At 64.3% G+C, this 57,671-nt stretch carries 45 protein-coding genes and 1 pseudogene (2 of these 46 only partly in view); 31 read left to right on the forward strand and 15 right to left on the reverse strand.

Features of this window, described 5'->3' with window-relative positions; genetic code table 11:
- The 13 genes from murG to nrdR form a co-directional block, all read left to right on the forward strand.
- Window positions 1-1,006, forward strand: the 3' portion of a protein-coding gene (murG, locus tag IEY43_RS00775) for an undecaprenyldiphospho-muramoylpentapeptide beta-N-acetylglucosaminyltransferase (RefSeq protein ID WP_188946675.1). The gene continues 116 nt to the left of window position 1, outside the view; 1,006 of the gene's 1,122 nt are visible here — the last part of the coding sequence; its start codon lies off the left edge, out of view; its stop codon occupies window positions 1,004-1,006.
- Between the two features lie 4 nt (window positions 1,007-1,010).
- A complete protein-coding gene (murC, locus tag IEY43_RS00780; RefSeq protein ID WP_188946676.1) occupies window positions 1,011-2,408 on the forward strand; it encodes a UDP-N-acetylmuramate--L-alanine ligase in 1,398 nt (465 codons plus the stop codon).
- Between the two features lie 32 nt (window positions 2,409-2,440).
- Entirely contained in the window at window positions 2,441-3,175 is a 735-nt protein-coding gene (locus tag IEY43_RS00785; protein WP_188946677.1) for a cell division protein FtsQ/DivIB, read from the forward strand.
- Window positions 3,176-3,392: 217 nt separating this feature from the next.
- Window positions 3,393-4,574, forward strand: coding sequence for a cell division protein FtsZ (gene ftsZ, locus IEY43_RS00790; protein ID WP_188946678.1), 1,182 nt, complete (start codon window positions 3,393-3,395; stop codon window positions 4,572-4,574).
- Window positions 4,575-4,594: 20 nt separating this feature from the next.
- Window positions 4,595-5,314: a purine nucleoside phosphorylase YfiH/LACC1 family protein gene (locus IEY43_RS00795; RefSeq protein ID WP_188946679.1), complete on the forward strand. Its 720-nt coding sequence runs from the start codon at window positions 4,595-4,597 to the stop codon at window positions 5,312-5,314.
- Between the two features lie 126 nt (window positions 5,315-5,440).
- Window positions 5,441-5,992: a cell division protein SepF gene (locus IEY43_RS00800; protein WP_188946680.1), complete on the forward strand. Its 552-nt coding sequence runs from the start codon at window positions 5,441-5,443 to the stop codon at window positions 5,990-5,992.
- Window positions 5,993-6,016: 24 nt separating this feature from the next.
- The gene (locus tag IEY43_RS00805) at window positions 6,017-6,313 is read left to right on the forward strand and encodes a YggT family protein (protein ID WP_188946681.1); all 297 of its coding nucleotides are present in this window, start codon (window positions 6,017-6,019) and stop codon (window positions 6,311-6,313) included.
- A gap of 228 nt (window positions 6,314-6,541) precedes the next feature.
- The gene (locus IEY43_RS00810) at window positions 6,542-7,267 is read left to right on the forward strand and encodes a DivIVA domain-containing protein (protein WP_188946682.1); all 726 of its coding nucleotides are present in this window, start codon (window positions 6,542-6,544) and stop codon (window positions 7,265-7,267) included.
- Between the two features lie 108 nt (window positions 7,268-7,375).
- Complete coding sequence (lspA, locus tag IEY43_RS00815) at window positions 7,376-7,954, forward strand: signal peptidase II (RefSeq protein WP_229777211.1); 579 nt, start codon at window positions 7,376-7,378, stop codon at window positions 7,952-7,954.
- Window positions 7,951-8,898, forward strand: a complete 948-nt coding sequence (locus IEY43_RS00820) for an RluA family pseudouridine synthase (protein WP_188946684.1) — start codon at window positions 7,951-7,953, stop codon at window positions 8,896-8,898. The genes lspA and IEY43_RS00820 overlap by 4 nt, the downstream gene beginning before the upstream one ends.
- A 127-nt stretch (window positions 8,899-9,025) precedes the next feature.
- Window positions 9,026-12,589, forward strand: a complete 3,564-nt coding sequence (gene dnaE / locus IEY43_RS00825; protein ID WP_188946685.1) for a DNA polymerase III subunit alpha — start codon at window positions 9,026-9,028, stop codon at window positions 12,587-12,589.
- A gap of 88 nt (window positions 12,590-12,677) precedes the next feature.
- Window positions 12,678-14,042: a histidinol dehydrogenase gene (gene hisD / locus IEY43_RS00830; protein ID WP_188946686.1), complete on the forward strand. Its 1,365-nt coding sequence runs from the start codon at window positions 12,678-12,680 to the stop codon at window positions 14,040-14,042.
- Window positions 14,043-14,112: 70 nt separating this feature from the next.
- Window positions 14,113-14,601 carry a transcriptional regulator NrdR gene (nrdR, locus tag IEY43_RS00835; protein ID WP_047119477.1) on the forward strand — a complete coding sequence of 163 codons (489 nt, stop codon included), beginning with the start codon at window positions 14,113-14,115 and terminating at the stop codon, window positions 14,599-14,601.
- Between the two features lie 90 nt (window positions 14,602-14,691).
- Here the strand turns inward: nrdR and map are convergent, their stop codons facing one another.
- On the reverse strand, window positions 14,692-15,567 hold the full coding sequence (map, locus tag IEY43_RS00840) for a type I methionyl aminopeptidase (protein WP_188946687.1): 876 nt from the start codon (window positions 15,565-15,567) through the stop codon (window positions 14,692-14,694).
- A 132-nt stretch (window positions 15,568-15,699) separates the two neighbouring features.
- Here map and IEY43_RS00845 point away from each other — a divergent pair, with 132 nt between their 5' ends.
- Window positions 15,700-15,894: an SPOR domain-containing protein gene (locus IEY43_RS00845; RefSeq protein WP_188946688.1), complete on the forward strand. Its 195-nt coding sequence runs from the start codon at window positions 15,700-15,702 to the stop codon at window positions 15,892-15,894.
- A gap of 96 nt (window positions 15,895-15,990) precedes the next feature.
- On the opposite strand, the gene panB is transcribed toward IEY43_RS00845, so the two are convergent.
- Window positions 15,991-16,827, reverse strand: coding sequence for a 3-methyl-2-oxobutanoate hydroxymethyltransferase (gene panB / locus IEY43_RS00850; protein ID WP_188946689.1), 837 nt, complete (start codon window positions 16,825-16,827; stop codon window positions 15,991-15,993).
- A 135-nt stretch (window positions 16,828-16,962) separates the two neighbouring features.
- On the opposite strand from panB, the gene glnA (IEY43_RS00855) reads away from it, so the two are divergent.
- The 4 genes from glnA (IEY43_RS00855) to IEY43_RS00870 all read left to right on the forward strand — a co-directional run bounded on the left by glnA (IEY43_RS00855) (window position 16,963) and on the right by IEY43_RS00870 (window position 22,509).
- Entirely contained in the window at window positions 16,963-18,303 is a 1,341-nt protein-coding gene (gene glnA, locus IEY43_RS00855) for a type I glutamate--ammonia ligase (RefSeq protein WP_188946690.1), read from the forward strand.
- A 54-nt stretch (window positions 18,304-18,357) separates the two neighbouring features.
- Window positions 18,358-21,384, forward strand: a complete 3,027-nt coding sequence (locus tag IEY43_RS00860; RefSeq protein ID WP_188946691.1) for a bifunctional [glutamine synthetase] adenylyltransferase/[glutamine synthetase]-adenylyl-L-tyrosine phosphorylase — start codon at window positions 18,358-18,360, stop codon at window positions 21,382-21,384.
- Between the two features lie 2 nt (window positions 21,385-21,386).
- Window positions 21,387-21,881: a DUF1990 family protein gene (locus IEY43_RS00865; protein ID WP_188946692.1), complete on the forward strand. Its 495-nt coding sequence runs from the start codon at window positions 21,387-21,389 to the stop codon at window positions 21,879-21,881.
- 160 nt (window positions 21,882-22,041) lie between these two features.
- On the forward strand, window positions 22,042-22,509 hold the full coding sequence (locus tag IEY43_RS00870) for a nucleoside deaminase (RefSeq protein ID WP_188946693.1): 468 nt from the start codon (window positions 22,042-22,044) through the stop codon (window positions 22,507-22,509).
- An 11-nt stretch (window positions 22,510-22,520) separates the two neighbouring features.
- Here IEY43_RS00870 and IEY43_RS00875 read toward each other — a convergent pair whose 3' ends face one another.
- A complete protein-coding gene (locus IEY43_RS00875; RefSeq protein WP_188946694.1) occupies window positions 22,521-22,886 on the reverse strand; it encodes a hypothetical protein in 366 nt (121 codons plus the stop codon).
- Between the two features lie 87 nt (window positions 22,887-22,973).
- Entirely contained in the window at window positions 22,974-24,398 is a 1,425-nt protein-coding gene (glnA, locus tag IEY43_RS00880) for a type I glutamate--ammonia ligase (RefSeq protein ID WP_188946695.1), read from the reverse strand.
- Between the two features lie 338 nt (window positions 24,399-24,736).
- Here glnA (IEY43_RS00880) and IEY43_RS00885 point away from each other — a divergent pair, with 338 nt between their 5' ends.
- Window positions 24,737-25,099, forward strand: coding sequence for an RDD family protein (locus tag IEY43_RS00885; RefSeq protein ID WP_188946696.1), 363 nt, complete (start codon window positions 24,737-24,739; stop codon window positions 25,097-25,099).
- Window positions 25,100-25,202: 103 nt separating this feature from the next.
- Here IEY43_RS00885 and IEY43_RS00890 read toward each other — a convergent pair whose 3' ends face one another.
- The 3 genes and pseudogenes from IEY43_RS00890 to lipB all read right to left on the reverse strand — a co-directional run.
- Entirely contained in the window at window positions 25,203-25,952 is a 750-nt protein-coding gene (locus IEY43_RS00890; protein ID WP_053798380.1) for a DUF4191 domain-containing protein, read from the reverse strand.
- Window positions 25,953-26,108: 156 nt separating this feature from the next.
- Window positions 26,109-27,110, reverse strand: a complete 1,002-nt coding sequence (gene lipA, locus IEY43_RS00895) for a lipoyl synthase (RefSeq protein ID WP_188946697.1) — start codon at window positions 27,108-27,110, stop codon at window positions 26,109-26,111.
- A gap of 33 nt (window positions 27,111-27,143) precedes the next feature.
- A pseudogene (gene lipB, locus IEY43_RS00900) lies at window positions 27,144-27,803 on the reverse strand (lipoyl(octanoyl) transferase LipB); the annotation flags it as partial.
- Between the two features lie 240 nt (window positions 27,804-28,043).
- Between lipB and IEY43_RS00905 the strand changes: the two are divergent.
- Window positions 28,044-29,417: a serine/threonine-protein kinase gene (locus IEY43_RS00905; protein ID WP_188946699.1), complete on the forward strand. Its 1,374-nt coding sequence runs from the start codon at window positions 28,044-28,046 to the stop codon at window positions 29,415-29,417.
- An 87-nt stretch (window positions 29,418-29,504) separates the two neighbouring features.
- Here the strand turns inward: IEY43_RS00905 and IEY43_RS00910 are convergent, their stop codons facing one another.
- The 4 genes from IEY43_RS00910 to IEY43_RS00925 all read right to left on the reverse strand — a co-directional run bounded on the left by IEY43_RS00910 (window position 29,505) and on the right by IEY43_RS00925 (window position 34,959).
- The gene (locus IEY43_RS00910; protein WP_188946700.1) at window positions 29,505-29,855 is read right to left on the reverse strand and encodes a hypothetical protein; all 351 of its coding nucleotides are present in this window, start codon (window positions 29,853-29,855) and stop codon (window positions 29,505-29,507) included.
- Between the two features lie 114 nt (window positions 29,856-29,969).
- On the reverse strand, window positions 29,970-31,706 hold the full coding sequence (gene sucB / locus IEY43_RS00915) for a 2-oxoglutarate dehydrogenase, E2 component, dihydrolipoamide succinyltransferase (RefSeq protein ID WP_188946701.1): 1,737 nt from the start codon (window positions 31,704-31,706) through the stop codon (window positions 29,970-29,972).
- Between the two features lie 116 nt (window positions 31,707-31,822).
- Entirely contained in the window at window positions 31,823-33,202 is a 1,380-nt protein-coding gene (gene lpdA, locus IEY43_RS00920; protein ID WP_188946702.1) for a dihydrolipoyl dehydrogenase, read from the reverse strand.
- A 242-nt stretch (window positions 33,203-33,444) separates the two neighbouring features.
- Complete coding sequence (locus IEY43_RS00925; RefSeq protein ID WP_188946703.1) at window positions 33,445-34,959, reverse strand: leucyl aminopeptidase; 1,515 nt, start codon at window positions 34,957-34,959, stop codon at window positions 33,445-33,447.
- A 277-nt stretch (window positions 34,960-35,236) separates the two neighbouring features.
- Between IEY43_RS00925 and IEY43_RS00930 the strand changes: the two genes are divergently transcribed.
- The 4 genes from IEY43_RS00930 (at window position 35,237) to IEY43_RS00945 (ending at window position 40,092) form a co-directional block, all read left to right on the forward strand.
- Complete coding sequence (locus IEY43_RS00930; protein WP_229777212.1) at window positions 35,237-36,181, forward strand: proteasome assembly chaperone family protein; 945 nt, start codon at window positions 35,237-35,239, stop codon at window positions 36,179-36,181.
- Window positions 36,178-37,446, forward strand: coding sequence for an MFS transporter (locus IEY43_RS00935; protein WP_188946704.1), 1,269 nt, complete (start codon window positions 36,178-36,180; stop codon window positions 37,444-37,446). Before IEY43_RS00930 ends, IEY43_RS00935 begins: the two co-directional genes overlap by 4 nt.
- A gap of 91 nt (window positions 37,447-37,537) precedes the next feature.
- Entirely contained in the window at window positions 37,538-38,641 is a 1,104-nt protein-coding gene (locus IEY43_RS00940) for a DUF4192 domain-containing protein (RefSeq protein WP_188946705.1), read from the forward strand.
- A 254-nt stretch (window positions 38,642-38,895) separates the two neighbouring features.
- The gene (locus tag IEY43_RS00945) at window positions 38,896-40,092 is read left to right on the forward strand and encodes an RNA polymerase sigma factor (protein ID WP_188946706.1); all 1,197 of its coding nucleotides are present in this window, start codon (window positions 38,896-38,898) and stop codon (window positions 40,090-40,092) included.
- Window positions 40,093-40,269: 177 nt separating this feature from the next.
- Here IEY43_RS00945 and IEY43_RS00950 read toward each other — a convergent pair whose 3' ends face one another.
- Window positions 40,270-40,494: a DUF7455 domain-containing protein gene (locus IEY43_RS00950; protein ID WP_188946707.1), complete on the reverse strand. Its 225-nt coding sequence runs from the start codon at window positions 40,492-40,494 to the stop codon at window positions 40,270-40,272.
- A gap of 223 nt (window positions 40,495-40,717) precedes the next feature.
- On the opposite strand from IEY43_RS00950, the gene IEY43_RS00955 reads away from it, so the two are divergent.
- Window positions 40,718-42,826 carry a DNA gyrase/topoisomerase IV subunit B gene (locus IEY43_RS00955; RefSeq protein WP_188946708.1) on the forward strand — a complete coding sequence of 703 codons (2,109 nt, stop codon included), beginning with the start codon at window positions 40,718-40,720 and terminating at the stop codon, window positions 42,824-42,826.
- Window positions 42,827-42,911: 85 nt separating this feature from the next.
- On the opposite strand, the gene IEY43_RS00960 is transcribed toward IEY43_RS00955, so the two are convergent.
- Both IEY43_RS00960 and IEY43_RS00965 read right to left on the reverse strand, forming a co-directional pair.
- Complete coding sequence (locus IEY43_RS00960; RefSeq protein ID WP_188946709.1) at window positions 42,912-43,877, reverse strand: M56 family metallopeptidase; 966 nt, start codon at window positions 43,875-43,877, stop codon at window positions 42,912-42,914.
- Window positions 43,878-43,900: 23 nt separating this feature from the next.
- A complete protein-coding gene (locus tag IEY43_RS00965; protein WP_188946710.1) occupies window positions 43,901-44,272 on the reverse strand; it encodes a BlaI/MecI/CopY family transcriptional regulator in 372 nt (123 codons plus the stop codon).
- A 420-nt stretch (window positions 44,273-44,692) separates the two neighbouring features.
- Between IEY43_RS00965 and IEY43_RS00970 the strand changes: the two genes are divergently transcribed.
- From IEY43_RS00970 to cydC, 3 genes are read left to right on the forward strand one after another with little or no spacing between them, the layout of a single operon-like run.
- Entirely contained in the window at window positions 44,693-46,294 is a 1,602-nt protein-coding gene (locus IEY43_RS00970; protein ID WP_188946711.1) for a cytochrome ubiquinol oxidase subunit I, read from the forward strand.
- A 26-nt stretch (window positions 46,295-46,320) separates the two neighbouring features.
- Window positions 46,321-47,346 carry a cytochrome d ubiquinol oxidase subunit II gene (gene cydB, locus IEY43_RS00975; RefSeq protein WP_188946712.1) on the forward strand — a complete coding sequence of 342 codons (1,026 nt, stop codon included), beginning with the start codon at window positions 46,321-46,323 and terminating at the stop codon, window positions 47,344-47,346.
- A gap of 36 nt (window positions 47,347-47,382) precedes the next feature.
- Window positions 47,383-50,721: a thiol reductant ABC exporter subunit CydC gene (gene cydC, locus IEY43_RS00980; protein ID WP_188946713.1), complete on the forward strand. Its 3,339-nt coding sequence runs from the start codon at window positions 47,383-47,385 to the stop codon at window positions 50,719-50,721.
- Between the two features lie 109 nt (window positions 50,722-50,830).
- On the opposite strand, the gene IEY43_RS00985 is transcribed toward cydC, so the two are convergent.
- Window positions 50,831-53,425, reverse strand: coding sequence for a DNA gyrase/topoisomerase IV subunit A (locus tag IEY43_RS00985; protein ID WP_188946714.1), 2,595 nt, complete (start codon window positions 53,423-53,425; stop codon window positions 50,831-50,833).
- A 99-nt stretch (window positions 53,426-53,524) separates the two neighbouring features.
- Here IEY43_RS00985 and IEY43_RS00990 point away from each other — a divergent pair, with 99 nt between their 5' ends.
- The 3 genes in view from IEY43_RS00990 to IEY43_RS01000 are tightly spaced (at most 52 nt apart) and all read left to right on the forward strand, a layout consistent with a single transcriptional unit that may run on beyond the window.
- Window positions 53,525-56,185, forward strand: a complete 2,661-nt coding sequence (locus IEY43_RS00990) for a bifunctional acetate--CoA ligase family protein/GNAT family N-acetyltransferase (protein WP_188946715.1) — start codon at window positions 53,525-53,527, stop codon at window positions 56,183-56,185.
- A gap of 52 nt (window positions 56,186-56,237) precedes the next feature.
- The gene (locus IEY43_RS00995) at window positions 56,238-56,825 is read left to right on the forward strand and encodes a DUF5998 family protein (RefSeq protein ID WP_188946716.1); all 588 of its coding nucleotides are present in this window, start codon (window positions 56,238-56,240) and stop codon (window positions 56,823-56,825) included.
- Window positions 56,826-56,840: 15 nt separating this feature from the next.
- A protein-coding gene (locus IEY43_RS01000; RefSeq protein WP_188946717.1) for an alkaline phosphatase family protein crosses the window boundary here: on the forward strand, window positions 56,841-57,671 show its 5' portion. The gene runs 342 nt beyond the window's last position; the window shows 831 of its 1,173 coding nt (coding positions 1-831); its start codon is at window positions 56,841-56,843; its stop codon lies beyond the right edge, outside the window.

A 57,671-nucleotide genomic window follows, 5' to 3' on the forward strand; every position in this document is an offset into this window, starting at 1 on the left:
GCTGGGTTCGCCCGGGGGACTGGAAACCCGACTGGTGCCGGAAGCCGGCTACCCGCTGGAACTGATCCCCAAGGCGCCGATGCCGCGCAGCATCAACCTGGATCTGCTGAAGTTCCCCTTCCGTTTCGCCAAGGCCGTGAACCAGGCCAAGGCGGTGCTGCGCCAAAGCAACGCGCAGGCGCTGCTGGGGGTGGGCGGCTACGTCTGCACCCCGGCCTACCTGGCCGCCAAGAAGCTGGGCGTCCCGATCTTCGTGCACGAAGCGAACTCGAAGGCCGGCATGGCCAACAAGCTCGGCGCCAAGCACGCCGCCGCCGTGGGCACCACCTTCGCCGGCACCGGGCTGCCCGGCGAGGAACAGGTCGGCATGCCGATGCGCTCCAACGTGGCCACCATGGACCGAGCCGCCCTGCGCGAGGAGGCCCGGGCCCACTTCGGGCTGACCGACGACCGCCCGGTGCTGCTGGTCACCGGCGGCTCCTCGGGCGCGCTGAGCCTGAACAATGCCGTCGCCCAGAGCCTCCAGCAGCTGAACGCCGCCGGCATCCGCACCGTGCACATCACCGGGCGCGGCAAGCAGCTCACCGACGCCACCGGAGCGTTGCTGGCCCACGAGGGCTACACGCAGGTCGAATACGTGGACCGCATGGACTACGCCTACGCCGCGGCGGATCTGATGGTCTGCCGCTCGGGCGCCGGAACCGTCTGCGAACTCGAAGTGGCCGGCACCCCCTCGGTGCTGGTCCCGCTGCCCATCGGCAACGGCGAGCAGAAGCTCAACGCCCGCGAACTCGTCCAGGCCGGCGGCGCGCTGCTGGTCGACGACAAGGACTTCTCCGCCGGCTATATCGCCGAGCAGGTCATCCCCTTGCTGGGCGATCAGCATAAACTGGAGCAGATGTCGCAGGCCGCCTCCTCACTGGGACGGCGCGACGCCGCGCAGATCATGGCACGGAAGATCATCACCGAAGTTTCATCCCGGGTCCACTCGGGACAGGAAGGCTAGAAACATGTCGAAGCGAGCCGACGAACTCAAGGCCGAATTGGGCAAGGTACACCTCATGGGCGTCGGCGGTGTCGGCGTCTCCGCCGTAGCCAGGCTCATGCTGGACTACGGGCTGACCGTTTCGGGATCCGACGCCAAGGACCTGCCGGTCATGGACGGGCTGCGCGAACGCGGGGCGCGCATCCATGTCGGCTACGCGCCGGAGCACCTCGGCGACGCTGACACTGTGGTGATCTCCTCGATCATCAAGCCGGGCAACCCCGAATACGACGAGGCTGTGCGCCGCGGACTGCGCATCCTGCACCGTTCCGAGGGGCTGGAAGCAACCATGCGCGGGCATGACCGCGTCGTGGCCATTGCCGGAACGCACGGCAAGACCACCACCACCTCGCTGACCGCCCACATGCTCAAGACCGTCGGCGCCGCGCCGAGCTTCGCGGTGGGCGCCAACATCCCGAGCCTGGGCACCAACGCGGAACTGGGCAACGGCGGCTACTTCGTGGCCGAGGCCGACGAATCCGATGCGTCGTTCCTGAACTACCGCCCGGACGTCATTATCGTGACCAACGTCGAGGCCGACCATCTGGACCACTACGGCACCGCCGAGGCGGTGCACCAGGCCTTCGTCGATTTCGCCCAGCTGCTGCCGGAAGACGGGCTGCTGATCTGCTGCGCCGACGACCCCGGAGCCAATGAGCTTGCGCACAAGATGCGCCAGAGCCGCGGCGACCTGCGCGTGCAGACCTACGGCTTCTCCGACCACGCGGACCGCCGTCTGGGCGATGCGCGCGCCCTGGACAACGGCCGGTTCGCCGCCACCATCGAATGGGGCAGCGGCCAGGAGCACATCCTGGATCTCGCGGTGCCGGGCCAGCACAACCTGCTCAACGCCGCCGCCGCGCTCTCGGTGGGCATCGACGCCGGGGTGGACGTGGACGACGCGCTGGAAGCCCTGGCCGGCTTCAGCGGTGCTGCCCGCCGCTTCGAATTCAAGGGCGAAGCCGACGGCGTACGGGTGTACGACGACTACGCGCACCACCCCACCGAGGTCACCGCCGCGCTGAAGGCCGGCCGCGTAATGGCAGGGGAGGGCAAGCTGCACGTGCTCTTCCAGCCGCACCTGTTCTCCCGCACCAAGGAGTTCTACCGCCAGTTCGCCAGCGCGCTCTCGCTCGCTGACACCGTAACCCTGCTGGAGATCTACCCGGCGCGCGAGGAGCCCATTGAGGGCGTGAACAGCGAGCTGATCGCCGAACGCGTCGAAGTGCCTGCCCACGTGTTCACGCCGGAGGCGGCCGTGGCCCATGTGGTGGAAAACGCCGAGCCCGGCGATGTGATCATGACCGTGGGAGCCGGCGACGTCACCTATCTCGGCGGCCAGCTGCTCGACGCGCTGTCCTGAGAACCGCTCGACGAACGCAATCCGAGGAATCCATGGACGAAAAAGCCAAGGTCGTTGAACTTCCGCCCAGTCCGGAGAAGAGACGGCGCAAGATCATGCTCATCGGCGGCGCCGCCATCGTGGTGCTCAGCCTGGTCGTGGTCTTGGTGCTGAGTTTCTCCCCGGTGCTGGCCGCCAAGAAGATCGAGGTGACCGGGACCAAGCTGTTGAGTGAAAAGCAGCTGCTGGAGTCGTTGGCTCCCCTGGAAGGCACTCCGCTGCCGCGGATCTCCGAGGCCAAGGTCGAAGAGTTGCTCGGCGAGCAGCCGGCGATCGACAGCATCGTGGTTCGGGCCCAGATGCCGGACACCCTGGTGGTTGAAATCCATGAGGAAGTGCCCGTGGCGATCCTGGTGGACGGCAAAACCAACTATCTGGTTTCCGACACCGGAGGCAAGCTGAAGAAGCTCGGCGCCAAGGACAAGACCAAGCTGCCGAAGATCAAGGCCTCGGACGCGACCAAGGATCCCGAGCAGTTCAAGCTGCTGACCTCGATTCTCAGCGGTGTGGATGCCAAGGTGCTGGAACAGGTTTCCACCGCCTCGTTGACCGAAGCGGGATTCATGGAGCTTGCCCTGCCGCAGAAGCGTACACTGATTTGGGGCAACGGGGACAAGGCCGCGTTGAAAAATCAAGTCACACAGATTTTCCTGAATAACTCCAAGGACAGCGCGGAGGCGAAGAAGACCATCGACGTCTCCAACCCGGAAAATCCGGTGACCTATTAAGTACGTCAGGCTTGGGCGCGGGATGAACATTCTCAGCCGAAATTCTGGAAAGATAGTTTTGAAGTAGCGACACGCCTCGGCGGTCGTTGCACAAAGACCATACGACTCATAGCGTTCTTAATAACGATCGCTTGACAGAAACCTAACCTTCAGGCTAAGGGTGAAGGTTTCGGTTTGGGTCGGATTCATGTAGCACATCTAACAAGGGAAGCGGGACGTGGCAGCTCCACAGAACTACCTCGCGGTCATTAAAGTCGTCGGAATCGGCGGTGGCGGTGTAAACGCAGTCAATCGTATGATCGAAGTCGGTTTGAAGGGCGTTGAATTCATCGCCATCAATACCGACGCTCAAGCTCTGCTCATGAGCGATGCCGACGTCAAGTTGGATGTTGGACGTGAACTGACTCGCGGACTGGGCGCAGGCGCCAACCCAGAGGTCGGCCGTCAGGCAGCCGAGGATCACGTCGAGGAGATCGAAGACGTCCTGCGCGGCGCCGACATGGTCTTCGTCACCGCTGGCGAAGGCGGCGGCACCGGTACCGGTGGCGCTCCCGTCGTTGCCCGCATCGCACGCTCCCTGGGCGCGCTGACCATCGGTGTGGTCACCCGTCCATTCACCTTCGAAGGACGCCGCCGCGCCAACTCGGCGGAGTCCGGCATCGAGGCGCTGCGCGACGAAGTCGACACGCTGATTGTTATTCCAAACGACCGGTTGCTGTCCATCTCGGATCGCAACGTGTCGGTTCTGGATGCCTTCCGCCAGGCCGACCAGGTCCTGCTCTCCGGTGTCCAGGGCATTACCGACCTGATCACCACCTCGGGCCTGATCAACCTCGACTTCGCCGACGTCAAGTCCGTCATGCAGGGCGCAGGCTCTGCGCTCATGGGCATTGGTTCGGCCCGTGGCGAGGACCGCGCGGTCAAGGCGGCCGAATTGGCCATCGCCTCGCCGCTGCTGGAAGCCTCCATCGACGGTGCGCACGGCGTGCTGCTGTCCATTCAGGGCGGCTCGGATCTCGGCCTGTTCGAGATCAACGAAGCCGCGCGCCTTGTCCAGGAAGTCGCCCACCCGGAAGCGAACATCATCTTCGGCGCCGTCATCGACGATGCCCTGGGAGATGAAGCGCGCGTGACCGTGATCGCCGCAGGCTTCGACGAGCCGGACGTGACCAGCAAGCCGATGTCCGCACCGGCCGCATCCAGGCCAGCCGTCAGCCGTGCAGCAGAGCCAGCTGCACCTGTCGCTCCTGCTGCTCCAGCCGTCGTTCCGCCGGCCGCGCCGGTGCCTGTAGAGAAGCCTGCCGCCGAGCAGAACCCTTTCCAGGACCTGCCAGACGTTGTCGACTCGGACCTCAACGGCTCCAACGACGACCTGGATGTCCCGGACTTCCTGAAGTAAGAACAGCAGGAAGCTGAGCAGTGCTACATTTCGCGTCGAACCTCGATCCGAGTATTCAGCTGGCCTTCACATCTCAGGCCGAGGGAAACCTCGCCCTGCACGTGAACGACGATCCCCGCCGCGTGGCGGAGAATCGGGCCAGGCTGGAGGACTCGATCGGGGTTCGTCGTTTTTCCCTGAATTTCATGAATCAGGTCCATTCCGCGCGGATCCATGCCGTCGACGGCGCACAGCGCACCTCGTGGAGTGAACCGGAGGCGCCGACCTGCGATGGGCTGATCGACCCCACGGGCCTTGAACCGCTGGCCGTCATGGTCGCCGACTGCCTGCCGGTGCTTTTCGTGGGGCGCAACCCGGAGACCGGCAGCAGCCTCACCGCCGCGACCCACGCCGGACGCCGAGGGCTGCTCGACGGAATACTCTCCAAGACGGTGCAGCAGCTGCGCTCCCACGGAGCGGTGCAGATCGAAGCGGTCATTGGCCCTTCCATCTGCGGCAACTGCTACGAAGTGCCGCTGCAGATGGCCGAGGAATCGGAACGGCAGCGACCCGGCATCCGCAGCAAGACCTCCTGGGGAACCGACGCCCTGGATCTTCCGGCTTCCGCGGCCCGGGAGCTTGAGCTGTTGGATGTCCACGTCCGTCTCTGCGGAGTCTGCACTTTGGAAGACGAGCGATTTTTTTCATACCGCAGATCTACTGAGTCGGGCCGTCTGGCGGGACTCGTTTGGCGCGGGTAACACCCGTGTGCGACACACCGGTGAGAAAATCAAGAATGAACATTGCTACCTGAATTCTGTGCGGTAGCGTCGAAGTAGCGGAATCATGCATGGGGTGCATGAACGGGACAAACTAGGAGAATTATCGTGGCTGACGGACTGCGCAAGGCAATGGTCTATCTCGGCTTGGCGGACGCCGTCGAGCACGAAGAGGCTGTGGTAGAGAAGTCAGAGCCGAAGCCTCAGGTGCGCGTCGTCGAAGACCCTGCTCCGAAGCGTCCCGCTGAATCCCCGCGCCCGCAGCCAGTCGTTCGCGCTGCCGCTCCGCAACCAATTGCCACAGAACCGGATGCCGAATACCGTGCACCGGTGACCCCCATCAAGCGTGCCCCTTCAGTGAGGGATGAGGATTCCGAATTGCGTCAGATTACAACCGTGCACCCTCGTTCTTACAACGATGCCAAAATCATCGGTGAGAACTTCCGTGACGGCATTCCGGTGATTATGAACGTCACCGACATGGGTGAAACCGACGCCAAGCGTTTGGTGGACTTCTCCGCCGGCCTCGTTTTCGCGCTGCACGGATCGATCGAGCGAGTCACCAACAAGGTGTTCTTGCTCTCGCCGTCCACCGTTGAGGTGTTGGGTGAGGACCGCAAGCAGTCCGAAGCCCAGGCTACCTTCTTCAACCAGAGCTAAGACGCCAGGAGCGAGCGCACAAAAATGGTGTTCGGGATTATTTATCTCGCATTGGCGATCCTGCAAATTCTGCTTCTGATGCGAATTGTGCTGGATATAACTGAAAACTTTGCCCGCCACTGGCGTCCCAAGGGCATCGCGCTGGTCGTTGCGTCGGTCGTCGTGTCGATCACGGACCCGCCGCTGCGGTGGCTTCGAGGGAAGATCAAGCCGCTGGATCTGGGTGGAATCCGCCTTGACCTGTCTTTTTTGATCTTCTTTATCGTCGTCATGATCGCGAAGGTAATCATCGGCAATCTGGGGGCGAACACAGGTATCTGAGTAGGAGTTTCTCCTTCAGCAAAAGGATTGTAGGCTCAGCGCTTACAAGGTAGATTCAAAGAAAAAGAGACTCGGGTGAAGACCCGATTTCGTGTTTAGTGTCCAAATCGTTATATCCTTTAGGAAATAGTGCTCCGACTTCACCGGTCGCGACACTGAAGAACGGTAAGTGTTTCGCAGGGCCAATCGAAGGCCTTGCGAAAATGATCCCAGCATTGAGGTGACCCAATGGCTTTGACGCCAGAAGACGTAGTCAATAAGCGCTTTCAGCCGACCAAGTTCCGTGAAGGCTACGACCAGGACGAGGTAGATGACTTCCTCGACGAGATCGTGGTGGAGCTGCGTCGCCTAACCGGTGAAAACGAAACTCTCCGCCGCCGTCTGAGCGAACTTGGCGAAGACGCGAACGTTGTAGCCAAGGAACAGTCTGTTCCGGCCCCAGTTTCCGCTGCTCCGGCTGCCAAGCCGGCAGAGGAAAAGAAGGCTGAAGCCAAGCCTGCCGAAGAAGCCAAGGCTACTCCGGCCCCAGCTGCCAAGCCGGCAGAGGAGAAGAAGGTCGAAGCGGCTCCTGCCGCCAAGCCTGCGGAGAAGAAGGTCGAAGCAGCTCCAGTTGCAGCGCCGGCCGTCGCTCCTTCCGCCGAATCGGCTGCCAACGTTCTGGCCATGGCCCAGCGCCTGCACGACGAATACGTCGCATCAGGTGTTGAGCAGCGCGACAAGATCATCTCCGACGCCAAGACCGAGGCAAACTCCCTGGTCACCTCGGCCGAAGAGAAGAGCCGCAAGACCCTGTCTGCCCTGGAGCAGCAGAAGTCTGTCCTCGAGCGCAAGCTTGAGCAGCTGCGTGGCTTCGAGCGCGACTACCGTGCTCGCCTGAAGACCTACATCGAAGGACAGCTGCGCGACCTCGAGTCGCAGGGTTCGATCGATGGCGCAGCAGGCAAGGCCAACTAACTGCTTGCAGTTCAACGCTTGAACTGGCCATAAAGTAAGATCATCGGTGGTGCCCGGATTCTGTCCGGCACCACCGATGACGTTTAAAAGGAATTAATGGGTAACACCGTGAGTGAACCACAAGCGGGCAGCGCCGCCGCAAAGGCCAAACGCTACACCGGACTCGGCTTGATCATCGCCCTGATTGCCCTGGTCCTTGACCAGGGTGTGAAGCTCTGGGTCGAAAACAATATGAAGCTGGGCGAGTCTTTTGAGGTGATTCCCGGGTTCTTCGATATCCACTACATCCTCAACCCGGGTGCCGCCTTCTCCATGGGCGAGAACTTCACCGTCGTGTTCACCATCCTTCAGGCCACCGTCGCCGTGGTCGTCACCTACCTTCTGTTCCGACGGGTCAAGATCCGCAGCTGGGCGATCGTGCTAGGCTGCCTGCTGGGCGGGGTGCTCGGAAACTTGGGCGACCGGCTGTTCCGCGAACCGGCCTTCGGCTTCGGCCACGTGGTGGACATGTTCTCGGTGACGAACTTTGCGATCTTCAACGTCGCCGATTCGTTCATCGTCTGCTCCATGATCGTGGTCGCATACATGCTCATCCGCGGCATCAACCTGGACGGCACCATTGGGGACAAGCCCAAGGACGGGGAATCCGCAGGCGACGGCGACGATCCGCAGAAGCCTGCGGCATGACCCCCGCCGTAGACGCAGCGCACCACGAGCTGTCGGTTCAGGATGCCGACGCCGGCTCCCGGCTGGACGCGTACCTGGCTCGCGTCCTGCAGATCCCGCGCACCCTGGCCTCGAGCCTGTGCAAGGACTCCCACGTGAAGGTCAACGGGAAAACTATTGCCAAGTCACTCAAGCTCAAAGCGGGGGATCAGCTGTCGGTGACCATACCGGCCCAGGCCGACCCGCTGGAAATCAGGGTAGAAGCCGTGGAAGATCTGAAGATCATCGCCGACGATGACGACTATGTCGTGATCGACAAGCCGGTGGGCGTCGCGGCCCACCCGTCGCCGGGCTGGGTCGGCCCCACCGTCGTCGGCGCACTGATGGCCGAGGGCTACACGATCTCGACCTCCGGTGCTTCCGAGCGCCAGGGCATCGTGCACCGGCTCGACGTGGGCACCAGCGGCCTGATGGTGGTCGCGAAGTCCGAACGCGCCTACAGCGCACTGAAGCGCGCCTTCAAGGAGCGTACGCCGAAGAAGATCTACCATGCGGTCGTCCAGGGCCTGCCCGATCCGCTGGAGGGGACTATCGACGCACCCATCGGCAGGCATCCGGGCCACGATTGGAAGTTTGCCGTCCTCGATGGCGGACGCAACTCGGTCACCCACTACAAGGTCATCGAGGCCTTCGGCCGAGCCAGCCTGGTTGAGGTGCATCTGGAAACCGGGCGCACCCACCAGATCCGTGTGCATTTCTCCGCGTTCGGGCACCCCTGCGCCGGAGACCAGACCTACGGGGCCGACCCGAAGCTGGGGGCGGCGCTGGGCCTGACCAGGCAGTGGCTGCACGCCAAACGACTTGGATTCGAGCACCCCGTGACCGGGCAGTGGATGGAATACGAAAGCGAATACCCCTCGGACTTGTCCGGGGCACTGGAGCTCCTGCGCGAGGGGACTTACTAGCAGCAGGAGACCCCCGCGCTCATGGCAGGGCTGCAGCCGCCTGGAATATTTTCCCGGCGGCTGTATCTCTTCCCACACCTGGTTCGGGGTCGAGGACTTCCGCGCCGGCTGTCGCTAGACTGGATTGGTGAGCGCGACACGTGACGGATTTGTCCATCTTCATACACACACCGAATACTCCATGCTGGACGGGGCGGCCAGACTAGGCGAACTCTTCGCCGAGGCCAACCGCCAGGGCATGGAGGCCATGGCCATCACCGACCATGGCTACCTCTTCGGAGCCTTCGACTTTTGGCGCCAGGCTACCGGTGCAGGCATCAAGCCGATCATCGGCGTGGAAGCCTATGTCACCCCCGGCACCCACCGCACCGACAAGACGCGCGTCAAGTGGCGTACCGAGGAGCGCCAGAAAGGCGACGACGTTTCGGGCGGCGGCCTCTACAACCACATGACCTTGCTTTCATACAACAACAAGGGCATGGACAACCTCTTCAAGGGCTCCTCGCGCGCCTCGCTGGACTCCGTCTTCGGCAAGTACCCGCGCTGGGACCGCGAGCTGCTCAGCGACCACCACGAGGGCCTGATCGCCACTACCGGCTGCCCTTCGGGGGAGGTGCAGACCAAGCTTCGCCTCGGCCAATACGACGCAGCCAAGGCCGCAGCCGCCGAATTCCAGGACCTGTTCGGCAAGGACAACTACTACTGCGAGATCATGGACCACGGCCTGGAGATCGAACGCCGCATCACCAAGGACCTGCTGCGACTGGCCAGGGAACTGGCCATTCCGCTGGTCGCCACCAATGACTTGCACTACACCCACGAGGCCGACGCCAAGGCCCACGAAGCGTTGCTGGCCATCAACTCCGGTTCCACACTGGATGAACCGACCTACGACCAGGGCGGCAGCCGCTTCGCTTTCAGCGGCACCGGCTATTACCTCAAGAGCGCGCGCGAAATGCGCGAGCTTTTCAAGGAATTCCCCGAGGCATGCGACAACACGCTGGAAATCGCGGACCGCGTGGATCTGACCTTCGACACCAACGCCAACTACATGCCGAAGTTCCCCTGCCCGCCCGGCGAGGACGAGACCAGCTGGCTGATCAAGGAAGTCGACAAGGGCCTGCACTACCGCTACCCCAACGGGATCCCTGAGGCTTCTCGCAAGCAGGCGGATTTTGAACTCGACGTCATCATCAAGATGGGTTTCCCCGGCTACTTCCTGGTCGTGGCGGACTTCATCAACTGGTCCAAGGACCACGGCATCCGTGTCGGTCCGGGACGCGGTTCCGGCGCGGGCTCCATGGTTGCCTACGCCATGCGCATCACCGACCTCGACCCACTGGTCCATGGGCTGATCTTCGAGCGCTTCCTGAACCCGGAACGTGTTTCCATGCCCGACTTCGACGTCGACTTCGATGATCGCCGCCGCTCGGAAGTCATTAAATACGTGACCGAGAAGTACGGCGATGAACGCGTATCCATGATCGTGACCTACGGCTCCATCAAGACCAAGCAGGCGCTGAAGGATTCCTCGCGCGTGCTGGGCTACCCCTTCTCCATGGGGGAGTCCCTCACCAAGGCGCTGCCGCCTGCGGTGATGGCCAAGGACATTCCGCTCAACGACATCGAGAACCCGGACTCCAAGCGCTACTCAGAGGCCGGGGACTTCCGCAACCTCGTGGCCAACGACCCCGAAGCCAAACGCGTCTTCGAAACCGCCAAGGGCCTGGAAGGCCTGAAGCGCCAGTGGGGTGTGCACGCCGCCGGCGTGATCATGAGCTCGGATCCGATCATCGATGTTGTCCCGATCATGCGGCGCATCCAGGACGGCCAGGTCATCACCCAGTTCGATTACCCGACCTGTGAAGGCCTGGGGCTGATCAAGATGGACTTCCTCGGCCTGCGAAACCTCACGATCATCTCCGACGCGCTGGCGAACGTGAAGGCCAACAAGGGGGTGGAACTCGACCTGGAGACCCTGCCCCTGGACGATGCGGCCACCTACCAGCTGCTGGCCCGCGGCGACACCCTGGGAGTGTTCCAGCTCGATGGCGGTCCGATGCGCTCGCTGCTGAAGATGATGCGACCGGATAACTTCGAAGACATTTCCGCGGTGCTCGCGCTGTACCGCCCGGGCCCCATGGGCGCCAACTCGCACACCAACTACGCGCTGCGCAAAAACAAGCTGCAGGAAGAAACTCCCATCCACCCGACGCTTGAAGAACCGCTGCGGGAAATCCTGGGCGGCACCTTCGGCTTGATCGTGTACCAAGAGCAGGTCATGTCCATCGCGCAGAAGCTGGCCGGCTTCTCGCTGGGGCAGGCAGACATCCTGCGCCGTGCCATGGGCAAGAAAAAGAAATCGGAACTGGACAAGCAGTTCGCCGGCTTCTCGAAGGGCATGACCGACAACGGCTTCACAATGGAGGCCGTGCAGGCCCTGTGGGACATCCTGCTGCCCTTCTCCGACTATGCGTTCAACAAGGCCCACTCTGCGGCCTACGGCGTGGTGTCCTACTGGACCGCGTACCTCAAGGAGCACTACACGGCCGAATACATGGCCGCGCTGCTGACCTCGGTGGGCGATGACAAGGACAAGCTGGCGCTGTACCTGAACGAGTGCCGCCACCTGGGCATCACCGTGCTGCCGCCGGACGTCAACGAATCGGCCTTGACCTTCACCCCAGTGGGCAAGGACATCCGCTTCGGCATGGGCGCGATCCGCAACGTCGGCTCCAACGTCGTGGACGGCATGGTGCAGGCACGCAAGGAAAAGGGCGCCTACACCGACTTCAGCGACTTCTTGAACAAGGTCCCGGCGGTGGTCTGCAACAAGCGCACCATCGAATCCCTGATCAAGGCCGGCGCCTTCGACTCCATGGGCCACCCGCGCCGTGCGCTCGTTGCCATCCACGAAGAAGCCGTGGACTCGGTCATCCAGCTCAAGCGCAACGAGGCGGCCAACCAGTTCGACCTGTTCAGCGCGCTGGATCCCTCCGAAGCCTCGGACGCCATGACCGTCGCGGTTCCGGACCTGCCGGACTGGGACAAGAAGGAAAAACTGGCCTACGAGCGCGACATGCTCGGACTCTACGTCTCCGACCACCCGCTGCAGGGCCTGGGCTCGGCGCTGGAACAGTACGCGGACATGTCCGTGACCCACGTACTCTCCGACGACGGGCCGCAGGACGGCCACATCATCTCCATAGCCGGCATGATCTCCGGCCTGCAGCGGCGCATCGCCAAGAAGAGCGGCAACCCCTATGCGCGCTGCGAGGTGGAGGACCTTTCCGGCTCCATGGAGGTCATGTTCTTCGGGCAGGCCTACCAGCCGATCGCCGAGGTGCTGGCCGATGACCTGATCGTGGTCATCAAGGGGCGCGTGCAGCGCCGTGACGACGGATCCATCACCCTGAACGCCCAGGAGATGATGATCCCCGAGCTGTCCGAGGACGCCAACGGCGGCCCGGTGGTCATCGGCATTCCGACCCACAAGGCCACCGAATCCCTGGTGCAGAAGCTCGGCGACGTGCTGCGCACCCACAGCGGCAATACCGAGGTCCGGGTGAAGCTCACCGGCAGCCGCGGCACCTCGCTGATGCGCCTGGGCATGAACTTCCGGGTGAACCCGAACCCCGCGCTGTTCGGCGACCTGAAGGTTCTGCTCGGCCCCAACTGCCTGGACGTGTAGCCCTCCGGCACGCCGGCGCGCAACAGCAGATGACCGGGCGAGGTAACCAATGGGTGCCGCGCCCGGTCATCGGCGTTAAAATGGGTTCGTGACTTCCAATCCAGTATCCGTCTTTTCCGAACTCGCAACCCTCGACTGGCGTACCGAGGACTTCAGCTACGCCCAGCTCAAGGCCAACCTGCCGCGCCCTGCCGTGAACTCGCAGACCGCCGCCGAAACCGTGCAGCAGATCATCGACGACGTACGCTCCCATGGCATGGCCACGCTCAGGGACCTGGCCCGGCGATTCGACCAGGTGGAACTGGACCATACACGCGTTCCCCAAGCCGAACTGGTCAAGGCGCTGGCCGACCTGGATCCGAAGGTCCGCCAGGCGCTGGAGGAATCGATCTCGCGCGCCCGGCGCTTCGCCGCCGCGCAGGTGCCCTCCGATGCCGTGGCGGACTACAGCAATGGCGGAACCGTCACCCAGCGCTGGGTGCCGGTGCGACGGGTGGGCCTCTACGTCCCGGGCGGGCTGGCGGTCTACCCGTCCTCCGTCATCATGAACGCCGTCCCAGCCCAGGCCGCGGGCGTGCAGTCCCTGGCCCTGGCCAGTCCTCCGCAGAAGGAATTCGGCGGACTGCCGCACCCGACCATCCTGGCCGCCGCGAAGCTGCTGGGCATCGAAGAGGTGCACGCCATGGGCGGCGCCCAGGCCGTGGCGGCCTTCGCCTACGGAGTGGACATGCCTGATGATGCACGCGGCGGCATCGAGCCGGTCGACGTGATCTCCGGCCCCGGCAACGTCTTCGTTGCCACCGCCAAGCGCCTGGTCAAGGGCGTGGTAGGCATCGACGCCGAGGCCGGCCCCACCGAGATCGCGATCCTGGCCGACGGCACCGCCAAGGCCGACTTCGTCGCCGCCGACATGATCTCCCAGGCCGAGCACGACGCCAACGCCGCCGCGGTGCTGGTGACCGATTCGCCGGCGCTGGCCGAGGCCGTGCGAGGCGAGCTCGAGGTCCAGGTCGCCGCCACCAAGCACAACGAACGCGTCCGCCAGGCGCTGACCGGGAGCCAATCCGCGATCATCCTGGTCAAGGACCTGGACCAGGGGGTTGAGGTCTGCAACGCCTACGCGGCCGAGCACCTGGAAATCATGACCGCCAACGCCGCGCAGGACGCCGCCCGCATCACCGCCGCCGGAGCGATTTTCGTGGGCGACTACGCCCCGGTATCGCTGGGCGACTACTGCGCGGGATCCAACCACGTGCTGCCGACCAGCGGCACCGCGCTGCATGCCTCGGGGCTCAACGTGAACACCTTCCTGAAGGCCGTCCAGGTCATCAGCTATGGCAAGTCGGCGCTGGGCGACGTCGCCGCGCATGTCATCAATTTGGCCAATGCGGAGGATCTTCCGGCCCACGGCGACGCGGTCGCGGTGCGAAATGCGCACAAAGCGCTAAACTAATACATGACATGTGAGGATTCCGGGCGTTATGCCGTCCGGAATCCCGATTTAGCAATGAGTTGGAGGTGCCATGAACTGCCCTTATTGCCGCAACCCCGATTCGCGTGTGGTCGATAGCCGAGTTGCCGATGATGGCGTCTCCATCCGTCGGCGTCGCCAGTGCACCGCGTGCTCCCGGCGTTTCACCACGATCGAGACCGCGAGCTTGAGCGTCTTGAAGCAGTCCGGAGCGGTCGAACCGTTCTCCCGCAACAAGGTGATCAACGGCGTGCGCAAGGCCTGCCAGGGCCGGCCGGTCACGGACCACGATCTGGCGATCCTGGCCCAGGAAGTCGAAGAGGCCGTGCGCACCTCCGGCGCCGCGGAGATCCCGGCCCACCAGGTGGGCCTGGCAATCCTGGACCCGCTCTCGCGCCTGGACGAGGTGGCCTACCTGCGTTTTGCCAGCGTCTACCACAATTTCCAGTCGCTGCAGGATTTCGAGGCGGCCATGGAGAAGCTGCGCGAACAGCGAGGCAAGGCCCCGCAGGGGACCCAGCGTCCGCTGACTGCAGACTGATCCTTCGGGATACGCCAGAAGGCGTTGGCCGGACCCTTCCGGGGCCGGCCAACGCCTTCGCTGTTTTTGGCGCCGCTGCGGCGCGAGGCCTTAGGGCAGGGTCAGGATCTCTGCGCCCGAGTCGGTGACCAGCAGGGTGTGCTCGAACTGTGCGGTGCGCTTCTTGTCGCGGGTGGTGACGGTCCAGTCGTCGCTCCACATGTCCCATTCCACGGTGCCCAGGGTGAGCATCGGCTCGATGGTGAAGACCATACCCGCCTCGATCAGCGTGTTGTATCCGGGGGCGGCATCGTAGTGGGGGATGATCAAACCCGAGTGGAAGGCCTCTCCCACGCCGTGGCCGGTGAAGTCGCGGACCACGCCGTAGCCGAAGCGCTTGGCGTAGCTTTCGATGGTGCGCCCGATGACGTTGATCTCGCGGCCCGGCATGACCGCCTTGACGGCGCGCTTGAGCGAGTTCTCGGTGCGTTCGACCAGCAGGCGGGATTCCTCGTCCACGTCGCCCACCAGGAAGGTCGCGTTGTTGTCGCCATGCACCCCGCCGATGAAGGCGGTGATGTCGATGTTGATGATGTCCCCGTCCTGCAGGACGGTGGAGTCCGGGATGCCGTGGCAGATCACTTCATTCAGCGAGGTGCACAGGGATTTCGGGAAGCCGCGGTAGCCCAGGGTGGAGGGGTAGGCGTTGTGGTCCAGGAGGAACTCGTGGCCGATGCGGTCCAGTTCGTCGGTGGTGGTGCCTGGCTGGCAGGCCTTGCCGACCTCGGCCAGCGCCTGGGCTGCAATGCGCGAGGCAATCCGGATGCGCTCGATGACCTCGGGGCTCTTGACCTCGGAAGCGGTGTTCTTGGCAGGTTCGAGCTTGCCCACGTACTCCGGACGTTCAATGTGCTTGGGTACCGGGAGCTGTGGGGAGACCACGCCCGCGGTGAGATTTCCGATTGGTGCAGTTGCAACAGTAGCCATGCACATATTCTATCGCCCGGCAGGCCCCGGTTTCGTGGATGAGCTCAGGGCACAACGCATTTCACACTGAAATCCCTCGCGGTGCGCTAGCGTTGAGGTAGGCAGACTTCAATCCACCTGAAGGAGCGGGCGATGAGCTCAGAAGGCACCCCTGGCGAGGGGCAGTACTGGTACAACGTGAACACGAAGACCATCGAGAAGGGCGCGCAGTCGGACTGGTCCCAGCTGCTCGGCCCCTACGACAGCGAGGCCGAAGCCCGCACTGCACTGGAAAAAGTGCAGGCGCGCAATGAGGCCTGGGACGCGGCAGACGAAGACGACGAATAGGCGGCCCGCCTCCGCGCATGAAAAAACCGGTGCGTGCACCCCTGCAGGGGTGCGCGCACCGGTTTGTTTGTTGCCATGGCTGCTGCCAGCCGGCTGCTATTTGTCGAACTCGTACTCGGCCGACGGGAAGGTCCCGGCCAGCACGTCCTGGTGGTAGGCGCTGACCGCACCGGAGACGATCGTGCGCAGGTCCGCGTACTTCTTGACGAACTTCGGGGTGCGGCGGCCGCCCAATCCCAGCATGTCCTGCCAGACCAGCACCTGCCCGGTCGTCGATGCCCCAGCGCCGATGCCGATCGTCGGCACCGCCAACGCCTCGTCGATCAGCTTGGCGGCAGGACTCGGGACCATTTCCATCAGGATGCAGAAGGCTCCGGCATCCTGCAGGGCCAGTGCATCGAGTTTCATGCTCTCCACCGCGTCGCCGCGGCCCTGGACGCGGTAGCCGCCCAGGGCGTGCTCGGACTGCGGGGTGAATCCCACATGCCCGATGACCGGGACCCCGGCCAAGACCATGGCGCGCACGTGGTCGGCGTAGGCGGCGGTGCCTTCCATCTTCACTGCGTGCGCATGTCCCTCCTTCATCAACCGGACGGCGGTTTCCACGGCCTGCGCCGGGGACTGCTCGTAGCTGCCGAACGGGAGGTCGGCGACAACCATGGCGCGCTTGCTTCCGTTGGCGACGGCCTTGGTGAAGATGATCATTTCGTCAATGCTGATGGGCAGCGTGGATTCGTATCCGATGACGGTATTGGCGGCGGAATCACCCACGAGCAGGATCTCGATCCCAGCTTCATCGAAAATTTCGGCCATCATGACGTCATATGCGGTTAACATGGCGAATCTTTCGCCCTGTTCCTTGGCTTGCTGCAGATGATGAACCCGGATGCGGGACGGGCCTTTTTCAGGGTTCGCTACGTATGGTTGAGGCATGAAACGACTTTATCGCACTTGGCGCAGGCGGTGCTTGCACAGCTAACGAGCTCGAAACGTTATAGTCTTGCAACAGGTCAACATAACTACGGGCCTGATGGGCACCGGACTCTAGCATTTACAAGGCGGTGGAATATGGATCGTCAGCAGGAATTCGTGCTGCGCACCATTGAAGAACGTGACGTTCGATTTGTGCGCATGTGGTTTACCGATGTGGTTGGTTCACTGAAGTCTGTTGCGCTGGCACCCGCAGAAGTCGAAGACGCCTTTGAAGAGGGTCTCGGCTTCGACGGATCGTCAATCGACGGGCTGTCCCGGATCTCCGAATCCGACATGCTGCTGCAACCTGATCCGGCAACCTTCCAGCTGCTTCCCTGGCGCGGAGAGGTCGAGCCGACCTCGCGCATGTTCTGCGACATTCTCACCCCCGAAGGCCAGCCGTCGAACGCCGACCCCCGCCAGGTGCTCAAGCGCCAGCTCAATGAAGCGGCGAACATGGGCTTCACCTGCTACACCCACCCGGAGATCGAGTTCTACCTGCTGAAGAACTCCGAGCTGGACGCTGAAGGCCGTCCGCAGCCGATCGACAACGGAGGGTACTTCGACCACGTGCCGGACGGCGTCGGACAGGACTTCCGCCGCGCCTCGGTCACCACGCTGGAAGCCTTGGGCATTTCGGTGGAGTTCTCCCACCATGAGACCGGCCCCGGCCAGAACGAAATCGACCTCCGTTACGCTGACGCCCTGCAGACCGCGGACAACATCATGACCTTCCGCACCGTCATCAAGGAAATGGCCATGCAGAAGGGCATCCACGCCACTTTCATGCCCAAGCCGTTCGCCGAGCATCCGGGCAGCGGGATGCACACCCACTTCTCGCTGTTCGAAGGCGACGTCAACGCGTTCTTCGAAGCCGGCCGCGAGTACCAGCTTTCCGATGTCGCCCGGTCGTTTATCGCCGGCATCCTGCACCATGCGCAGGAAATGACGGCGATCACCAACCAGTTCGTCAACTCCTACAAGCGGCTGTGGGGCGGGGGAGAAGCCCCGAGCCACCGCTCGTGGGGGCACAACAACCGCTCCGCCCTGGTGCGCGTGCCGCTGTACAAGCCGGGCAAGGGCCAGAGCGCCCGCGTGGAGTACCGTGGCATCGATTCGGCCGCCAACCCGTACCTTGCCTACGCCTGCCTGCTGGGCGCCGGCCTGAAGGGCATTCGCGATGGCTACGAGCTGGAGGATCCGACCGAGGACGACGTCTGGAGCCTGTCCACCGCCGAGCGCCGGGCATCGGGCCACGTGCCGCTGCCGGGCAGCTTGCATGACGCGCTGCGCGCCATGGAGGAATCCGAGCTCATGCCGGAGATCCTCGGCGAGCAGGTGTTCAACTCGTTCCTGGCCAATAAGCGCGCCGAATGGGAAGAGTACCGACAGATCATCACCCCGTACGAGCTGGATAAATATCTGGGGATCCTCTAGGCGGATCCCGGCGCGCAGCCGCGCGTCACACAGTCAGGAGCCGACGTTCACGCCATGACAGAAATTTCCTCGCGATCCCTGATCAACGCCGGGTTCTCCGACATTGAACGGGCCAAGAAGTTCCTTGATTCCAAGGAACTGTCCGCCTTGGACCCGGAGCTGATCGTGAAGATGATGGCGCATGCGCCGGACCCCGACCAGGCCCTGCTGCTGGCCTTGCGGCTGGTGGACCGCCACCCGCAGTCGGCGAAGATCTTCCTGCAGGCCGAAAGCTGCCAGGCGCTGATCCGGTTGCTGGGCAGTTCCTCGGCACTGGGCGAATTCCTGATCCGTTGCGAGGACGCGCTGCAGATCGTGGGGCAGGCGCCGTCCTCCGGGTTCAGCGGCGTACCCGCCGACCAGCTGCGCAGCGACATGCTCGACTCTGTGGGCGCCATGCAGACGCCGAACGGCCACTGGGTCGCCTCCTGCACCGGGGCCGAGGCGCGGCAGAAGCTGCGCGTCAGCTACCGGCTGGCGCTGCTCTCGCTGGCCTATCGCGACCTGGGCTCGGCCCAGCCGCAGTGGGTCATGCCGCAGGTCGCCGCCGAACTGGCCGACATGGCCGCGGCCGCCCTGGAAGGGGCGCTGGCCATTTCCCGCGCCGAAGCGGGGGATCAGTACACCCCGGAGCAAGTCGACCAGGTGAAGCTGTCGGTCATCGGCATGGGCAAATGCGGAGCGCGCGAACTGAACTACATCTCCGACGTGGACGTGATCTACGTGCATGGCTCGCTTCCGGGCATCGAGGAAGACCTGGCCGGCGCCATCGCCACGGTGCTGTGCGGCAATGCCGCCCGCGCGCTGATGGTTCCGGGCCCCGAACCGATGCTGTGGGAAGTGGACGCCAATCTGCGCCCCGAAGGCAAGGACGGGGCGCTGACCCGCACGCTGTCCTCGCACGAAGCGTACTACCGCCGCTGGGCACACTCCTGGGAGTTCCAGGCGCTGCTCAAGGCCCGCGCCATCGCCGGAGACAAGGACCTGGGCGCGGCCTACGAACGCATGGTCTCGCCCATGGTCTGGTCCAGTTCCGAACGCGACGGCTTTGTGGAATCCGTGCAGGCCATGCGCCGGAGGGTCAGCGACAACATCTCCAAGGACGACGTGCCCTGGCAGATCAAGCTGGGCCCGGGCGGGCTGCGCGACGTTGAATTCACCGTGCAGCTGCTGCAGCTGGTCCACGGCCGGGTGGAACCCTCTATCCAGGTGCCCACCACCACCCTGGCCATCCACGCGATGAGCGAGACCGGCTACATTGGCCGCGAGGACGCCACCAACTTCGACGGCTCCTACCGCTTCCTGCGCCTGCTGGAGCACCGTATCCAGCTCAGCCAGCTGCGCCGCACCCATCTGATGCCGCGCAACGAAGACGCCCAGCGCGTGCTGGCCAGGGCTATTCGCGGCGCCGGGGATCTGCAGGCCACGAGCCCTGACAAGCTGCTGCGCCGCTGGAACGAAACCAAGCGGCTGGTGCGTTCGCTGCATGAACGCATCTTCTATCGCCCGCTGCTGGTCAGCAGCTCCAACCTTTCAGCGGACGATGTCCGGCTCACCGCGGAATCGGCGCAGGCCCGGCTGCGCGCCCTGGGCTACCTGGATCCGAAGGCCGCGATGCGCCATATCGAGGCGCTGACCGGGGGAGTCTCCCGGCGGGCGGCCCTGCAGCGCCAGCTGCTGCCGGTGCTGCTGGACTGGTTCGCCCGCGGCGTCGACCCGGATGCCGGGTTGCTCGGGTTCCGCCGGCTCAGCGAGTCGCTGGGCAAGACCCATTGGTTCCTGGGCATGCTGCGCGACACCAACGCCGCCGCCGAGCGGCTGAGCCACCTGCTGTCCAATACCCGCTTCCTCACCGACCTGCTGGCCAACGAACCGGCCGCAGCAGCCTGGCTGGGTACCGACAGCTCGCTGAGGCCGCTGAGCCGCGAAAGCCTTGAGCAGCAGAACACCTCCATCATCCAGCGCACCAAGGCGCCCGAGGCGGCCATCCGGCAGATCCGGCTCGTACGCCGCCGCGAGATCCTGCGCGTCGCACTCGCCGATGGCGCGGGCCTGCTGAAGGTCGACCAGGTGGGCCAGGCCCTGTCGGACATCGATGGAGTCATGATCGATGGGATCCTGCGCGTGCTGCTGGCCGCCGACCAGGCCGCGCACGGGGAACACACGCGCATCGCCGTGATCGCCATGGGCCGCCAGGGCGGGCAGGAGATCGGCTACGGGTCCGACGCGGACGTGCTCTACGTCCAGCGCCCGGTCCAGGGCGCGACCGAACAGCAGGCCCAGGAACAGGCCTCCCGCGTGGTCACCGAACTGATGTCGTGGAGCTCGAAGCCGCTGAAACCGGCCATCCCTGCTGAGGTCAAGCTCAAGATCGACTCCGATCTTCGCCCCGAGGGCCGCCAGGGCGCGCTGGTGCGCTCCTTCGATTCCTATGCCGCCTACTATGAGCGCTGGGTCGAAGTCTGGGAGCGGCAGGCGCTGCAACGCGCCCGCCCGTTCGCCGGCGACGAGCAGCTGGGCCAGGACTTCATGGAGCTGATCGAGCCAATCCGCTACGGCCGCGGCCTGGACGAGGCGGAGATCAAGGAGATCCGCAAGATCAAGGCCCGGGTGGAGGCCGAGCGGCTGCCGCGCGGGGCGGATCCGAACCGGCACCTGAAACTCGGCCGGGGCTCGCTGTCCGACGTCGAATGGCTGGTGCAGTTCTACCAGCTGCGCTACGCCTGGAAGCACCAGGAGCTGCGCACGCCGTCCACGCTCATCGCGCTGGACCAGCTCGCCGCCCTGGAAATCATCACCGAGGAGCAGGCGGAGGTGCTGGACATGGCCTGGCGCCTGGCTACCCGCATCCGGTCCGCCGAGATCATCACCTCGGGGCGCTCCAGCGACGTACTGCCCAGCTCCGCCAGGGACATGGAAGCAGTGGCCCGCTGGTGCGGCTACGAGCCGAATACCGGCATGGAGCTCGAGGAAGACTACCTGCGCGCCACCCGGCACTCCCGGGCGCTGTTCGAGCAGCTGTTCTACGGCTTCGAAGACTAGCCTTGACGACCCGGACACGGATTCGCGAGGAGCACTGGAACCCGGCGCCCGGCGGCTACCGGGCGTGGCGGCGCCAAACCTACCTGGGCTCGGGCGACGCATTCTGGGAGCAGTCGGCGGCAGCGCTTTTGCGCTGGGAAGTGAAGACCCGCAGCGGATTCCGCATCAGCCCGCAGGATAAGGTCCGCAGCGGGGCCAGGCCGCAGATCATCGTCCCGGTGGGACCGGTGTCGATCCACGAACCCGTCGAGGTGGTGGATGTCGTTGAAGCCGACGACGTGGTGGGGTTCGCCTATCGCACGCTGCCCGGGCACCCGGTCTCCGGGGAGGAAGCCTTCATCCTGCGCCGGCTGGGGCCCTCGGTGTTCCTGGAAATCCGATCGCTCACAGCCGCCTCGGACCGCGGGGTCTGGCGTTCGGTCTTCTGGCTGCTGCTGGGCGCGCAGAAACTCACCCGGTGGCGCTACCTGCGGGCGCTGCGCCAGCGCAGGTCCTGAACGCCATCTGCACCAGCGCGACGGCGGCAACACCATGAATTTACTGCAGACCCTCGCACCCGCGCCTGATCAGGGGATAGGCTGGGCACGCAGTGCAAAATTTTCGGTTCGGCGTCCCCGGATTGCCCGGCAACGCCGATCGTTTGAGGGGGAGCAGGACATGGATCCACAGCTAATGCAGGCAGCGGTCGACCAATCGGTGCTGGCGCTGGAGAGCAACGACAGCGGCCCGTTCGGGGCGGTCGTGGTACTGAACGGCAAGGTCATTGCCGCCGGCTACAACACCGTGGTGCATGATTCCGATCCGACGGCCCACGCAGAGGTCAACGTGATCCGCAAAGCAGGACAGGCGCTGGGAACCTTCGACCTGTCCCAGTGCGAGCTCTACACCAGCTGCGAGCCGTGCCCCATGTGCCTCGGCGCCATCTACTGGGCGCGATTCAAGCACGTCTACTATGCCAACGACCGGCAGGATGCGGCGAACATCGGTTTCGACGATGATTTCATCTACACCGAGCTGGAGCTGCCGATGAGCGAACGGCGCATCCCGTTCACCAAGGTCGAGCTGGCCTCGGCCCTGGCGGCGTTCGAGGCATGGACTGCCAAGGAGGACAAGCAGGAATACTAGCCGCCGTTGTTTCAGGGCCGGCTTGGCACCAGGCGGTGCTGCACATCCGGCCAAGGCACGTGGATGCGTTCGGTGGGCTGCAGGGCCTTGGTCTGCAGCGCATTGGCCAGCACGATGCCGTGCGGCGAGACCTCCAGTATGGTCAGCAGCTCGGTGGCATCGCGGGAGCCGGAATCCAGCACCCAGTCGGTCATCACCTCGCTGATGCCGCGCTCCAGCAGCAGCTGTTCGCCGTCCAGATACCCGCAGGCGTCGGCTACAGCGTGGCCCAGGACGTTGCGCGGGGTCACCAGGGTGTAGTCGGGATCCGCAGGGTCGAGATAGCCCACGGTTTCTCCGTCGTCGCGCTGTACGCTGACCCAGGTTGAAATGTCCATGACGCCAGCCTACCCCGGGACAAAACAACGCCGGGTTCCACCTGTTGGTGGAACCCGGCGTTGTGCTGTCACCCCGCGGGGCGGTGATTAGCAGCCGTAGTACAGCTCGAACTCGTAGGGGTTCGGGCGCAGGCTCAGTGGCTTGAGCTCGTATTCGCGCTTGTACTCGACCCAGGTCTGGATCAGGTCTTCGGTGAACACGCCGCCTTCGAGCAGGAACTCGTGGTCGGCTTCCAGAGCCTTGAGTGCCTCCTCGAGGGATTCAGGAGCGCGCTGGATGTCCTTGGCCTCTTCGGCAGGAAGCTCGTAGAGGTCCTTGTCGATCGGGTCGGCAGGTTCGATGCGGTTCTTGATGCCGTCCAGGCCGGCCATCAGCTGTGCCGCGAACGCCAGGTACGGGTTCGAGGAGGCATCCGGTGCGCGGAACTCGATGCGCTTGGCCTTCGGGTTCGACCCGGTGATCGGGATACGGATGCCGGCCGAGCGGTTGCCCTGCGAGTACACCATGTTGACCGGAGCTTCGTAGCCCTTGACCAGGCGGCGGTAGGAGTTCACCGTGGGGTTGGTGAAGGCCAGCACGGCGTCCGCGTGCTTGAGCAGGCCGCCGATGTACCAGCGGGCGGTGTCGGAAAGGCCGGCGTAGCCCTTCTCGTCGTAGAACAGCGGATCGCCGTTGCTCCACAGCGACTGGTGCACGTGCATGCCCGAGCCGTTGTCTCCGAAGACCGGCTTCGGCATGAAGGTTGCGGACTTGCCCCAGGCATCGGCCACGTTCTTCACGATGTACTTGAACAGCATCAGTTCATCGGCTGCGTGCACCATGGTGTTGAACTTGTAGTTGATTTCGGCCTGGCCGGCTGCGCCGACCTCGTGGTGGCTGCGCTCGACTTCGAGGCCGGCATTGTCCAGCTCGATGCAGATGGCGTCGCGCAGGTCAGCCTGCTTGTCGGTTGGCGAAACAGGGAAGTAGCCGCCCTTGAACGGGGTCTTGTAGCCCTGGTTTCCGCCTTCTTCCTTGCGACCGGTGTTCCATGGGGCTTCGTCCGAGTCGATCTTGTAGAAGGAGCCCTGCGGCTTGGATTCGTAGCGGACGTCTTCGAAGATGAAGAATTCAGCTTCGGGAGCGAAGAATGCGGTGTCGGCGATGCCGGTCGATTCCAGGTAGGCCTCGGCACGCTCGGCCACGCCGCGCGGGTCGCGGTGGTACGGCTCACCGGTGCGCGGGTTGATGATCGAGAAGTTGAAGGCCAGGGTCTTCTCGATGCGGAACGGATCGATGAACGCGGTGGTGACGTCTGGGATCAGCTGCATGTCGGATTCGGAGATTCCAGCGAAGCCGCGGATCGAGGATCCGTCGAACAGCTGGCCGTTGACGAAGAAGTCTGCATCGACGGACTTGGCCGGCACATTGAAGTGCTGCTGGACGCCTGGCAGATCGGTGAAGCGAATGTCAACGAACCTGACGTCCTCTTCGGTGATGTAGGCCAAAGCTTCTTCTGGACTCTTAAACATGTGCAGGTTACTCCCTGGTGAGATTTGGTTTTGGTAAACGGAACGATCATGTGAAGTGATCTGAGCTGTTCTCTTGCTTACCCGTTAACCTTACCTAGTATCCGTTTCTTATTGGTGTCTCTATTGTTTCGTCCGCGTTACAAACAGGAAGTCCGGGCGTGTCGTAGGACTCTGATCAGGCGGAAAGCAAGAGCTTAGTAATCTGAAGCCTGCGGAAAATCAGCAAAAAATGTTTACACAGGGTGCGCGGATAGACTAGAAGGGTGGAACGTAAAGACTTTAGTTCGTGGCTCGAAGGCCCGCCCCAGCTTAATTCCCAGCATTGGCCGGGGGAGCACATGGGCCGTCCGGAAAAGGGCCCCGGTTCGATTGGGCGCCTGCCGCGCAGGCTTGGGGCAATCTGCATCGACTGGGGACTGTCAATGCTGCTCAGCTGGTGGCTTTTTGACCTCAACGACTGGGCGACGCTGGTGCTGTTCGGTCTGGGCCAGATTATCGGCGTGGGCATCACAGGTCATACCATCGGCCACCGGGTCTTCAGAATGCAGGTCCAGTCGATGGACGGCACCGCGGTCAAACCGCTGCAGGGGCTGATTCGATCGGTGCTGCTGTGCCTGTTCATCCCGGTGCTGATTGCCGACAAGGACCAGCGTGGACTGCACGACCGCCTGGCCAAGAGCATCTTGGTCAATATCCGCTAGCTACCGCAGGCTCCGCCGGCCCTGCGCAGCTGCACCGGACCCGCACTGATCCATAACAAAAAAGAAACCGCATCCGAAGATGCGGTTTCTTTTTTATCCGGTTCTAGCCTCGCGTTGCGCGGCGGTTCGGTCGAACGCGGTTCGGGTCGATGCCCTTTGGAATCGGCAGGCGATTCGCAGTCAGGGTGCTGAGGCGCTTCTCAACTGCGCTGACCTCAAGCTTGGTGATCGACTTCGGAAGCTTCTTCATCTTCTTGGCGATGTCTTCCAAGGCAACCTGGTCTTCATCCTGTCCGGCGTTGATCACGTGGATCGGGACGTTCGGCAGGACGCGGCCAACACGCTTGCGTTCGGAGATCACCAGTTCGCGCACGCGCGACTTGGGGCCTTCGGAAACCAGCACCACGCCGGCGCGGCCGATGGCCATGAACACCAGGTCCTGGTGGCGGTTGTAGGCGACCGGTTCCTCTTTCAGGATCCAACCGCGACGCAGTACACTCATCGCTGCGCCGACGGCACCCGGTCGTCCGACCAGTTGCGAGAAGGCGGCCTTCTCGGCACGGCGGGACATGATGTACATAGCGGCAAGCAGGGCCAGCGGGATCGAGATGATCAGCATGGTGACCCAGTTGCGGATCAGCAAGCCGATGACCAAGCCCACGGCGATGATGCCCAGGGCGGCCAGAGCCATCCACCAGACGACCATCGGGTCGTGGCGGCGGGTCATCTGGAAGACCTGGCCGATCTGCTTTAGGCGACCGGGCTCTTTGTTCTGCTTCTCAGCTTTTGGTTTACGCGAAAAAAGCCCACGCTTTGATTGCGAGGCAGCGTCGTTGTCGGAGTTTTTGGCCATAGTGCCTCAATTCTACGCGATGAATCTATGAGATCTAATCCGGTGCGGGAAATTGCCGGTCCGGAGGGGCTGCGGGGAGATCAAACGCACAATGTCCCGGCCCGACGCGCCCCAGGGCTGGAGCGCGTCGGACCGGGACAAAGCTGGCTGTGCGGCTTAACCGCCGATCAGCGAAGCGGCTTCCTGGCGGGTGTCCCCGGAAGATTCGATGTGTGCGAGCGCCGCGGGGATTTCGCGGCCCTTCTTGCGCATGGCCCCGGCCCATAGGCGCCCGGCCCGGTAGGAAGAACGGACCAGCGGTCCGGACATGACTCCGGCGAAGCCAAGCTCTTCAGCTTCCTGCTGCAGCTCCAGGAATTCCTGCGGTTTCACCCAGCGGTCCACCGGCAGGTGGCGCTCGGTCGGGCGCAGATACTGGGTAATGGTCAGCAGATCGCAACCGGCCTCATGCAGGTCGCGCATGGCTTCAGAGATCTCCTCGCGGGTTTCTCCCATGCCCAGGATCAGGTTCGACTTGGTGATCATGCCACGCTGGTGGCCATGGGTGATGACGCCCAGGGAACGTTCGTAGCGGAACGCCGGGCGGATGCGTTTGAAAATACGCGGAACGGTTTCCACGTTGTGCGCGAAGACCTCGGGCGCGGAGTCGCAGATCGCATCCAGGTTCTCCGGCTTCCCGGAGAAATCCGGGATCAACAGCTCCACGCCGGTGTTCTCGTTGAACTGGTGGATGCGGCGCACGGTTTCTGCGTACAGCCAGACACCTTCGTCTTCGAGGTCGTCGCGGGCTACGCCGGTGACGGTGGCGTAACGCAGGTCCATCTTCTTCACGCTCATGGCGACCTTGAACGGCTCGGAACGGTCGAGCGCGGCCGGCTTGCCGGTGTCGATCTGGCAGAAGTCGCAACGGCGGGTGCACTCGGAACCACCGATGAGGAACGAGGCCTCGCGGTCTTCCCAGCACTCGAAGATGTTCGGGCAGCCGGCTTCTTCGCAGACGGTGTGCAGCCCCTCGGACTGCACCAGATTCTTCAGCCCCACGTATTCGGGGCCGATGTTGAGTTTTGCCTTGATCCACTCGGGCTTGCGCTCCACGGGAACGGCGGCGTTGCGCTTTTCGACGCGCAGGAGTCGACGGCCTTCTGGCTCGATGCTCATTGACTGCTCTTTCTTAAGGAAGGGAGTGGTTGTCTAGACAACTTGAGGGGTGAGGAGGCGCTCAAGCTCCTGCTCGACACGATCGACGACGTCGCTGGGGGAGATCTCGCGGCCCAGTTCCCTGGAAATCGTGGTGACTCCGGCATCCGTGATGCCGCACGGGATGATTTGATCGTAGGCGCTGAGGTCGTTCGAACAGTTCAAGGCGAAGCCGTGCATGGTCACGCCGTGGTTGATTCGAATGCCGATGGCAGCGATCTTCCGGTCCTGCTCGCCCTCCGCGCCTGGGACCCACACTCCGGAGCGTCCCTTCACCTGCACGGTGGGGATGCCGTACTCGTCGACGACGTTGATCAACGCTTGCTCGAGGGTTTCCACGTACAGCCGTATCGCGCTGATCTTGCGCAGCTTAACGATGGGATAGCCAATGAGTTGGCCTGGTCCATGCCATGTGAGTTTACCGCCGCGATCCACATCCACAACGGGGGTGCCGTCGAGGGGAAGATCTTCGGGTTCAGTCCGTTTGCCAGCCGTATACACGGCTGCATGTTCGAGGAAGAGGACTTTTGGGGTTTGTTCGTCCGCGGCCACCGCATCATGCAGCTGGATCTGGTAGTCCCAGGCCTGCATGTACGGAATATATTCTGTGCCGAGTCCGACTCTTTCGAATTCGATCGCCATGGAGGTTACCCTACGCCGTTGAACCGGCGGTCGCTAATTCTCCATCGTCCGCTGTACATGTGGATAACGAATTTGCAATTCGGGAATTTTTGGTAGAACGGAGTCATGGATGAATCAACGAATCTGCTGGCATGGCCGACGTGTCCCGGGTACATGACGGTGAAGCCCTTAAGCACCAAGTCACCTTGCAGAGTCTGGCTCATTCGGCGGGAATCTGACCAGCAGTACATGGTGCTGAAACTTAGTCTGACTATGGAAAATGTGGCTGCGCAGCGGCTGGGCAATGTCAACGCTGCGGGGAAATATGTCGTCGATTTTTACGGCATGCTCAGCACCCAGCTGGGCGACGGGCTGCTGATGGAGTACTGCCCCGGCGGCAGCTTGGCCGCGCTGGTCACCCGGCGCTCGACCTTCAGCCTCGCCGAATGCATCACGGCGCTGGCCCCCATTGCCCAGACGATCGCAGGACTGCATGCGGCAGGAATGCGGCACGGGGATATTTCCCCCTCGAATATCATGCTCACCGGTCAAGGCATGCCCAAGATCATCGATTTCCAGGAATCGACGCTGAGCCAGGATGCGGCCGAGATCGCCGGGACACCTGGATTCATCGCACCCGAGGTGCTCGCTGGACAGGGGGAGGAGGAACTTGGCGCCCAGGATGTCTTCGCCCTGGGAAGCTGCCTCTGGTACCTGCTTGATGGCGAACCGCCAGCGGAGCCGCATTTCCGGCCCCCAGTGAGGGTCCAATTCCCCGGTGTGCCCGAGATCATCCAGGAGCTCTTGGCCGACTCGCTGGACGGCAATCCGCAGCAACGCCCCACCGCCGACCAATTCGCCAGGACCTTGTTCTCCAGCATGCCGGCCGAGCCGATCCACTGGGAGGGCTTCATTGACAGCGACACCAGCCAGTTGATGGATACGATCCACCCGGACCTGCGGATACGATCGAAACACCGTCGCGCCGTTGCACCTCGCAGTGCGCGGAAGTCCACCGTGGTCGAGGACGGGAGCGGCGGCAGCTGGCAGGGGCATCGCCTGCTTCGAACACCCGGCGGTGCGAAAATTGTTGCGGCGCTGGCGCTCAGCGTCATCGCGATTGCTGCCAGCTTGTTCGGGGTGCGGCATCTGATGCCCGGCCACTTGCCGGATCCGGTGGCGCAGGCGGCGGAAGCTGGCGAGGGGGAAAGGTGCCGCATCCTGGACGTCGGGGAGCTGCCGGCCTGCGCCTTTGAAGCCGATACGGTTATTGCAAGTTTCCTGGCCCTCTCGGCAGCGCGGGACCAGGCCATGAACTCCGGTGATTCCTCCGCCCTGCAAGAAATCTACGTCGAGGACTCGGAACAATTGGAACGAGACCGGGAAACCCTGGAAGCGATGAGCAAGCTGCGCTTGAGATTCAAGGGCCTTGCCACGAGCCTGGAGGATGTCTCGGTCCAGGCGCGCGGCGCCGCGGACACTGTCATCCTCAACGCCCGCTCGACGCACAGCGCCTATGCCTACGTGGATGCCGCCGGCGAGACGCGGCACCAGGTGGCCGCAGGCGACCCGGAACGAATCCAGGTCGAGGTGGTGCTCGTTGACGACCGGTGGCTTCTCGGACCAGTACTCAGCCGCGGCGAATGAACGGAGCCCGGTTAAAATGAGAACGGCCGTCCTCCCCTGAAATCCGGGAGAACGGCCGATAGGCGGCGGCAGCCGCCTGTCGCGCAATTAGCTCCAGAGCACGGCGACGGCGATATTGATCAGCGCCAGTCCGCCAACTGCGTGGGCAATGCCGGTGGACACTTCCTGGCCCGCCTTGACCTTCTTGCGGCCGATGAATGCGGCTACGGCGATGCCCAGGGCGATAACAACCTTCACGCCGATCTTGATGTGGTTCAGTTCAGCGTCCTGTGCTTCGTAGATGCCTACCAGAGCCAGGCCGGTGACCAGCTGCAGCAGCGCTCCGTACCACTGCCAGACGTTGACGGTGGGGGTCTTGAAATTGGCCAGCCAGCTGCCGAAGATCGCCGCCGCACCCAGGATGTGCAGGAAAACGAGGATAGAGATTGCAAAAGTCATATCTCTAGACTAGTCGAGGTTCGACGCATTGTAGAAACGCCAAGGGGAAGCTTCCACCGCCGGCGAACCGACGGGAAAACTTCCCCTTGCTAGAAGCGCTGAAGCGTTCGAGTCTTACAGACCCAGATCGCCCTCGAATGCGCCGCCTTCAAGACGTGCCTTGACGGTCTGCAGGAAGCGACCGGCGTCGGCGCCGTCAACCAGACGGTGATCGTAGGTCAGGCACAGGTACATCATGTGGCGGATGGCAATCGAATCGTTGCCCTCGGCGTCGGTGACGACCATTGGGCGCTTGACGATTGCACCGGTGCCGAGGATGGCAACCTGTGGCTGGTTGATGATCGGGGTGTCGAACAGTGCGCCAACCGAACCGATGTTGGTGATCGAGAAGGTGCCGCCGGACAGCTCATCCGGACCGATCTTGTTGCTGCGGGTACGGGCAGCGACATCAGCGATCTTGTTGGCCAAGCCAGCAAGGTTCAGATCGCCTGCGTTGGCTACCACGGGAACCAGCAGGCCCTTGTCGGTATCTACCGCGAATGCCAAGTGCTCGGCATTGTGGTAGGTGATCTGCTGAGTCTCTTCGTTGTACTCGGCGTTCAGCTTCGGGTGGGCCTTCAGCGCTTCGGCAACAGCCTTGGCGATGAACGGAAGGTACGTCAGGTTGACGCCGTTGACTGCCTTGAAGTTGCTCTTGGCCGTGCCGCGCAGCTTCACGATGCGGGTCATGTCGATCTCGTGGACCTGGGTCAGCTGAGTCGAGACATCCAGCGATTCGCGCATGCGGCGGGCGATGACCTGGCGGATGCGCGGGGCCTTCTCCGTGGTGCCGCGCAGGCTCGAAGCCTCGACAGCCGGAGCGGCCGGCTTGGCGGCGACAGGAGCGGCAGCGGCCGGAGCAGCAGCTTCCTTGGCGGCAACTGCGTCAAGCACGTCCTGCTTGCGGATGCGTCCGCCAACGCCGGTGCCCTTGACCGAGGCGATGTCGATGCCGTGCTGGTTGGCCAGACGGCGCACCAGTGGGGTGACATAACCCGAATCATTGGACTCGGCGGCCGGAGCTGCTGGCGCGGCTGGAGCCGGAGCCGGCGTAGCAGCAGGAGCAGGTGCTTCTTCCTTCGCGGCCGGAGCCGGCGCGGCTGGAGCTTCTTCCTTCGCTGCCGGAGCTTCTTCCTTCGCTGCCGGAGCTTCTTCCTTCGCCGCCGGAGCTGGCGCTTCCGGAGCTGCTGGCGCTGTCGGGGCGGCGTCGGCAGAACCAATGACGGCCAGGACGGCGCCGACCTCGGCGGTCTCGTCTTCCGGAACACGGATTTCCAGCAGGGTGCCGGCCACCGGGGACGGAACCTCGGTGTCGACCTTGTCGGTGGAAACTTCCAGCAGCGGCTCGTCGACGGAGACTTCCTCGCCGACTTCCTTCAGCCAGCGGGTGACGGTACCTTCGGTGACCGACTCGCCCAGTGCTGGCAGGGTGACCTCGGTGCCGGAGGCTGCGCCAGCGGCAGGAGCTGCAGGAGCGGCTTCGGCAGCCGGTGCCGGGGCCTCCTCTGCGGCCGGGGCGGCAGGGGCTTCCTCAGCAGCAGGCGCGGCTGGGGCGGCGGACTCGCCGGCACCTGAACCGTCGCCGATGCGGACCAGTGGAGCGCCGACTTCGGCTTCCTCGTCCTCGGCCACGAAAATTTCCTCGATGACGCCGGCCACTGGTGAAGGAACCTCGGTGTCAACCTTGTCGGTGGAAACTTCCACCAACGGCTCGTCAACCTCTACGCGGTCGCCGACCTGCTTCAGCCAGCGGGTTACCGTACCTTCGGTAACACTTTCACCCAGTGCGGGCAGGTTTACGGTTTCAGACATCTTCCCGTATCTCCTCGTTTATAAAGCTTGAATTTTGTAGGAGGCGTTGCCTCCGAGCCTAGTGCATGCGGGCGGCACGGCAGAATACTGCGCCGCCCGCATGGCTTGATGCACTATTAGCCGTGCAGAGGAGCTCCGGCCAGAGCCATTGCCGCTTCGCCCAGGGCTTCGTTCTGGGTCGGGTGCGCATGGATCAGCTGTGCGACGTCTTCCGGGTAGGCTTCCCAGTTCACGATCAGCTGTGCTTCGCCGATCTGCTCGCCGATGCGGCCGCCGATGCCGTGCACGCCGACGATTGGGCCGTTCTTGACGCGGACCATCTTGATGATGCCGCCGGTGCCAAGGATCGAGGACTTGCCGTTGCCGGCCAGGTTGTACTCGGTGGTTTCGATCGCGTCGGCACCGAACTTCTCCTTGGCCTTTGGCTCGGAGTAGCCCACTGAGGCGATCTCAGGCTCGCAGTAGGTGACCTTCGGGATGTTGATGTCCTCAATGATGGTCGGCTTCTTGCCTGCGATTTCCTCGGCAACGAAGCGGCCGTGCTGGTAGCCGCGGTGGGCCAGCTGCAGACCCGGGACGATGTCGCCGATGGCGTAGATGTTGCCCACGCCGGTGTGCAGTCGCTCATCGGTGATCACGAAGCCGCGATCGATGGTGATGCCCTGCTCCTCGTAACCCAGGTTCGCGGTGACTGGACCGCGGCCAACGGCCACCAGGACGATCTCGGCTTCCAGGGTCTTGCCGTCGGCCAGGGAGACCTTGACGCCGTTGGCGTCTTGCTCGACCTTTTCGAAGAAGACACCGGTGTTGAACTTGATGCCGCGCTTCTTGAACGCGCGCTCCAGGTTCTTGATGATGGCGGGATCCTCGTTCGGGACCAGCGACGGCAGGCCCTCGACGATGGTGACGTCCACGCCGAAGGACTTCCACACCGAGGCGAACTCGACGCCGATGACGCCGCCGCCCAGGACGATGGCGCTCTTCGGCAGGTCTTCCATGTTCAGCGCTTCGGTGCTGGTCAGGACGCGGCCGCCGATTTCCAGGCCGAAGGTCTTGGACTCCGAGCCGGTGGCGAGGACGATGTACTTGCCCTTGTAGACGGTGCCATCGACGTCGATGGAATCCTGCGAGACGAGGCGGCCGTTACCGGTGATAACGTTGACCTTCTTCATCTTCAGCAAGCCCTGCAAACCCTTGTGCTTGCCGGCGACAATGCCGTCCTTGTAGGTGCGCACGCCGGCCAGGTCGATTGACTGCAGCGAGGAGTTGATGCCGTACTTGGCGCCCTCACGTGCGTTCTCGGCGAGTTCTGCGGCGTGCAGGTAAGCCTTGGTCGGGATGCAGCCGGTGTGCAGGCAGGTGCCGCCCAGCTTCTCCTTTTCGATCAGACCGACGGTGTAGCCCAGCTGGATGGCGCGCAATGCTGCCGAGTATCCAGCGGATCCACCGCCGAGGATGAGGACATCAAATTCTTGCGTTGCTGCCGAATCGGCCACGTGAACGCTCCCTCGTTATTAGCTAAGTGAGGCCGACTTTGGTCGGCCTGGGGATCGGGTAGCAGATCGATGGTTCGCACTGGTAGGCGCGCGCCAGCAATCCGCGGTGATGTTTCAAAACTTACCTTAGTACCGTCGGCGCGCTGCAGTCACCTTCGCGCGCCCAAAAGTTGGGTAAGTCTCGTTGCCCAATACAGGCTGTGGCGCATGAAACGGTGAAATTCCATGCGCCACGAATTGTCCTATCGGCTGCCGGCCAGCTTCTCGGCGTAGGCAACCAGGGTGCGGACCTGGGAGCCGGTGCCGTTCTTCGGGGTGTAGCCCCAGGCCTTGCCTTCGTTGAAGGCCGGGCCGGCGAAGTCGATGTGGGCCCACGGGATCTTGGTGCCGTCAACCTCTCCGACGAACTCCTCCAGGAACACGGCGGCGGTCATCATGCCGCCCATCCGCTCGCCGATGTTGGCCAGGTCGGCCACCTGCGAGTCGATGCTCGGGCGCAGCTCCTCCGGCAGCGGCATGGCCCAAGCGAGCTCGCCGGCTTCGTTGGAAGCTGCAACCAAGTCGTCGCGGACCTGTTCGTTGCCCATGATGCCGGCGGTGCGCAGGCCCAGTGCCAGCATCTGCGCGCCGGTCAGGGTAGCGATGTCGATCATCACGTCGGGCTTTTCCTCGCTGGCCGCGGCCAGTCCGTCGGCCATCACGAGGCGGCCCTCGGCGTCGGTGTTCAGCACCTCGACGGTCTTGCCGCCGAACATGGTGATCACGTCGCCCGGGCGGGTCGAGGCGCCGCCCGGCATGTTCTCGGCCAGGCACAGCCAGGCGGTGACCTTCAGGTTCAGGCCCAGCTCCGCGACTGCCGCCACGGTCTGGAACATCGCGGCGGCGCCGGACATGTCCGACTTCATCGCGTGCATGCCTGCAGGCGGCTTCAGCGAGATGCCGCCGGTGTCGAAGGTGATGCCCTTGCCGATCAGGGCCAGGTGCTTTTCCGCCTTGGCCGGGGCGTACTCCACCTTGACCATGCGAGGCTGGCGGGCCGAGCCGCCGCCGACGCCCATCAGTCCGCCGAAGCCTTCCTTGGTCAGGCGCTTCTCATCGAAGATCGTGACCTTTAGCGGCAGCGGCTTGGAGTATTCCTTGACGGCCGCCGCGAAGGACTCCGGGTAGAGCAGGTTCGGCGGGGTGTTGATCAGGTCGCGGGTTGCGCGCACGGCGCGGCCCAGGATCGCGGCGCGCTTGAGGGCCTCCGGCAGGTCCTTTGAGGTTGCGGCATCGGTGGCGATCATGGCCTCGGCGAGCACCGGCTTGTCGTTGGCGGCGGTGCGCAGATTCTCATAGCGGTACGCGCCCAGGGCGACGCCTTCGGCGATCGCGGCGACGCGTTCGGTGGTGTCGGCCGGCAGCGCGAAGATCGCGCTCTTGGCGTTGGACATCTGGCGGGCGGCGGAACCGGCGGCGCGGCGCAGGGTCTCGGCGTCCAGCTCGGCCAGTTCCTTGACGCCCAGGCCGATGAACAGCAAGACCTTCGCCTTGGTCTCTTCGACGCCTGGCAGCAAGGTCACTTCGTCGGCCTTGCCGCCGACGCCGATCAGTGTCAGCGACGTCTCAAGTTCGGTGGTGACGTCGGCGGAGAACGGGGACGCGGCAATGGATACCTTGTCGCCGTTCTTCATCACGCCCAGCACCAGGGTATCGGCGCTCTTGCGCTTGATGTCGGTGCCGATGGCAGTCAGTGTGAGATCACTGGAGTTGATCACAAAATCATTCCTTCTATGCCTTTGTAGGGTCTAAGGACGAGACAGCCCAGAGTTCAATGCCGGAAACGGTGATGCCGGTGGGCTGCGTATCTCCCATAGACGATGTTATCCGAGGTCCGGCATCGGCGTGCCATACTTCACAGCGAGCGAAAGCCGGCACGCGCTAGGATTGATCATTGAGCTGTGTCCGGTTGCCGTGTGCCAGGAGCATCGCGGCGGTGCAGAGATTTTTTCCAGTGTGGTCAGTAGAGGGGTGGAGATGTCCAGGGAACCGTTGATGACGTTGGTCGCGTCCGAGGTGGACGACGCCCGACTTCAGGGCCTGGGCATGTATGTGGCGCTGCGCGGAATGTCCGACGCGGGCCATACCCACTCGCAGGTCGCCAACGAGCTGTTCGGCCGCCTGGACTCCGAGCTGTTCGCGACTTTCGACGCCGATGAACTGGTGGCCTACACCTCCCAGCGTCCGCGAGTGACCTTTCTCGGCGACCATTTCGCCGGCTACCAGACCCCGCGTTTGGAGATCTATCTCATGACCGATGAGCTCGATCGCAAGTTCTGGCTGCTGACCGGAGTGGAACCCGACCTCAAGTGGGACCGTCTGATTGCCGAGCTGCTCGGCTTCATCGAGGCCTTCAATATCGATCTTGTGGTCAGCACCGCGTCCTTGCCGATGCCGGTACCGCACACCCGCCCGGTCGGGGTCACCGCGCATGGCAACCGCAAGGACCTGATCGAAAACATCTCGACCTGGAGCCCAACCGTGGAATCCCCGGCGGGGCTCACCTCGCTGATGGAGATCCGGCTCAACGACGCCGGTCGCGACGTGGTCGGCTATTCGCTGCACACCCCGCACTACCTCGCCGAATCCGAATACCCCGCGGTGGCCGTGGCCGCTTTGGAACATGTCGGCGCGGCGCTGAAATTGGCCTTGCCGACCGATAACCTCCGCGAAGCGGGCCGGCTGATCGACACGCAACTGGCCGAACAACTGGAAAGCAGCACCGACGTGCGCCAGATGGTTGACGGTTTCGAACAGCGATTCGACGCGCACGCCCATGAGCATGAGCGCCGTTCACTGCTGCTCGACGAGGGTGAAGACATGCCCGATGCCGAGGAACTGGGCACCAGGGTTGAAGACTTCCTGGCGAATATCGAAGACACCCAGGATTGGCTGAACAATTCCGAGAATGGCCCGTTCCCGGGTGAATCGGAACAGTGAGCACTTCCCGCCTGAACTCGAAAAGATCGTGGCTCGTCTACGGTTTTGCAATTCTCACCTACGTTTCAGCTATTGCCCAGCGCACCAGTTTCGGTGTGGCCGGACTTGAAGCCACCGAACGCTTCAACGCCAATGCCCAGATCATGGCCACCTTTTCGGTGGTCCAGCTGGTCGTCTACGCAGGTGCCCAAGTCCCCGTCGGGCTGCTCCTGGACCGGTTCGGTCCGCGCATCCTGATTACCACCGGCGCGGCGCTGATGACGGCCGGGCAGGCCTTCCTCGCCATTTCAACCAACGTCCCCATGGGCCTTGCCGGCCGCGTCATGGTGGGTATGGGCGATGCCATGGTCTTCGTCTCGGTGTTGAAGCTGTTGCCGCTGTGGTTCTCCGGGTCGCGGATCCCCATCTTGACCCAGCTGACCGGCACTTTCGGCCAGCTCGGGCAGCTGATCAGCATTTTCCCGTTCCACATGATTCTTGTGGCACGGGGATGGACCCCCGCATTCTCTGTGCTCTCCGCACTCGCCTTCGCGACGCTGATCACCACCATCGCTTTTGTTCGCAACGGCGACAACTGGACCCACGCCAAGCAGGGCGTCGGGGCGCACCAAGGCTCGCGCCTCGCCGCGGCCCTGCGCCAGCCCGGCACCAGGCTCGGATTCTGGACCCATTTCAGCACCGCCTTCATGATCAATACGTTCATGATGACTTGGGGTTATCCATTCCTTGTCCAGGGCCAGGGGATCGACAGCGCCCTGGCTTCGAGCCTGATGTCGGTGTTCGTCGTGGTTGCGGTGCTGGTCGGCCCGCTATTGGGGGCATTGACCTCTCGGCATGCCGACAAGCGGTCCTTCTTCGCGCTGGGCATCGTCGCCTGGATGGTCATCATGTGGGCTGTCGTCCTGCTCTGGCCGGGCCAGGCCCCGATATGGGTGCTGATCATCCTCATGGTGTCCGTTGCCGCCGGCGGTCCGGCTTCGGTGATCGGCTTCGACTTCGCCAGAACATTCAACCCGCCGCACCTGCAGGGAACCGCAACGGGCGTGGTGAACACCGGCGGATTTATCGGTGCCTTCATCACGATCTACGTCATTGGGTTCATCATGGACTGGGCCTACAAGGCGGGTGGCTCAACTGGTGAGCTCTACAACCTCCCGGCGTTCCGCCTCGCGCTGTCCTTCCAGTTCGTCATGGTGCTCATCGGAGTGTCCTTCATGCTGATCGAACGGGGAAAGGCCAAACGGTTCCTGGCCGACAACGGCTAATTCCGCAGTTCGCGCCAGCCGGTCCGGGGCGTTCTCCACAGTTCGCGAGGCATTGCCAAGGGATACTGCCCCGGTGACTCACCGTGGCTTCATGACTACTACACCCGAACGCCAACCGCTGTCCCTCGCAGATATCGAAGACATCCTGGCCTACATCCCGCATGCTCTGGGATTCCATCCCATTGATTCGGTGGTGCTCCTGCTGGTCCAGGATCGCCGGCTTGAAGCAACTCTGCGTGTCGACCTGCCGAATATGCAGCCTGAAGAGGAGCTGAATGCCTGGGTGCTCCAGGTGGCAAACCTCCTGCGCCGCATGCCCGAGGTGCAAAGTGTTGTCGCAGTGGTTTACGCACCATCCAGCCTCGGCGCCGACACGGAGATCCCTTATTGGCAGATGCACACGAAACTCAACTCCCGGCTGCGGCACCGGGGTGTCGACCTGCGCCATGCCTGGTGCGTGGGCGACAGCTGCATCTGGGACTACAGCACGGCTGATGTCAACGTCTGGTTGCCGCGACCGGAGACCCGCGGCAACGAGAACCACTTGTCGATGGTGCTGGCCGGATCGGCGCCGCTGGAAAAGCCCTGGGACGGGTGCGGTATGGCCCAGTGGCCCAATGCGGAGATCGTCCGGGAACTGGCAGCTGTGTTCAGCATGAATTCTCTGGAAGGCATCGCCTGCTGGGCGAAGCTGCTGGAGCTGCCTTCGGAGATCGCCTCACGGGAAATTCACGAGGACCCCAAGCGCGCGGCAGAGCTGATCGGTTCGTTGTATTGGAAAGTCGTCCGCGACATCCTTCCCTATCTGGCCGGTACCAGCTATGCGGAAACCAAAGGCGTTCTGCTGAAGCTGTCCGAGCGGGAACAGGGGGAGGAAGTGCCGGAGCTGGGGCAATTCCTGCTGGGCAAGGGATGGCGAAGCCCTGACTGGCAGCGGACCGAGCGGCTGTGGAGCTTGGCCCGCGATCTGCTGGGCGTCGCGGAGAACAACCAGCGTTACGCGTTGATGTGCGTGCTCGGCTGGATCGAATGGGCCAAGGGCCGGGGATCGCTGGCCATGACCCTGCTTGACCAAGTGCTTCGCGAATGCCCGGACTACAATTTGGCGAAGCTGTTGAAGGAGATGCTCAACCAGGGCATGATGCCGCATTGGGCGACCGACCAGCTGCGGGCTTGGAGAGCCCATTTCGCCTGACACGATGCACGCTGAACCCTTCAAGTGGTGTCTGGGCATCAATTCATGGATAATGGTTCAACAGACCCGGTTAGGTTCGAAAGCGCCTTTGCCTCAAAGTCCATGATTTTGGGAACATTCGGCGGAGCTGGTGCGTTGTAAAGTACGTGCCAACTTACGGTGATTCGTCGTGTACGAATCGCTATCGGACTTGACAGGGTCATAGTGGTGTTACCGGCAGGTGCATCCGGAACGCATCGTTAGAAAGGTTATTCGTGTCATCTTCTGAGACGAACGCTAATCGCAAGGCAACCGAAGCTGAGGTCGAGGTCGCCGAGGAATCGGTATCAAAGCCGGTAGCGAAGAAGCGCGCTACCAAGGCCCGTACCAAGAAGGCAGCAGCCGACTCCGCAGAGCAGACCGAAGCCGCCGCTGAGGTCGAGGAACTCGACGACGATGCCGAAGCTAAGGCCCCTGAAAAGCCGGAGGAAGAGTCCAAGGGCTTTACGCTCTCGACTACCGACGACGATGCCCCGCAGCAGCAGGTCATGGTTGCCGGCGCCACCGCCGACCCGGTCAAGGATTACCTGAAGCAGATCGGCAAGGTTGCCCTGCTGAACGCCGAACAGGAAGTCGATCTCGCTCTGCGAATCGAAGCTGGCCTGTTCGCCCAGGACAAGCTCGATCACGACGAAGGCGCCATCGACCAGCGACTGCGCTGGGATTACGAGCAGATCATCCACGACGGCAAGATCGCCAAGAACCACCTGCTGGAGGCCAACCTCCGCCTGGTCGTCTCGCTGGCCAAGCGTTACACCGGCCGCGGCATGCTGTTCCTGGACCTGATCCAGGAAGGCAACCTGGGCCTGATCCGCGCCGTCGAGAAGTTCGACTACACCAAGGGCTTCAAGTTCTCGACCTACGCGACCTGGTGGATCCGCCAGGCGATTACCCGCGCCATGGCCGACCAGGCACGTACCATCCGTATCCCTGTGCACATGGTTGAAGTCATCAACAAGCTCGCCCGTGTCCAGCGGCAGATGCTTCAGGACCTGGGCCGCGAACCCACTCCGGAGGAGCTCGCCAAGGAACTGGACATGACTCCTGAAAAGGTAGTCGAGGTCCAGAAGTACGGCCGCGAACCAATTTCGCTGCACACCCCGTTGGGTGAAGACGGAGATTCCGAGTTCGGCGACCTGATCGAAGACTCCGAGGCCGTCGTGCCGGCAGATGCGGTGTCCTTCACCCTGCTGCAGGAACAGCTGCACTCAGTGCTCGACACCTTGTCGGAGCGCGAGGCCGGCGTTGTCGCCATGCGTTTCGGGCTGACCGATGGACAGCCAAAGACCCTGGACGAAATCGGCAAGGTCTACGGCGTGACGCGTGAGCGTATCCGCCAGATCGAGTCGAAGACCATGTCGAAGCTGCGCCACCCGTCGCGTTCGCAGGTTCTTCGCGACTACCTCGACTAAGCCGTAGTTGCACCGGGGGCCGGTCCAATCCGCAAGGGTTGGGCCGGCTTCCCTGTTTAATCACGGAGCCAGGTGCGGTGCGGCTGGTATGGAATGGCCGGACGGCGCAAAAAACCGCAGGCGGCCCCATCGATGATGAGTCCGCCTGCGGTGCATCCTTTGAGGGATCGGGCACTATCAGTCGTTGATGTCGACCTTCGGCTTTTCGTAGAGTCGCGAGGACTCGTCGTGCCACAGCGAAGTCTGTGGGCGTAGTTTTGGTTCCACGTCCCGTGCATGGTGAGCGCAGAAAAGCAGCTCGCCGCCGGTAGAAGCTAGCACGGCCCGTACGTAGGCCTGTGCACCGCAGCGGTCGCACCGGTCGAGGGCGTTGAGTTCACGACTAGGAGTTGTAGTAGTCATCGCCAGCCTCCCTAAATAGATGGTTACTCTATACAACCAGCTTTGCCCCCGACTTTATCCCCAAAGAGCCGCGCTTTCGCTCACCGCGTAGCGAGTGTGGATAACCTCTCATCGTTCCGCCAGCGCCCGGATTGCCGTCAAATGCCACGGATTCGAACAAAGTAACGATTAGAATGGGAAGAGAAGTAGTTCTTTTCTCGTGTCAGTAGGAGACAGCAGCCCAGTGGCCTCATCCGAAAATTACAACGCTCGCCACCTCTCGGTTCTTGAAGGACTTGAAGCCGTGCGCAAGCGACCGGGTATGTACATCGGCTCCACCGACTCCCGAGGCCTGATGCACTGCCTGTGGGAGATTATCGACAACTCGGTTGACGAGGCCCTGGGTGGTTTCGGCCAATCGATCAACGTGATCCTGCACAGCGACGGGTCGGTCGAGGTCCAGGACGATGGCCGAGGCATTCCGGTTGACGTTGAGCCAAAAACCGGATTGAGCGGGCTTGAGGTCGTCTTCACCAAGCTGCATGCCGGCGGCAAGTTCGGTGGCGGATCCTACAGCGCTTCCGGCGGCCTGCACGGCGTGGGCGCATCGGTGGTCAACGCGCTGTCCTCCCGGCTTGACGTAGAGGTGGACCGCGGTGGCAAGACCTACGCAATGCAGTTCCGCCGTGGCGAGCCCGGATCCTTCGCGGACAAGGGCCGCAAGAAGTACGACGCGGAATTCACCCCGCACAAGAAGGCCACCCCTCCGGAAATTATCGGCAAGGCCAAGCGCGGTGTCACGGGCACGCGCATTCGCTACTGGGCGGACAACTACATCTTCACCCCGGACGCAAAATTCTCCTACACGGACCTGCAAGACCGGGCGCGCCAAACCTCATTTTTGGTGCCCGGCCTGCGCATCACCCTGCGTGACGAACGCGGCCTGCCTGATACGCCAGGAGCCGAGGGGCCGCACGAAGAGATCTTCCAGCATGACGGCGGCATCAGCGAGTTTGTCGACTTCCTGAGCAGCGACTCTCCGGTGACCGACATCTGGCGCTTCCACGGCAGCGGTTCGTTCCACGAGAAGGTCCCGGTGATCGACGAGAACGGCCGCAGCCATATCCAGGACGTGCAGCGCGTGTGCGAGGTCGATGTTGCCCTGCGTTGGGGAATCGGCTACGACACCACGCTGCGCAGTTTCGTCAACATCATCGCCACCCCCAAGGGCGGAACCCACACCACCGGTTTCGAGCAGGCGATGCTGAAATCGTTCCGCAAGAACGTCGAAGCCAACGCCCGCAAGCTGAAGTTCGGCCAGAAGGACAAGCTGGAGAAGGACGACGTCCTGGCCGGCATGACGGCGGTGCTCACCGTGCGCCTGGCCGAGCCGCAGTTCGAGGGGCAGACCAAGGAAATTCTCGGCACGCCGCAGGTGCGCCAGGTGGTTTCCAAGGTCTTGGAAAAGGCGATGGACGAGCGTCTGGGCTCCAGCAAGCGCAATGAAAAGGCCGAGGCCAACTCCTTGATGGAGAAGGTCGTCAACGAGATGAAATCCCGCGTCTCGGCCCGCATGCACAAGGAAACCCAGCGGCGCAAGACCGCGCTGGAATCCTCCTCGCTGCCGACCAAGCTGCTGGACTGCCGCAGCAAGGAAGTCGGCCGTTCCGAACTGTTCATCGTCGAGGGCGACAGCGCCTTGGGCACCGCCCGGCTGGCCCGCTCCAGCGAGTTCCAGGCGCTGCTGCCGATCCGCGGCAAGATCCTGAATGTGCAGAAGGCCTCGGTCTCCGACATGCTCTCGAACGCCGAATGCGCGGCGATGATCCAGGTGATCGGCGCAGGCTCGGGGCGCAGCTTCGACATCGAGCAGGCGCGCTATGGCAAGATCATCCTGATGACCGATGCCGACGTCGACGGCGCGCACATCCGCACCCTGCTGCTGACCTTGTTCTACCGCTACATGCGGCCGATGATCGAGCACGGGCGCGTGTACGCGGCGGTTCCGCCGCTGCACCGCATTGAGATCATCAACCCCGGGTCGAAGCAGAACGAAGTGGTGTACACCTATTCGGAAGCAGAGATGCAGCGATTGCTGACGAAGATCGAGGCCGAGGGCCGGCGCTACAAGGAACCGATCCAGCGCTACAAGGGCCTAGGCGAGATGGACGCAGACCAATTGGCCGAAACCACCATGGATCCGCGCCACCGCATGCTGCGCCGCGTGAAAATCGAGCATGCCCAAGCGGCCGAGGAGATCTTCGACCTGTTGATGGGTTCGGACGTCGCCCCGCGCAAGAGCTTTATCATTGCAGGCGCCGATGACCTGGAGCGCGAACGCATCGACGTATAGCACCGGTGGAAAAAGGTCCGCCGCCCCCAGTCCGCGCAGTGCGGGCCGGTGGCGGCGGACTTTCTTTTATTGGCGGTGCAGGCGGCTACCAGGCCAGCAGGCGCGGAGCGATCAGCAGGACGGTCGGGCACACCATGAGCAGCACGGTGCAGGCCAAGACCAAGCCGCGCTGCGGTTTGGCCAGCGGTTCCTCCGGAGTGAGCAGTCGCTGCAGGCGGCGGGAGGATACTTCGCCGCCGGGCATCCCGACCTGCTGGGCATTGGAGGAGCCTGCGCCGGCAGATCCGGAGGCCTCGGGAGCGGCGGCGGCCGCGACGGTGACGATGGCCTTGAGCAGGGTCTGGCGGCTGACCTGCTCCAGTGCCTTGTCGTCGGCCAGCATCTCGATCAGCTGCCGCACCGCGTCCAGGGACAACCGGGAGGTCGGCAGCCAGGGCAGAGCCTCGTTCCAGGCCGTGAACGCCAGGATCAGCAGGTCGTGGCGTTGGTCCAGGTGCGAGCTTTCGTGAGCGATCACGGCGGCTTGTTCCTCGGGGGAGAGCTTGGTGAGCAGCCCGCGCGACAGCACGGTGACGGACTGGGCGATTCCCGGCACGCAGTAGGCGACTGGCATGTCATGGTCCAGCACGAGGGTATTGGGACGGGTATCCGAGGGGTTGCTCAGCAGTCGAAGAAGCTGCCGGTGCTTGGCGCGCTGTCTGGTGGTGCGCCACGCGGCGCGTGCCAGCGTGAGAACCAGATGGAAACCGAAGAGCAGGGCCGTGCTCAGCGCAAATAGATGCACGATGCCCGGGTAGACGACATCGGGATCGCCGGTGATCAGGCGCCATCCGGCAATCAGTGCGGAAATCAGGTCGCTGCCCAGGGGTGCCAAGCCCCAGACCAGCATAGAGCCGATCATGGACAGGCCGCCGCCCAGTGCAATGGCCTGCCAGAGCAGGACGGCCTGCACCGGAGCGCGGGAGGTCCATTTTGCCTTGGACAACGCCAACGGCGTTGGCCACGCCAATGCGATAGCCAACGCCGCTAGAAAATATGAGGTGAGAAGCACTCAGTCCCCGAAGTTCGTGTAAATTAGGCGGACTTTACAGTGTCCAAGATAGCACGAAGGGATGCTGCTTCATCTGCTGAAATGCCGCCGATAAAGCGGGCAAGGACGGCTTCGCGATCCTGGGCGGTCCCCAGAGCGTCGTTGAGCAGTCCCACAGTGTGGTCCTCGCGGGTTGAGGACGCCGTATAACGGTGAGGCCTGGTGGTACGTTCACGTAGCACGAGGCCCTTCTTCTCCAGTCGTGCCAACACGGTGAGCACCGTGGTAACTGCGAGTTCCTTTGCATCGGTACCAAGTGCCGCAAGATTGTCGCGAAGATCATTTGCGGTGAGTGGTTCTGCGGAGTCCCACAGCAGGTCCATGACGGAGCGTTCCAGATCGCCAAGGCTGGCCACTAGGTAGTACCTCACTTGCTTTAGTTGCTGACGCATCAGGGTCCTCGTCGTAATGACGTGAAATCTGGTGCTTGGAAATCTCATTGTAGCGACAATTGACCAATATTTCTACGTGTCGTAAAAGAGGTTCGTGAGCACACTGTTTCCGAATCGTGGAGCATTGAGTGCAGTCCCGGTGGTCACCTTTTCGTTGACTTGGGAAATTTAATTTCCGTGGACGTGAAGCGGTCTACGGGTTTAGAATCACCCGAACGTCAATTTTCGGAGCTGATTCTCAGGATTGCCGCGCGTGCAAGTGACCCAGCCGACGCGATTTCTACAAGTTGTCGAAATTGATCTAAGGTGATCGTGTGAGCCGATTTCTACCAAGCGTAGAAGTTGGCGGCCAACTCAACTCGCGACATATATACAGAGGACCCGATGGATGCATTAGAGATTGCCCGGTGGCAATTTGGCATTACAACCGTCTACCACTTCCTAATGGTGCCCTTGACGCTGGGCCTGGGCATGACCGTGGCGGTGCTCCAGACTGTCTGGTACCGCACCGGCAATGAACAGTGGCTGCGCATGACCAAGTTCTGGGGCAAGCTGTTCCTGATCAACTTCATCATGGGCGTCGCCACCGGCATTGTCCAGGAATTCCAATTCGGCATGGCCTGGAGTGAGTACAGCCGATACGTCGGAGACGTTTTCGGCGCCCCGCTGGCCATGGAAGCCTTGCTGGCGTTCTTTGTTGAGTCAACCTTCCTCGGCCTGTGGATCTTCGGCTGGAAGAAGCTTCCCAAGCTGGTCCACCTGGCAACGATCTGGTGTGCCGCACTCGCCTCGCTGCTCTCCGCCTACTTCATCCTCGTCGCCAACTCATGGATGCAGCATCCAGTCGGTGCCGAAATCATCGACGGCAAGGCCGTGATGACCGACGCCTGGGCAGTCTTCACCAACAACACCGCACTGATCACCTTCCCGCACACGCTCTTCGGCGCGTTCGCCGTTGCCGGCGGATTCCTGCTGGGCATCTCCTGGTTCCACCTCTACCGCCGCCGCAAGGAAGGCATTGATTCCGTCGACGCCCAGGGGCGGGTTGTCGTTGGAGAAGACCTGAGCAAGGGCAAGAACCGCGACAAGACGGACTACCAGGTCTGGATCAAGTCGCTGCGTATCGGCGCCGTCGTCGCCATGGTCTCGTTCCTCGGCGTCGCGCTGACCGGCCACGAGCAGGCCAAACTCATGTTCGAGCAGCAGCCGATGAAGATGGCCTCCGCGGAAGCTGCCTGCCACGACGGCACCGGCTTCTCGGTGCTGACCCTGGGCGACATCACCACACCGGGTTCCACCAGCTGCGATGACATCGTGGCGACCTTCGAGCTGCCAGGCCTGCTGTCCTTCCTGGCCAACGGCGACTTCACCACCGAGGTCAAGGGCGTGAATACGCTGATTCCGGAATACCAGGAAAAGTACGGCAAGTACTACCCGGAAGATCCGAACTTCGGCCCGTACGCCGGTCAGGAGATCAACTACCTGCCGGTCATGGAGGTCACCTACTGGGGCTTCCGACTGATGATCACCTTGGGCGGGCTGTCCGCAGTGACCGCGGCCCTGGCCCTGTGGCTGACCCGCAAGGGCACCGTCCCGCAGAGCAAATGGCTTTCGCGCCTGGCGCTTCTGAGCATCGCGGCTCCGTTCGGCGCGAACTCCGCCGGCTGGATCTTCACCGAGATGGGACGCCAGCCGTTCACCGTGGCGCCTAACCCCCAGATGGGCGGAATCGACCAGGTGTTCATGTACACCGCGGCCTCGGTCTCGCCGACGGTCAGCGCGGGGGAGATGCTCTTCTCGCTGATCACCCTGACCCTGGTCTACGGCGTGCTGCTGGTGGTCGAGCTGGTGCTGCTCACCCGGTACATCCGCGGCGGCATCGGAGCGGCCATGCCGGAGCTGAATGAGACACCGGATACCAAGAATCCCGACGGTTCGGGCCATGACAAGAACGACGACGGCGACGTACTCGCCTTCGCCTACTAGTCCGCACCGAACAAAGGAGAAACACCATGGATTGGCTACCAGCACTCTGGTTCATCCTCATCGCTGTGCTCTGGTGCGGCTACCTGTTCCTTGAAGGGTTCGACCTGGGCGTGGGAATGCTCATCGGCCTGGGACGAAACACCGAGAAGCGCAAGCGCGTCCTGCTGAACACCATCGGCCCGGTCTGGGACGGCAACGAAGTCTGGCTGCTCACCGCCGGCGGCGCGACCTTCGCCGCCTTCCCGCACTGGTACGCCTCGCTGTTCTCGGCGCTGTACATCCCGCTGACCCTCGTGCTCGTGGCGCTGATCTTCCGCGCCGTTTCCATCGAGTACCGCGGCAAGGCCAAAACCGCCCGCTCGCTGAAGCTGTGGGATGCCGCCTTGGGTTACGGGTCGCTGGTTGCGGCCTTCGGTGTGGGCGCCATGCTGGCGCTGACCACCCTGGGGCTGCCGCTGAATGAGAACGGCGACCGCGTGGGCGGACCCTTCGCGTGGCTCACCTGGTACGCGGTGCTCGGCGGCGTGGCCGTCGTGGCCTTCTGCTGGATCCACGCGCTGGCCTTCGTCCGGTTGAAGACCGACGGTCCGGTCCGCGAACGCGCCGGCACGTTGTTCACCCGCTGGCTGCCGTTGGCCGTGCTGCCGCTGGTAGCCTGGGTGCTGATCGTGCTGCTGGAGAACGACTCGGCCGTCGGATGGGCCCTGCTCGCTGCCGCGGCGCTGGCGCTGGTTGTCAGCATCGCCACCGCCCGCGCCGGGCGTGAAGGGGTTTCCTTCATCGCCCTAGGCCTGATGCTCGCCACCGGCGTGGCCGCGATCTTCACCGCAGTGTTCCCCGTCGTGCTGCCCTCCACCCTGGACCCGGCGTTCAACCTGACGATCTACAACGCTTCCAGCTCGCCCTACACGCTGAAGCTGATGAGCATCGTAGCTGCCTTCGGCGTCCCGCTGGTCCTGGCCTACCAGTCCTGGAGCTACTGGGTCTTCCGCAAGCGCGTCAAGGAGGAGCACATCCCCGAGGCGCACCACCCGGAACCGATCGTCAAGTAGCACGCCTCACCGCGGCGACCGAAAGGAACGCACCCCATGCGCACACCGCGCTTCCTGCCCCGAGAGCTGATCGCTCCGCGCCAGATCGTGATCCTCACCGTGTTCTCGGTGCTCAAGACCCTGGGACTGGTGCTCACCGCCTACGGGCTGGGCCAGTGGATCGCGAACATGGCTTCCGGCCTCGGCAACAGCCCGCAGCTGCTGATCCTGGCCGCCGCCGGCGTGCTGGGCCGGTCCGCAGGGGTGTGGGGGCTGAACACCAGGGCGCGGCGTATGGGGCTGGGGGCCAAGGAGCGGATGCGTGCCACCCTGGTGCACACCGCGGCGAGTCGGCCGGGCATCGTCCCGGCCGACTCGGCCGAGCACTCCGTGCCGGTCACCGCAACCCTTGCAAGCCACGGCATCGACAAGCTCGATGACTACTTCACCAAATTCATTCCGGCGCTCATCGGCGCCATGGTGCTCCCGGCGCTGCTGGGCATCTACATCCTGTCCCTGGACTGGATCAGCGCGGTAGTGCTGCTGCTGACCATCCCGCTGGTCCCGGTTTTCATGGCCCTGATCGGGCTGCACACCCAGGACACCCTGGCCGCCTCGCAGTCCAAGCTCGACGCGCTGGCCCATCAGATGTACGAGCTGGCCCAGGGCCTGCCCGCACTGCTGGGCCTGGGCCGCGCCCGCCGCCACGGCAACGCCATCGCCGCCGTCAGCGAGAGATACCGCCAGGCCACGATGGCCAACCTCAAAACCGTTTTCCTCTCCAGCTTCTGGCTGGAACTGATCTCCACCCTCTCGGTGGCCGTGCTGGCCGTGCTGATCGGCGTGCGCCTGGTCGGCGGTAACATGGAACTGGCCCCGGGCCTGGTCATCCTGATCCTGGCCCCGGAGCTGTTCTCCGCGCTGCGCGAGGTCGGCTCCGCTTACCACGCCGCCGATGACGGGCTGGCCTCCTACCAGCGCTACCGTGCCATTACCGCGGAACAGGACAACCACCAGATCCTCTCCCTGGTCCCCGCGACCCCGGGCAGCCTGCTGGAACTGCGCGACGTGTCCATCGGCTACCGCGCCGGCGAACCGGTGCACGAGCACCTGGACCTCACCCTGATGCCTGGTCAGCGCAAGCTGCTGTCGACCGCCAGCGGCACCGGCAAGACCACCGTGCTGCGTCTGATCGCCGAGGCCTGCACCAGCGACAACAGCTTCGACGCGGACCGGGTCGGCGGACAGGTCTACGCGGGCAGCCAGCTGGCCGTCATCAGCCAGCACCCGCAGTTCAACGCCGCCACCGGCACCGCCCAGCTGGCCCAGGACGTCCCGGACGCCGATGAGCGCCTCGCCGCCGAGTTCTCCGCCCGGCTGGAGCTGGACTCCATGCTGCCCCGGCAGATCGCCGAATACTCGCCGGGCGAACTGCGCCGGCTGGAGGTGCTGCGCGCGCTGCTGCGCCTGCACAGCGTGCCCGAATGCCGCCTGCTGCTGGCCGACGAACCCACCGCACACCTCGATGCGGCCAACGCCGCCGCCGTGCGCCAGCTGCTGGCCGAGCTTCCGGAGGGCACCGCGGTGCTGGTGGCCAGCCACGACCCGCTGCTGGCGGACGAGTCCGCGCACAAGCTGGAATCCGGCGCGCCGCAGGCCTCCCATCCCGCCGGGGCCCCGACGCACCCGGAGCCCGCGGACCCGCCGGCGGCCGCCGCCGCCGCAGCAGCCCCGGCCGGGGCCGCGCCGCGCTTCAACCCGCTGCGCGAACTGTTCTCCGGCTACGCCTCGGCCCGCAAGGCCGCAGTGTATGGCACCATCGGCGTCCTGTGCGCCGTGGCCCTGTCCGCGCTGAGCGGCTGGTTGATCGTCGAATCCAGCTACCAGCCGGCCATCTTGCACCTGACCGTCGCCTTCGTCATGGTCCGCACCCTGGGCATCGGCCGCGCCGCCTTCCGCTACCTGGAACAGCTGGCCATCCACGACGCGGTGCTCGCCTATGCCGGGGCGCTGCGCGAGAAGATCTGGACCTCCATGGTCGCCAACCCCGCCCGCTGGGGACTGGTCAGCCGTTCCTCGGTGGTGCTGCGCTTCCTGCTGGCCGAGGTCGACGAACTGCGCGACCTGCTGGCCCGCGTGCTGTTTCCCCCGATCCAGGCCGTCGCGGTCTGGACCGCCGGCATCGCCGTGCTGTTCTACCTCCAGCCCGCCTTCGGCGCCGCCGCGCTGGCCGCCGGGCTGCTGCTGGCATTCCCGGGCCGCTGGCTCGTGCGCCGGGTCGAGGGCCTGCACCTGGCCCGCCAGCTGGCCCACCGGCTGTCCGTGAACCAGGGCGTGCTGGGCATCCTGCGCAACCAGGGCTCGCTGCGCGCCTACGGGTCGCTGACCCGGGTGCTGGAAAAGCTTTCCCGCGAGGAATCGGAAAATACCGCGGCCTCCCGGCGCCACGCGCTCGGCCAGGGCCTGGCCCCGGCCCTGGGCGCCCTGCTCAGCGGCGCGCTGGCCATCGCCTGCGCGGGGCTGTCCACCAGCTCGGCCTCCTTCACGGCGCTCGCCGTGCTCCTGGCCCTGGCCCTGGGTGAATCCGCCACCGCGGCGCTGGCTGCGGTGCAGCAGGGCCGGGCCCTGAAGGAGCTGACCACGACCCTCGGTTCCCGGGGTGTGGGCGGCGGGGAAGCGGCGCCGGCCGGCCTGCGCGAGAACTCCCCGGCCGGGGCCCCCGCGGTATGCGGTTTCGTGCTGGAGGACGTGTCGCTGGGCTACGGCCCGCAGGCCCCGGTCGTCGAGCAGCTGACCGCCCGCATCGAGCCTGGCCAGTGGACCGCGCTGACCGGACCTTCCGGTTCGGGCAAATCCACGGTGCTCACCGCGTTGCTCGGGGCGCTGCCGCTGGAGGGCGGGCGCCTGGCCGCGCTGGACGCCGACGGGCGGGAGCACCCCTTCGCCGCAGCGAACCCGGACTCGGTGGCATGGTGCCCGCAGGAGGCGCACCTGTTCGACTCCACGCTGCGCCGCAACCTGCTGCTGGGCGCCGCCGACGAGGCGCAGGTATCCGACGCGCAGCTGCGGGACGTGCTGGAGCAGGTCGGACTGGGTGGCTGGCTTGCCGCCCAGCCCGAGGGCCTGGATACCCGCATCGGCACCGGCGGCCACCGGCTTTCCGGCGGCCAGCGCTGCAAGCTCGCCGTCGCCCGCGCCTTGGTGGGCGGGCACCAGGTGATTCTGCTGGATGAGCCCACCGCGCACCTGGGCCAGGACGAATCCGTCGAACTGATGCAGACCCTGCGCGCGGCGCTTGAAGGACGCACCGTCGTGCTGATCACCCACGATGAGCAGCTGGCCGGCGGCTGCGAGGGCAGGATCCGGCTGCAGGCCAAGCTGGCCCCCACCGCCTGACACGGCGCACCGCCGGCCGCAGGCCGAACGCAGACAAGCCCGGGACCGGTTCATGCAGAACCGGTCCCGGGCTTGTCCGCTGCCATCTGCCGATGGCCGGCAGGAACTGCTAGAGCACGACCCCGCCGTCATCGAAGGGCAAGGTGTCCTCGCCCGGCTGCACCGACGGACGGGTCGACGGCGCCGCCGGAGGCAGCGGGGATGAGGCCGGCGCCGCAACGGTGCCCAGGTTCAGTGAACCGCCCAGGATGTTGATGCTCTGCGCCAGCGGGGCGCCTGAGCCGTCGCGCTTGCCGAACTCGGTCGGCAGGGCACGCACCACGCCGGCCGCGGAGCTGGCGCGGGCCGGACCGTGCCCGGCATAACCCAGGACCAGGTAGTCCTCGCCCTTGACGAAGCGGTGGGCGCGCACGCCGGCCGTGGCGCGGCCCTTGGCGGGGAACTCGCTGAACTCGGTCAGCTTCACCGACTGGCCGGAGGTGCCCGGCAGGGTCTGGGAGCCGGCGGCGATGGTCGCCACCACCGCATCCTCGGCTCCGGCACGGACCACCCCGAAGTAGATGACCTTGTCCTCGGCGCCGAGCTTGATGCCGGCCATGCCGCGGCCGGTGCGGCCCTGGGCGCGCACGGCGGAAGCGCCGAAGCGCAGCAGCTGCGCCTGGCGGGTCAGGAACACCAGCTCGTCCTCGTCCTCGGCCGGGGCCGCGGCCACCACCGTGTCCCCGTCCTTGAGGGTGATGGCCTCGAACTCGTCGCGGTTCAGCGGGTAGTCCGGGGTCACCCGCTTGACCACACCCAGCTCGGTGCCGATGGCGACGACCTTGTTCAACGGCAGCAGCGCCACCGCCTGCTCGCCCTTGGGCAGCTTCAGGAAGTCGGCCACGGCCACCCCCTGGGCCAGCTGCGGGAAGCCGTGCATTTCCGGCAGCACCGGCACGTCGATCAGCGAGATGCGGATCATCCGGCCGGTGGAGGTCAGGGCGCCGATCTCGCCGCGCGCGGTGGACGCGACCTGGGAGAGCAGCACGTCGTGCTTGATGCGGGCCGCGGAGAAGTCCAGCGCGGCGCGGTCATGGGTGCGGGCGATCTGGCCGGTGGCCGAGAGCAGCACCCAGCAGGGGCTGTCGGCTACTTCCATGGCCAAGGTGGCCTTCTTGCCCGAGCCGACGGCCTCCGGCAGTGCGGTGCCCTTCAGCGGCTGCAGCTGGGCGCTCTTGGAGAGCTTGGTGCGGCGCGGGGTGCCGAAGGTCTGCGCCATCTCGTCCAGCTCGCTGGAGACCAGCTCGCGCAGCAGCGCGTCGGAGTCCAGGATGGCGCGCAGCTCTTCGATCTCCTTGCGCAGCTGCTCGGCCTCGGTCTCCAGCTCCAGCCGGGAGTACTTGGTCAGCTGGCGCAGGCGCAGCTCAAGGATGTGGTTCGCCTGGGGCTCGGAGAGGTCGAAGACCGTCATGAGCCGCTCGCGCGCCTCGGCCGTCTGCTCGGAGGAGCGGATGATGGCGATGACGTCGTCGATGTCCACGATCGCGATCAGCAGGCCCTCGACCAGGTGCAGGCGGTCCTCGCGCTTGGCCAGACGGAAGGCGGTGCGGCGGCGCACCACGTCCACGCGGTGGTCCACGTAGACGGTCAGCAGTTCGCGCAGGCCCAGGGTCTGCGGCTGCCCGTTGACCAGCGCCACGTTGTTGATGCCGAAGGAGTCCTCCAGCGGGGTGTGCTTGTAGAGGCTGGCGAGCACCGCATTCGGGTTGAAGCCGTTCTTCAGCTCGATGACCAGCTTCAGGCCGTTGTGGCGGTCGGTCAGGTCCACGACGTCGGAGACGCCGGAGATCTTCTTGTTGTTCACCCCGTCCTTGATCTTCTCGATGATCTTTTCCGGGCCCACGCCGTAGGGCAGCTCGGTGACCACGAGCGCGGACTTGCGGGCGGAGACCTTTTCCAGGGCCACGGTGGCGCGGGTGCGGAACAGGCCGCGGCCGGTGCGGTAGGCGTCATGGACGCCGTCGAGCCCCACGATCGTGCCGCCGGAGGGCAGGTCCGGGCCCGGCACGAACTTCATCAGGTCCTCGACGGTGGCATCGGGCTCCACCAGCAGGTGCTGGGCCGCCGCGACGACCTCGCCCAGGTTGTGCGGGGCCATGTTCGTGGCCATGCCCACGGCGATGCCGGTGGTGCCATTGACCAAGAGGTTCGGGAAGGCGGCCGGGAGCACTTCTGGCTGCATGAACTGGTTGTCGTAGTTCGGGACGAAATTGACCACATCCTCGTCCAGGTTCGCCGTCATGGCCACCGCGGAGGCCGCCAGCCGGGCCTCGGTGTAGCGGGCCGCCGCCGGGCCGTCGTCCAGCGAACCGAAGTTGCCGTGGCCGTCGATCAGCGGCAGGCGCAGCGCGAAGTCCTGGGACAGGCGCACCATCGCGTCGTAGATGGCGGTGTCGCCGTGCGGGTGCAGCTTGCCCATCACCTCGCCGACCACGCGGGCCGACTTCACGTGGCCCTTCTCCGGGCGCAGTCCCATCTGCGCCATCTGGAACAGGATGCGCCGCTGCACCGGCTTCAGGCCGTCGCGGGCATCGGGCAGCGCACGCGAATAGATGACGGAGTAGGCGTACTCCAGGAACGAAGATTCCATTTCGCTGGTGACATCGATGTCGACAATGTTCTCCACGAAATCCGCGGGGAGATCTTCAGACTTCTTTCGAGCCATGACCCTGTAATTCCTTCATCTGCATAACTTTTCGCTTAAGTCGCCGGCTGATCGTGTTCCTACTGGGCACAATGTCGAAGTCGCGACTATCCTAAGCCTATGGTGGATCGTAAACTTTCGGTGGCATATCCGGCCCATTGGGAAGCAGACGTGGTGCTTCGAGACGGCACCACAGCACATCTTCGGCCGATAACCCCGGCTGACGCGCAGGGTTTGCAGGACATGCATCATAAGCAATCCGAAACCTCGGTTTACCTACGCTATTTTACGTACAAGTCCTCGCTGACCGCGAAAGAGCTCGAGCGCTTCACGAATGTCGACCATGTGAATCGCGTCGCCTTTACCGTTTTCCGCGGCAGCAACATCATCGGCGTGGGCCGCTACGACCGGCTCGACGACCCCACCGAGGCCGAAGTCGCATTCAACGTGTCCGACGCCTACCAGGGCACCGGCATCGGCTCGATCCTGCTGGAGCACCTTGCCGCGGCGGCCCGGGAGAACGACATCACCCGCTTCACCGCCGAGGTGCTGCCGGAGAACCGCAAGATGCTCACGGTCTTCTCCGACGCCGGCTACGCGGTGGCCCGCCACTTCGAAGACGGAGTGGTCATGCTTGAATTCCCGATCAACCCGACCGAACGCTCCCGTGAAGTGACCGAGGCGCGCGAGCACCGCGCCGAGGCCAGCTCCGTGGCCGCCATGCTGGCCCCGCAGTCCATTGCGGTGGTCGGCGCCAGCCGCACCTGGGGCAAGCTGGGGCACCGGGTCCTGGACCGCCTGGTCGAGGGCGGCTACACCGGAGCCACCTACGCGGTGAACGATGCCGCGCTGGAAGTCGGCGGGCACCTGGCCTACGGCAAGGTGTCCGAGATCCCGGGCCCGGTGGACCTCGCGGTGGTCTGCGTGCCGCGCGACCAGGTGACCGGCGTCATCGAGGACTGCGGCGCCCACGGGGTCAAGGGACTGGTGCTGATGACCGCGGGCTACGAGAACGCCGATGGGCTGGCGGCACAGCGCGAACTGGTGTCGCTGGCGCGCGCCAACGGCATGCGCGTGGTCGGGCCGGCGTCGCTGGGCCTGGTCAACACGGACCCCGAGGTGCGCATGACCGTCACCGGAACCACGGTGCAGCCCACCGCCGGCAACGTGGGCCTTTTCAGCCAGTCCGCCTCCATGGGAGCGATCCTCCAGGGGGTCAGCGTGCAGCACGGGGTGGGCGTGAGCAGCTCCATCTCCTCGGGGCTGCGCGCCGACGTCTCCGGCAACGACGCCATGCAGTATTTCGAGGACGATCCGCGCACCGACCTCGTCGCCATGCACCTGGAATCCTTCGGCAACCCGCGCAAGTTCGCGCGCATCGCCCGGCGCCTGGCCCGCAGCAAGCCGGTCATCGTCGCCAAGTCCGACCTGCTGGGCCGCCGCCTTCCGCCGGGGCATTCGGTCCGCGTGGGCCAGGCCCCGCCCGGCGCCCTGAACGCGATGCTGCGCCAGTCCGGGGTCATCCGCGTGCAGTCCGTGGAAGAGCTCATGGACGTGGCGGGCCTGCTTTCGGTCTACAAGGCTCCGGCCGGTCCAAACGTTGCCGTGCTCTCCAACTCGCTGACCCTGGCCGAGGTGGTCTGCGACGTCGCCGAAGCATGCAAGCTGAAGGCCACCGCCGACCACCGGGAACTGGACTACACGCTGGGCCAGTCGCGGGTGCTGCCCAAGCTGCGCGAACGGGTAGCGGAGTTGGTCGCGAATCCCGAGGTGCACGCGGTGATCCTCGCCCACCTGTCCTATTCGGGCATTTCCACCGAAGCTGTGCTGGAGGTGCTCCGTGAATTCTCCACCCAGCCCAAGCCGGTGATCACCGTGCTGCCCGGGCAGATCGACCGCAAGATCGCTGGGGGAGTGCACCACGGGGTGCCGGTCTACACCTCGCCGACCTCCGCCGTCGGGGCGCTGGGCAAGGCCTACGGCTACCGCCAATGGCTCGACATCCCCTTCGAGCCGCTGGTCGAACCCGAGGGGCTGGACGTGGAAGGCGCCGCGGACTACCTGCACCAGCTCTCCGCCGGGATCCCGGGCACCGAGCTGCGCAAGCTGAGCACCGAGCAGACCACGAAGCTGCTGGGCTTCTACGGCATCAACATCTTTCCGTCCCAGGTGGTGCATACCGCGCAGGAGGCCGTCGACGCAGCGAAGTCGCTGGGCTGGCCGGTGGCGCTCAAGGCCAACGACCCGGACCTGCGCCAGCGCCTGGACCTGGGCGGGGTGCGCCTGAACATCCCGGACGCCGAGACCCTGCGCGCGGACTTCACCCACATGAGCGAGCTGATGCGGCAGTACGGCGTCGACTCCCTGGAGGTGCAGTCCATGGCCTCGGCCGGGCAGGCCTGCGTCGTGAAGGCCATGGAGGACCCGCTGCTGGGCCCGGTGGTCTCCTTCGGGCTCAGCGGGGACGCGGTGAACCTGCTCGACGACTGGGCGCACGGCGTCGCGCCGTTCTCCGCCACGGACCTGACGCTGCTGATGCACCGGCCGCGCAGCAGCGCCCGGCTCTTCGGCTACCAGGGGCTGCCCGCGGTGGACCTGGACGCGCTGCGGGACTTCATCACCCGCGTCTCGCTGTTCAAGGACAACCATCCGGAAGTCACCATCGCGCAGTTCGCCCCGGTGTCCGTGTCCGCCGATTCGCTCAGCGTGCTGGGGGTCAAGCTGCGCATCGGGAATGCCGAACGGCGCACCGACAGCATCCGCCGGGCGCTGCGCGGCTGAGCGGCAGGACACGAAACCTGAAACACGGCGGCGCACTGGGTAGAATTGGATCATGAGCTCTGCAACCTATTCGACGACTGCCGGTGCCGACCTCCAGCATGACCTGGTCCGCGCGGGCTTCTACCCGCAAATGGTCCAGGACGTGCTGGCCGAAGCAATGCTGGACTTGCCGGTAGTGGACCACTTCCTGCATCTGGAGACCCATTTCGACCACACCGAGGTCCACCGCCACATCACCGTCATGGTGCGCAGCGAGAAAGTGCTGTTCATCGTGCACGTCGACGACCAGCAGCTGGATGACCACGGCCACGACGTGATGGCCCAGGTGTCGGTGGAAATGATCAGCCTGGCCCGCATCGAGTCGGTGGCGACCAGCTACGTCTACCACCAGCCGCAGCATTACAGCAGCGGCGACCTGGTGCGCGAGCTGACCTTCGGCATGTCCTGGGACGGCACCAAGCGCATCGACCTGGCTCCGGCCGAGTGCGCCGACCCGCAGTGCGAAGCCGACCACGGCCTGAACGGCACTTCCCAGCCCGAGGACCTGGTGCTGCGCGTAAGTTCCGAGGCCGACGGCCAGCGTGCAGTGGACAAGGCCCGCGAATTCGCGGTACGCCTGCGCCTGGCGACGATCGCCTAGGGACGCCAAGCCAACGTGACTGACTCCTCCCTGCCTGTCCCCGCCCAGAAACTTCCCGCAGCGCCGGCCTACGGCGCAGCCACCCTGTCGGAAATCCTGCCTTCGGCGGCCCACGCGCTGGGCATCCCGGGTTACTCGAATCCGCTGGGTCTGGAACCCACCAAGCGCGTCGCCGTGATCATGGTCGACGGCCTGGGCTGGAACCAGCTGAAATCGCACCTCGGACACGCGCCGTTCCTGCGTCCGCTGTTCGAGCGCGCGCAGAAGCTGGGCACCGGTTTTCCCTCCACCACCGCGACCTCGCTGTCCAGCCTCTCCATCGGACTGGCTCCGGGTCAGCACGGGATGCTCGGCTACGACGTCGTCGACCCCGCCCGGCGCCGCGTGGTCAACCAGCTCGGCGGGTGGCCCGGCGACCTGGACCCCGTGGCCTGGCAGCCGTTGCCCACGGTCTTCGAAAAGGCCGCGGCACACGGCATCCACGCCGCAACGGTGTCCATCGACCAATTCTCCAACTCGGCGCTGACCCGAGCGGCGCTGCGCGGCCCGAAGTTCGTCGCCGCGCGCCAGCCGGCGGCCCGGGCCCGCGCCACCGCGGAGGTGTTCGCGGCGCAGCGCAACGCGCTGGTCTACACCTACTTCAACGAGCTGGACAAGGCCGGGCACAAGTTCGGCGTCGATTCCCCGCAGTGGCGCGATACGCTCGAAGAGCTGGACTACGTCATCAAAAACCTCGTCTCGCGCCTGCCGGAGCAGACCACCGTGCTGATCACCGGCGACCACGGGATGGTCGACGTGCCCGCATCGCAGCGCATCGACTACAGCCTGCAGCCCGAACTCATCGAG

Origin of the sequence: Glutamicibacter protophormiae, from assembly GCF_014647495.1 — a bacterium.
Taxonomy (GTDB): Bacteria; Actinomycetota; Actinomycetes; order Actinomycetales; family Micrococcaceae; genus Glutamicibacter; species Glutamicibacter protophormiae.

What these genes read in the sequence shown, in the direction of transcription:
- IEY43_RS00985 (WP_188946714.1), bottom strand. Translation starts at nt 53,425, where the DNA reads ATGGCTCGAAAGAAGTCTGAAGATCTCCCCGCGGATTTCGTGGAGAAC.
- IEY43_RS00810 (WP_188946682.1), top strand. Translation starts at nt 6,542, where the DNA reads ATGGCTTTGACGCCAGAAGACGTAGTCAATAAGCGCTTTCAGCCGACC.
- IEY43_RS00990 (WP_188946715.1), top strand. Translation starts at nt 53,525, where the DNA reads ATGGTGGATCGTAAACTTTCGGTGGCATATCCGGCCCATTGGGAAGCA.
- glnA (WP_188946695.1), bottom strand. Translation starts at nt 24,398, where the DNA reads ATGTTTAAGAGTCCAGAAGAAGCTTTGGCCTACATCACCGAAGAGGAC.
- sucB (WP_188946701.1), bottom strand. Translation starts at nt 31,706, where the DNA reads ATGTCTGAAACCGTAAACCTGCCCGCACTGGGTGAAAGTGTTACCGAA.
- IEY43_RS00950 (WP_188946707.1), bottom strand. Translation starts at nt 40,494, where the DNA reads ATGACTACTACAACTCCTAGTCGTGAACTCAACGCCCTCGACCGGTGC.
- cydB (WP_188946712.1), top strand. Translation starts at nt 46,321, where the DNA reads ATGGATTGGCTACCAGCACTCTGGTTCATCCTCATCGCTGTGCTCTGG.
- IEY43_RS00870 (WP_188946693.1), top strand. Translation starts at nt 22,042, where the DNA reads ATGGATCCACAGCTAATGCAGGCAGCGGTCGACCAATCGGTGCTGGCG.
- IEY43_RS00805 (WP_188946681.1), top strand. Translation starts at nt 6,017, where the DNA reads ATGGTGTTCGGGATTATTTATCTCGCATTGGCGATCCTGCAAATTCTG.
- IEY43_RS00820 (WP_188946684.1), top strand. Translation starts at nt 7,951, where the DNA reads ATGACCCCCGCCGTAGACGCAGCGCACCACGAGCTGTCGGTTCAGGAT.
- lipA (WP_188946697.1), bottom strand. Translation starts at nt 27,110, where the DNA reads ATGAGCATCGAGCCAGAAGGCCGTCGACTCCTGCGCGTCGAAAAGCGC.
- IEY43_RS00890 (WP_053798380.1), bottom strand. Translation starts at nt 25,952, where the DNA reads ATGGCCAAAAACTCCGACAACGACGCTGCCTCGCAATCAAAGCGTGGG.
- murC (WP_188946676.1), top strand. Translation starts at nt 1,011, where the DNA reads ATGTCGAAGCGAGCCGACGAACTCAAGGCCGAATTGGGCAAGGTACAC.
- IEY43_RS00970 (WP_188946711.1), top strand. Translation starts at nt 44,693, where the DNA reads ATGGATGCATTAGAGATTGCCCGGTGGCAATTTGGCATTACAACCGTC.
- panB (WP_188946689.1), bottom strand. Translation starts at nt 16,827, where the DNA reads ATGCCTCAACCATACGTAGCGAACCCTGAAAAAGGCCCGTCCCGCATC.
- nrdR (WP_047119477.1), top strand. Translation starts at nt 14,113, where the DNA reads ATGAACTGCCCTTATTGCCGCAACCCCGATTCGCGTGTGGTCGATAGC.
- IEY43_RS00910 (WP_188946700.1), bottom strand. Translation starts at nt 29,855, where the DNA reads ATGACTTTTGCAATCTCTATCCTCGTTTTCCTGCACATCCTGGGTGCG.
- glnA (WP_188946690.1), top strand. Translation starts at nt 16,963, where the DNA reads ATGGATCGTCAGCAGGAATTCGTGCTGCGCACCATTGAAGAACGTGAC.
- IEY43_RS00875 (WP_188946694.1), bottom strand. Translation starts at nt 22,886, where the DNA reads ATGGACATTTCAACCTGGGTCAGCGTACAGCGCGACGACGGAGAAACC.
- IEY43_RS00785 (WP_188946677.1), top strand. Translation starts at nt 2,441, where the DNA reads ATGGACGAAAAAGCCAAGGTCGTTGAACTTCCGCCCAGTCCGGAGAAG.
- map (WP_188946687.1), bottom strand. Translation starts at nt 15,567, where the DNA reads ATGGCTACTGTTGCAACTGCACCAATCGGAAATCTCACCGCGGGCGTG.
- IEY43_RS00860 (WP_188946691.1), top strand. Translation starts at nt 18,358, where the DNA reads ATGACAGAAATTTCCTCGCGATCCCTGATCAACGCCGGGTTCTCCGAC.
- IEY43_RS00905 (WP_188946699.1), top strand. Translation starts at nt 28,044, where the DNA reads ATGGAAAATGTGGCTGCGCAGCGGCTGGGCAATGTCAACGCTGCGGGG.
- IEY43_RS00845 (WP_188946688.1), top strand. Translation starts at nt 15,700, where the DNA reads ATGAGCTCAGAAGGCACCCCTGGCGAGGGGCAGTACTGGTACAACGTG.
- IEY43_RS00995 (WP_188946716.1), top strand. Translation starts at nt 56,238, where the DNA reads ATGAGCTCTGCAACCTATTCGACGACTGCCGGTGCCGACCTCCAGCAT.
- cydC (WP_188946713.1), top strand. Translation starts at nt 47,383, where the DNA reads ATGCGCACACCGCGCTTCCTGCCCCGAGAGCTGATCGCTCCGCGCCAG.
- IEY43_RS00930 (WP_229777212.1), top strand. Translation starts at nt 35,237, where the DNA reads ATGACGTTGGTCGCGTCCGAGGTGGACGACGCCCGACTTCAGGGCCTG.
- IEY43_RS00940 (WP_188946705.1), top strand. Translation starts at nt 37,538, where the DNA reads ATGACTACTACACCCGAACGCCAACCGCTGTCCCTCGCAGATATCGAA.
- IEY43_RS00885 (WP_188946696.1), top strand. Translation starts at nt 24,737, where the DNA reads ATGGGCCGTCCGGAAAAGGGCCCCGGTTCGATTGGGCGCCTGCCGCGC.